At 68.1% G+C, this 57,415-nt stretch carries 47 protein-coding genes and 1 riboswitch (2 of these 48 cut by a window edge); of the genes, 26 read left to right on the top strand and 21 right to left on the bottom strand.

What is annotated here, in order from left to right:
* The 6 genes from AC3WQA_RS13260 to sufT form a co-directional block, all read right to left on the bottom strand.
* A protein-coding gene (locus AC3WQA_RS13260) for a glycosyltransferase family 2 protein (RefSeq protein ID WP_492675515.1) crosses the window boundary here: on the bottom strand, positions 1-2,313 show its 5' portion. 285 nt of this gene lie to the left of the window's left edge; 2,313 of the gene's 2,598 nt are visible here — the first part of the coding sequence; its start codon is at positions 2,311-2,313; its stop codon lies beyond the left edge, outside the window.
* Between the two features lie 143 nt (positions 2,314-2,456).
* On the bottom strand, positions 2,457-3,353 hold the full coding sequence (locus AC3WQA_RS13255) for a DMT family transporter (RefSeq protein WP_492675514.1): 897 nt from the start codon (positions 3,351-3,353) through the stop codon (positions 2,457-2,459).
* Positions 3,354-3,406: 53 nt separating this feature from the next.
* Positions 3,407-4,288: a glycosyltransferase family 2 protein gene (locus tag AC3WQA_RS13250; RefSeq protein WP_492675513.1), complete on the bottom strand. Its 882-nt coding sequence runs from the start codon at positions 4,286-4,288 to the stop codon at positions 3,407-3,409.
* A gap of 63 nt (positions 4,289-4,351) precedes the next feature.
* On the bottom strand, positions 4,352-5,119 hold the full coding sequence (locus AC3WQA_RS13245) for a hypothetical protein (RefSeq protein WP_492675512.1): 768 nt from the start codon (positions 5,117-5,119) through the stop codon (positions 4,352-4,354).
* The gene (gene purL / locus AC3WQA_RS13240) at positions 5,077-8,973 is read right to left on the bottom strand and encodes a phosphoribosylformylglycinamidine synthase (protein WP_492675511.1); all 3,897 of its coding nucleotides are present in this window, start codon (positions 8,971-8,973) and stop codon (positions 5,077-5,079) included. Before purL ends, AC3WQA_RS13245 begins: the two co-directional genes overlap by 43 nt.
* Before the next feature lie 122 nt (positions 8,974-9,095).
* Positions 9,096-9,653, bottom strand: a complete 558-nt coding sequence (gene sufT, locus AC3WQA_RS13235; RefSeq protein ID WP_492675510.1) for a putative Fe-S cluster assembly protein SufT — start codon at positions 9,651-9,653, stop codon at positions 9,096-9,098.
* A gap of 243 nt (positions 9,654-9,896) precedes the next feature.
* Between sufT and AC3WQA_RS13230 the strand changes: the two genes are divergently transcribed.
* The gene (locus AC3WQA_RS13230) at positions 9,897-10,319 is read left to right on the top strand and encodes a hypothetical protein (protein WP_492675509.1); all 423 of its coding nucleotides are present in this window, start codon (positions 9,897-9,899) and stop codon (positions 10,317-10,319) included.
* A 124-nt stretch (positions 10,320-10,443) separates the two neighbouring features.
* Here AC3WQA_RS13230 and AC3WQA_RS13225 read toward each other — a convergent pair whose 3' ends face one another.
* Positions 10,444-11,904 carry an NAD(P)(+) transhydrogenase (Re/Si-specific) subunit beta gene (locus tag AC3WQA_RS13225; protein ID WP_492675508.1) on the bottom strand — a complete coding sequence of 487 codons (1,461 nt, stop codon included), beginning with the start codon at positions 11,902-11,904 and terminating at the stop codon, positions 10,444-10,446.
* The gene (locus tag AC3WQA_RS13220; RefSeq protein WP_492675507.1) at positions 11,901-12,203 is read right to left on the bottom strand and encodes an NAD(P) transhydrogenase subunit alpha part 2; all 303 of its coding nucleotides are present in this window, start codon (positions 12,201-12,203) and stop codon (positions 11,901-11,903) included. Before AC3WQA_RS13220 ends, AC3WQA_RS13225 begins: the two co-directional genes overlap by 4 nt.
* Positions 12,204-12,341: 138 nt before the next feature.
* On the opposite strand from AC3WQA_RS13220, the gene AC3WQA_RS13215 reads away from it, so the two are divergent.
* The 4 genes from AC3WQA_RS13215 to AC3WQA_RS13200 are packed head-to-tail and all read left to right on the top strand — an operon-like array spanning position 12,342 to position 14,461.
* Positions 12,342-12,929 (top strand): RNA polymerase sigma factor, encoded by a 588-nt coding sequence (locus AC3WQA_RS13215; RefSeq protein ID WP_492675506.1) that lies wholly within the window; start codon positions 12,342-12,344, stop codon positions 12,927-12,929.
* Positions 12,926-13,312, top strand: a complete 387-nt coding sequence (locus tag AC3WQA_RS13210) for a hypothetical protein (protein ID WP_492675505.1) — start codon at positions 12,926-12,928, stop codon at positions 13,310-13,312. Before AC3WQA_RS13215 ends, AC3WQA_RS13210 begins: the two co-directional genes overlap by 4 nt.
* Positions 13,313-13,315: 3 nt before the next feature.
* On the top strand, positions 13,316-13,816 hold the full coding sequence (locus AC3WQA_RS13205; RefSeq protein WP_492675504.1) for a DUF3106 domain-containing protein: 501 nt from the start codon (positions 13,316-13,318) through the stop codon (positions 13,814-13,816).
* Positions 13,817-13,828: 12 nt separating this feature from the next.
* Positions 13,829-14,461 (top strand): hypothetical protein, encoded by a 633-nt coding sequence (locus tag AC3WQA_RS13200; RefSeq protein WP_492675503.1) that lies wholly within the window; start codon positions 13,829-13,831, stop codon positions 14,459-14,461.
* A 14-nt stretch (positions 14,462-14,475) separates the two neighbouring features.
* Here the strand turns inward: AC3WQA_RS13200 and AC3WQA_RS13195 are convergent, their stop codons facing one another.
* Entirely contained in the window at positions 14,476-15,576 is a 1,101-nt protein-coding gene (locus AC3WQA_RS13195) for an NAD(P) transhydrogenase subunit alpha (protein WP_492675502.1), read from the bottom strand.
* A gap of 170 nt (positions 15,577-15,746) precedes the next feature.
* Positions 15,747-16,238 carry a DUF3465 domain-containing protein gene (locus AC3WQA_RS13190; RefSeq protein WP_492675501.1) on the bottom strand — a complete coding sequence of 164 codons (492 nt, stop codon included), beginning with the start codon at positions 16,236-16,238 and terminating at the stop codon, positions 15,747-15,749.
* A gap of 169 nt (positions 16,239-16,407) precedes the next feature.
* On the opposite strand from AC3WQA_RS13190, the gene AC3WQA_RS13185 reads away from it, so the two are divergent.
* Positions 16,408-16,977: a nitroreductase family protein gene (locus AC3WQA_RS13185; protein WP_492675500.1), complete on the top strand. Its 570-nt coding sequence runs from the start codon at positions 16,408-16,410 to the stop codon at positions 16,975-16,977.
* The gene (locus AC3WQA_RS13180) at positions 16,974-17,873 is read left to right on the top strand and encodes a 5'-3' exonuclease (RefSeq protein ID WP_492675499.1); all 900 of its coding nucleotides are present in this window, start codon (positions 16,974-16,976) and stop codon (positions 17,871-17,873) included. Before AC3WQA_RS13185 ends, AC3WQA_RS13180 begins: the two co-directional genes overlap by 4 nt.
* A 73-nt stretch (positions 17,874-17,946) precedes the next feature.
* On the opposite strand, the gene AC3WQA_RS13175 is transcribed toward AC3WQA_RS13180, so the two are convergent.
* Complete coding sequence (locus AC3WQA_RS13175) at positions 17,947-18,093, bottom strand: hypothetical protein (protein WP_492675498.1); 147 nt, start codon at positions 18,091-18,093, stop codon at positions 17,947-17,949.
* Positions 18,094-18,372: 279 nt separating this feature from the next.
* Between AC3WQA_RS13175 and AC3WQA_RS13170 the strand changes: the two genes are divergently transcribed.
* Together AC3WQA_RS13170 and AC3WQA_RS13165 are read left to right on the top strand one after the other, a co-directional pair.
* Positions 18,373-19,518 carry a M35 family metallo-endopeptidase gene (locus AC3WQA_RS13170; RefSeq protein WP_492675497.1) on the top strand — a complete coding sequence of 382 codons (1,146 nt, stop codon included), beginning with the start codon at positions 18,373-18,375 and terminating at the stop codon, positions 19,516-19,518.
* 80 nt (positions 19,519-19,598) lie between these two features.
* Positions 19,599-20,003 (top strand): hypothetical protein, encoded by a 405-nt coding sequence (locus AC3WQA_RS13165; protein WP_492675496.1) that lies wholly within the window; start codon positions 19,599-19,601, stop codon positions 20,001-20,003.
* Positions 20,004-20,083: 80 nt separating this feature from the next.
* Here AC3WQA_RS13165 and AC3WQA_RS13160 read toward each other — a convergent pair whose 3' ends face one another.
* From AC3WQA_RS13160 to metX, 3 genes are read right to left on the bottom strand one after another with little or no spacing between them, the layout of a single operon-like run.
* Positions 20,084-21,205 (bottom strand): homoserine dehydrogenase family protein, encoded by a 1,122-nt coding sequence (locus AC3WQA_RS13160; protein ID WP_492675495.1) that lies wholly within the window; start codon positions 21,203-21,205, stop codon positions 20,084-20,086.
* Positions 21,202-22,410, bottom strand: coding sequence for a cystathionine gamma-synthase (gene metB, locus AC3WQA_RS13155; RefSeq protein WP_492675494.1), 1,209 nt, complete (start codon positions 22,408-22,410; stop codon positions 21,202-21,204). The genes AC3WQA_RS13160 and metB overlap by 4 nt, the downstream gene beginning before the upstream one ends.
* A 37-nt stretch (positions 22,411-22,447) precedes the next feature.
* A complete protein-coding gene (gene metX / locus AC3WQA_RS13150; RefSeq protein WP_492676362.1) occupies positions 22,448-23,413 on the bottom strand; it encodes a homoserine O-succinyltransferase MetX in 966 nt (321 codons plus the stop codon).
* 144 nt (positions 23,414-23,557) lie between these two features.
* A riboswitch (SAM riboswitch) is annotated at positions 23,558-23,672 on the bottom strand.
* Between the two features lie 278 nt (positions 23,673-23,950).
* On the opposite strand from metX, the gene AC3WQA_RS13145 reads away from it, so the two are divergent.
* The 4 genes from AC3WQA_RS13145 (at position 23,951) to AC3WQA_RS13130 (ending at position 29,612) form a co-directional block, all read left to right on the top strand.
* Positions 23,951-24,586, top strand: a complete 636-nt coding sequence (locus tag AC3WQA_RS13145; protein ID WP_492675493.1) for a peroxiredoxin — start codon at positions 23,951-23,953, stop codon at positions 24,584-24,586.
* A gap of 147 nt (positions 24,587-24,733) precedes the next feature.
* The gene (locus tag AC3WQA_RS13140; protein ID WP_492675492.1) at positions 24,734-25,759 is read left to right on the top strand and encodes a cysteine synthase A; all 1,026 of its coding nucleotides are present in this window, start codon (positions 24,734-24,736) and stop codon (positions 25,757-25,759) included.
* A 55-nt stretch (positions 25,760-25,814) separates the two neighbouring features.
* Positions 25,815-26,528 carry a 2OG-Fe dioxygenase family protein gene (locus tag AC3WQA_RS13135; RefSeq protein WP_492675491.1) on the top strand — a complete coding sequence of 238 codons (714 nt, stop codon included), beginning with the start codon at positions 25,815-25,817 and terminating at the stop codon, positions 26,526-26,528.
* A gap of 129 nt (positions 26,529-26,657) precedes the next feature.
* Complete coding sequence (locus tag AC3WQA_RS13130) at positions 26,658-29,612, top strand: TonB-dependent receptor (protein WP_492675490.1); 2,955 nt, start codon at positions 26,658-26,660, stop codon at positions 29,610-29,612.
* 323 nt (positions 29,613-29,935) lie between these two features.
* Here the strand turns inward: AC3WQA_RS13130 and AC3WQA_RS13125 are convergent, their stop codons facing one another.
* Positions 29,936-30,742 carry a glucose 1-dehydrogenase gene (locus AC3WQA_RS13125; protein WP_492675489.1) on the bottom strand — a complete coding sequence of 269 codons (807 nt, stop codon included), beginning with the start codon at positions 30,740-30,742 and terminating at the stop codon, positions 29,936-29,938.
* A 192-nt stretch (positions 30,743-30,934) separates the two neighbouring features.
* Here AC3WQA_RS13125 and AC3WQA_RS13120 point away from each other — a divergent pair, with 192 nt between their 5' ends.
* The 4 genes from AC3WQA_RS13120 (at position 30,935) to AC3WQA_RS13105 (ending at position 37,362) form a co-directional block, all read left to right on the top strand.
* Positions 30,935-32,536, top strand: a complete 1,602-nt coding sequence (locus AC3WQA_RS13120; protein ID WP_492675488.1) for a peptide chain release factor 3 — start codon at positions 30,935-30,937, stop codon at positions 32,534-32,536.
* A gap of 79 nt (positions 32,537-32,615) precedes the next feature.
* Complete coding sequence (locus AC3WQA_RS13115; RefSeq protein WP_492675487.1) at positions 32,616-33,518, top strand: CPBP family intramembrane glutamic endopeptidase; 903 nt, start codon at positions 32,616-32,618, stop codon at positions 33,516-33,518.
* A 46-nt stretch (positions 33,519-33,564) separates the two neighbouring features.
* Positions 33,565-36,267 (top strand): hybrid sensor histidine kinase/response regulator, encoded by a 2,703-nt coding sequence (locus AC3WQA_RS13110; protein WP_492675486.1) that lies wholly within the window; start codon positions 33,565-33,567, stop codon positions 36,265-36,267.
* A gap of 72 nt (positions 36,268-36,339) precedes the next feature.
* A complete protein-coding gene (locus AC3WQA_RS13105; RefSeq protein WP_492675485.1) occupies positions 36,340-37,362 on the top strand; it encodes a diguanylate cyclase domain-containing protein in 1,023 nt (340 codons plus the stop codon).
* Positions 37,363-37,365: 3 nt separating this feature from the next.
* On the opposite strand, the gene AC3WQA_RS13100 is transcribed toward AC3WQA_RS13105, so the two are convergent.
* Together AC3WQA_RS13100 and AC3WQA_RS13095 are read right to left on the bottom strand one after the other, a co-directional pair.
* Complete coding sequence (locus tag AC3WQA_RS13100) at positions 37,366-39,840, bottom strand: acyl-CoA dehydrogenase (protein WP_492675484.1); 2,475 nt, start codon at positions 39,838-39,840, stop codon at positions 37,366-37,368.
* A gap of 19 nt (positions 39,841-39,859) precedes the next feature.
* Positions 39,860-40,765, bottom strand: a complete 906-nt coding sequence (locus AC3WQA_RS13095) for an alpha/beta fold hydrolase (protein WP_492675483.1) — start codon at positions 40,763-40,765, stop codon at positions 39,860-39,862.
* A gap of 97 nt (positions 40,766-40,862) precedes the next feature.
* On the opposite strand from AC3WQA_RS13095, the gene AC3WQA_RS13090 reads away from it, so the two are divergent.
* From AC3WQA_RS13090 to AC3WQA_RS13070, 5 genes are all read left to right on the top strand, one after another.
* Entirely contained in the window at positions 40,863-41,441 is a 579-nt protein-coding gene (locus AC3WQA_RS13090; RefSeq protein ID WP_492675482.1) for a TetR/AcrR family transcriptional regulator, read from the top strand.
* Between the two features lie 158 nt (positions 41,442-41,599).
* Positions 41,600-43,366, top strand: coding sequence for a phosphoenolpyruvate carboxykinase (GTP) (locus AC3WQA_RS13085; RefSeq protein WP_492675481.1), 1,767 nt, complete (start codon positions 41,600-41,602; stop codon positions 43,364-43,366).
* A 104-nt stretch (positions 43,367-43,470) separates the two neighbouring features.
* Positions 43,471-44,019 (top strand): RNA polymerase sigma factor, encoded by a 549-nt coding sequence (locus AC3WQA_RS13080; protein WP_492676361.1) that lies wholly within the window; start codon positions 43,471-43,473, stop codon positions 44,017-44,019.
* The gene (locus tag AC3WQA_RS13075) at positions 44,016-44,447 is read left to right on the top strand and encodes a hypothetical protein (RefSeq protein WP_492675480.1); all 432 of its coding nucleotides are present in this window, start codon (positions 44,016-44,018) and stop codon (positions 44,445-44,447) included. The genes AC3WQA_RS13080 and AC3WQA_RS13075 overlap by 4 nt, the downstream gene beginning before the upstream one ends.
* A 21-nt stretch (positions 44,448-44,468) precedes the next feature.
* Complete coding sequence (locus tag AC3WQA_RS13070; RefSeq protein ID WP_492675479.1) at positions 44,469-45,371, top strand: DUF4097 family beta strand repeat-containing protein; 903 nt, start codon at positions 44,469-44,471, stop codon at positions 45,369-45,371.
* A gap of 136 nt (positions 45,372-45,507) precedes the next feature.
* On the opposite strand, the gene AC3WQA_RS13065 is transcribed toward AC3WQA_RS13070, so the two are convergent.
* Positions 45,508-48,579 (bottom strand): TonB-dependent receptor, encoded by a 3,072-nt coding sequence (locus AC3WQA_RS13065; protein ID WP_492675478.1) that lies wholly within the window; start codon positions 48,577-48,579, stop codon positions 45,508-45,510.
* A gap of 562 nt (positions 48,580-49,141) precedes the next feature.
* On the opposite strand from AC3WQA_RS13065, the gene AC3WQA_RS13060 reads away from it, so the two are divergent.
* On the top strand, positions 49,142-50,719 hold the full coding sequence (locus tag AC3WQA_RS13060) for a tetratricopeptide repeat-containing sulfotransferase family protein (RefSeq protein WP_492675477.1): 1,578 nt from the start codon (positions 49,142-49,144) through the stop codon (positions 50,717-50,719).
* Positions 50,720-50,790: 71 nt separating this feature from the next.
* Here AC3WQA_RS13060 and AC3WQA_RS13055 read toward each other — a convergent pair whose 3' ends face one another.
* Positions 50,791-51,708 (bottom strand): hypothetical protein, encoded by a 918-nt coding sequence (locus tag AC3WQA_RS13055; protein WP_492675476.1) that lies wholly within the window; start codon positions 51,706-51,708, stop codon positions 50,791-50,793.
* Between the two features lie 220 nt (positions 51,709-51,928).
* On the opposite strand from AC3WQA_RS13055, the gene AC3WQA_RS13050 reads away from it, so the two are divergent.
* Positions 51,929-54,838 (top strand): bifunctional diguanylate cyclase/phosphodiesterase, encoded by a 2,910-nt coding sequence (locus tag AC3WQA_RS13050; RefSeq protein ID WP_492675475.1) that lies wholly within the window; start codon positions 51,929-51,931, stop codon positions 54,836-54,838.
* Positions 54,839-55,011: 173 nt separating this feature from the next.
* Here the strand turns inward: AC3WQA_RS13050 and hslO are convergent, their stop codons facing one another.
* Positions 55,012-55,911: an Hsp33 family molecular chaperone HslO gene (gene hslO, locus AC3WQA_RS13045; RefSeq protein ID WP_492675474.1), complete on the bottom strand. Its 900-nt coding sequence runs from the start codon at positions 55,909-55,911 to the stop codon at positions 55,012-55,014.
* Positions 55,912-56,010: 99 nt separating this feature from the next.
* Here hslO and mtgA point away from each other — a divergent pair, with 99 nt between their 5' ends.
* Both mtgA and AC3WQA_RS13035 read left to right on the top strand, forming a co-directional pair.
* Positions 56,011-56,724 (top strand): monofunctional biosynthetic peptidoglycan transglycosylase, encoded by a 714-nt coding sequence (mtgA, locus tag AC3WQA_RS13040; RefSeq protein WP_492675473.1) that lies wholly within the window; start codon positions 56,011-56,013, stop codon positions 56,722-56,724.
* A 98-nt stretch (positions 56,725-56,822) separates the two neighbouring features.
* Positions 56,823-57,251: a CBS domain-containing protein gene (locus AC3WQA_RS13035; RefSeq protein WP_492675472.1), complete on the top strand. Its 429-nt coding sequence runs from the start codon at positions 56,823-56,825 to the stop codon at positions 57,249-57,251.
* A gap of 58 nt (positions 57,252-57,309) precedes the next feature.
* Here AC3WQA_RS13035 and AC3WQA_RS13030 read toward each other — a convergent pair whose 3' ends face one another.
* Positions 57,310-57,415, bottom strand: partial view of an NTP/NDP exchange transporter gene (locus tag AC3WQA_RS13030; protein WP_492675471.1) — the end only. Its footprint extends 1,199 nt past the window's final position; 106 of the gene's 1,305 nt are visible here — the last part of the coding sequence; its start codon lies beyond the right edge, outside the window — the gene reads right to left on this strand; it ends in the stop codon at positions 57,310-57,312.

Here is a 57,415-nt window from a genome sequence, read left to right as displayed (position 1 = left end):
CGCAATGGCGTGGCTCAGCCCCATGCTGGCCACCGAGGCCATGAGGGTGTCGTACCAGCTGCACGGCACGCGCACGCGGTAGAGCACCACGCCGAACACCATCTTGGCGAAGAAGAAGCCGATCACCGGGATCAGGAACAGCTGCATCGGCAGGCTGAAATACTGCGGAAAAGCCACCATGCCCGCCGTCCAGTACAGCGCCATCAGCGTGAAGATGAGCAGCAGCGCGTCGGCGAACCAGCTGAACCAGCCGGTGAGGAAGTGGAAGCGCTGGCCCGAGGTGAGCGGGCCGGGCTTGGTCATCCAGTCCCAGCGGCCCTTGAGGATCTGCATGGCGCCGAAGGCCCAGCGGTAGCGCTGGCTCTTGTACGCCTTGAAGTCGGCCGGGGTCAGCCCCTTGCCCATCAGCTCGTCGACGTAGACCAGCTCGTAGCCGGCGTGCATCAGGCGCAGGCCGAGCTCGGCGTCCTCGCAGATGGTCCACTCCGACCAGCCACCGGTGCCCTCCAGCGCGCTACGGCGCACCATGGTCATGGTGCCATGCTGGATGATCGCGTTGCGCTCGTTGCGATGGTGCATGCCGATGCGGAAGAAGCCGTCGAACTCCCACGCGGTCATGCGGCGGAAACGGTTCTGTTCGAAGTCGCGGTGCGACTGCGGGCACTGCACCACGGCCACCTTCGGATCGTGGAAATAGCCGGTCAGCGTGGCGAGCCAGTCCGGCCGCACCACGTAGTCGGCGTCGATCACCGCCACCACCTCGGCGCGCGGGTCGGTTTCCTTCAGACCGAAGTTCAGCGCGCCAGCTTTGAAGCCAGGCCACGGTTCCAGGTGGAAGAAGCGGAAGCGCTTGCCCAGCTTCTCGCAATACTCCTTCACCGGCCCCCACACCGCCGGATCCTTGGTGTTGTTGTCGATCACCAGCACTTCGAAGTTGGCGTAGTCGAGTTCCGCCAGCGAATCGAGCGTGACCTGCACCATCTCCGGCGGCTCGTTGTAGCAGGCCAGATGGATGGAGACGAAGGGCTGCTTCTCGGGCGGATCGGGCCGCAGCATGCCGGCCTCGCGCATCCACTTGGGCCGCCACAGCACCTCGGTGAACTCGAAGCCGTTGATGAGCAAAATGGCCAGAATGGCGATCTGCGCCGGGAACAGCAGCACCAGCATCGTCCAGTCCACCCAGCTCAGGTAGAAGTTGAACGGCAGCGTGGCCGACCACACGATGATGGCCGCGCTGAACTGGATCAGCGCGGCGAAGAAGAAGCGCCCGCCCAGCTTGAAACGTGCGAAGCGCCGTGCGAACCAGATCATCGGCAGCAACGCCAGCAGGCTCGCCGCCAGCGCCTTCCACGGCCAGGCGGTGTCCTCGGTCACCGGGCCGGTGAACGGAAACTTCGGCTGGCGGTCGGCGTTGAACATGCCCCAGTACGCCTCGGTGCGGCCCGAGAGCTGCTCCTTCCACGGCTGGTCGAAGGCCTCCATCACGTAGTAGTCGCTGAAGTGGTGCAGCTTCGCCCAGTTGAACCACTGGCGCAGGAAGATCGCCTCGTTCGACACCGAGGGCTCGGCATATTTGAAGCGGTCGCCGTTGGACGGCCAGCCGATCTCGCCGATCACGATGGGCTTGTCGGGGTAGCGATGATGCAGCGTCTCGTAGCTGCCCCAGGCCGCATTGATCGCGTCGGCGCGCGGGATGCCGTTCCAGTACGGGAACAGGTGCACGGTGATGAAATCCACGTGCTGCACCAGCTCGGGGTATTTGATCCAGATGTAGTCCGGCTCGGCGGTGGACACCGGCTGGTGCAGCGCGGCGCGCACCCGGTCCAGATAGCCCATCAGCTTTTCGGGCGGCACATCGTTGCGGAACAGCACTTCGTTGCCCACCAGCACGCGGGTGATGGTGCCGGGGTAACGCCGCGCCTGCGCGATCAGCGCGTCGATTTCCTTGTCGTTGTTGTCCAGCCGCGTGTCGACCCACGCACCGGCCAGCACCTTCAGCCCGTCGCGCTCGGCCAGCCGCGGGATCTGCGGGTTCTGCAGCATCGCGTAGGTGCGGATGTTCGGGCTGTACTGGCGCAGCAGCTTCAGGTCGCCATCGATCTGCTCGTCGCTGGGGAAGTCCCCCTTCAGCGGGCTCTGGTAGCGCTGGAACGCCGACAGCGCGAAGCCGCCGATCGGGCCATGCCAGTCCGCCGGGCCGTGCGGGCGGTTGCCCCACCACCACAGACCGATGTTGAGCGCGGCCACCAGCAGCGCCAGCAGCGCGGCGACAAGCAAGGATGGACGGCGTGGTTTGGAAGCTTCGGTGCTCAAGAATGTTCCCGGAACGGCCATGGTGCGGCCAGACAAGCGCCGTGAGCTTAACGAATGCGCGGCATGGGTCACAATAAAAGTCGCCGGGGATGGTCAGGCCGAAGTCAGGCCGAGGCGCGCCCGCCGCCGGCCAATCCGGCGCTTCACACCTCGTGGTGCATCGCCTCGGCGACGGGCGCGCTGGCGGTGCGCGGCGCGAGTTCCACCAGATACATCGCGCCCAGCACCAGCGCGCCGCCGGCCAGCATGCGCCAGGTGAGCGCATCGACGCCCAGGAGCACGGCGAAGGCGGCGGCGAAGACCGGCTCGCTGGTCATCACGATGGCCGCGCGGGTGGCCGGCAGGTGGGCCTGCGCCCAGGTCTGCATGACCATCGCGCCGGCACCGGCAAGCAGCGCCATGTAGAGCACGGCCCACCACGCGGCGGCGTCGGGCGGCGCCGTCGGGCCACCATGCGGCAGCGTGGCCAGCAGGCAGACCAGGGCGATGGCCACCATCTGCACGGCGGACAGGCCGAAGGCATCCGCGGCGCGCGACCACTGGCCGAGCAGCACGATGTGCAGTCCGTACAGCGCGGCCGACGCCAGGGTGAGCCACACGCCGAGGTCGACCGAGTAGCCGTTCAACGACAACAACGCCAGCCCGCCGGTGGCCAGCAGCACCGCCAGCCACACCACGCCGGCCATGCGCTGGCGCAGCAGCACGGTGGCGAGGATCGGAGTGAACACCACATACATGCCGGTGGCGAAGCCGCTGACGCTGGGCGAGATCAGCGCCAGCCCCCAAGTCTGCAGCAGTTGGCCAACACCGTAGATGCCGCCCAGCAGCAGCCCGCGCGCCAGCCCCTGCCGGCCCAGACGATGCACGTGGCGCGGGAACAGCAGCAGCATGGCCAGCGCGGCCACGGCGAAGCGCACGGCGAGGAAATCCGCCACCGGCATGCGCGCCACCACGTTTTTGATGAGCACGAAGGTGGAGCCCCAGACCGCGGTCATCAACAAAAGACCCAGGGTGGGCAGCAGCGGGTGGCGTGAGTGCATGGCTAGCGAGGAAAGGCAGGCATCCGGCGACTGGGCGCGAGCCCGCCATCATCTCATTTTCCGGCAACCTGCCGGTGCAACAGCAGACCAGGCACCTTGAACAGGAAGTGGCCCCAGATACCCAGCCACACCGCCATGGCCACGAGCGGCCGGTGCGCGGCGGGATCGAACTTGCGGAACCAGCGCCACATGCCGCCGTGCTTGTGCCGGCTGACGAACACCGGCCGATGCCGGCCGGAGCCGCCCTTGCGATGCACGACGCGCACGTCGCCGGCCAGCAGCACGCGCCAGCCGACATCGCGCACGCGGCGGCACAGGTCGAGATCCTCGCAGTGCAGGAAATAGCCCTCGTCGAAGCCGCCCAGGCGCTGGAACAGGTTGCGCGGCAGCAGCATCAGCGCGCCGGAAATCGCTTCCACCTCGAACACCCGCTCGGGCACGGCCTCGTTCACTTCGACCCGTTCGCCCTTGCCGTCGAACAGCGTGGCCAGCGCGCGATGCAAGAGCGGATCACGCCGCCAGCTGGCCGGATCGGGGCGGCCCGCCGCGTCGCAAACCACGGCGCCGAGCAGGCCCACCCGCGGTTCGCTCCCGAACGCGGCCAGCAGGCGGTCAAGGCTGACCTGATCGATCTCGCAGTCGGGGTTCAGCACCAGGAGCTGCCTGGCTTTGGCCTGTTCGGCCGCGCGATTCACCGCCGGGCCGAAGCCGAGGTTGCGGTGGTTTTGCAGCAGGCGGAAACGCGGCTCGTATTCGTTGGCGCGCGCCAGTGCCTGCGGCACGCCGTCGGTGGAGGCGTTGTCCACCAGGATGAGTTCCAGCGGCGTGTCGAGCGCGAGCACCTGCCGCACGCAGTCGCGCAAGTCCGCGCCACTGTCGGCCGCGACCACGATCACGCTGAGTTCCGGCACGGCGGGGGTGAAATGATTATTCATGGCGTGCATATCCCTGGTCGAACGCCTGCATCAAGTTTCGGTTGCCGCTCGGCGGGCCTTCCTTCACCCGCCGCCCAGCACATGCGCCAGTGGCTGCGGCATGCGATCCGCGCCCCGGCTGAGCCACGGCTCGCCGCCGTGCCAGCCGGCGAGCTCCCAGCCACGCAGGCGCCGGCAACGACCGCTGCGGCCATCCAGCAGCCACGCGCCGCGTGCATCGGCGAGGCGGAGCACCAGCCAGCGACCATCGTCGCCAACCGCGCCGCGCGCCTCCACCCCTTCCAGCCGGCGGCCGTCGCCCAGCGTCATCACGCCGGCCCGCCAGCGCAGCTCACCGCCCTGCGGATCGGTCAAGCCCTCCTCCGGCGTGCGCCACGCGGGCGGCCGCAGCTCGATGATCGCGGCGGACGGCCCCACCGGCGCCAGCGCCAGCTCGGGCCACGCGGCCTCGCCCGCATCCTCGATGGGCGATGCACGGCCACCATCCAGCCAGCCTTCCAACAGCATCAGCAGCGAGAAACCCGCCAATGCGGCCAGCAGGGTGAACAGCCAGCCCAAGGCATCCACGCCACTGGCGCGCAACACGGCCAGCAGCAGCCCGGCCAATCCCCAGCGCAGCCCCTGCCGCACTACCGCTGGACTGGGCGGTGCCAGTGCGGGCCACCACAGCAGCAGCGCGCCAGCCAGCAACAACGGCAGGCCCAGCCACCATGGCAACGCGGCCAGGAGCAGCGCCCAGGCCAGCGCCGACAGCCAGTGCGACCATCGACGCGGCGCGGACGGCGGGTTCAGCCGCACCACACCCGGGCGTTGCGGAACATGCGCAGCCATGGCGAATCTTCCCCCCAACTGTCCGGTGCCCAGCTCATCTGTACAGTGCGGAAAACGCGCTCGGGATGTGGCATCAGGATGCTGACGCGGCCATCGGCCGCGGTGAAGCCGGCCAGGCCGCCGGGCGAACCGTTGGGGTTCAGCGGAAAGGCCTCGGTGGGTTTGCCGCGGTTATCCACGAAGCGCACCGCCGCCTGCGCCTTGCCCGGGGCGCAGCCCGACGGGAAGTGCACGCGGCCCTCGCCATGCGCCACCACCACCGGGATGCGCGAGCCGGCCATGCCCTGGAAGAAGAGGCTGGGCGAATCGAGCACCTCCAGCGTGGCCACGCGCGCCTCGTACTGTTCGGAGGCATTGCGCAGGAACTGCGGCCAATGCTCGGCGCCGGGGATGATCTCCTTGAGCTGGCTCATCATCTGGCAGCCGTTGCACACGCCCAGCGCGAACTTGCTGTTGTCGGCGAAGAAAGCGGCGAACTGCGCGCGCAGCGCCTCGTTGTAGAGGATCGAGGTGGCCCAGCCGCGGCCGGCGCCCAGCACGTCGCCGTAGGAGAAGCCGCCGCAGGCGGCGAAGCCGCGGAAGTCGGCCAGCGCGATCCGCCCGCTGGCCAGATCGCTCATGTGCACGTCCACCGCCTCGAAGCCGGCGCGGCTGAAGGCGGCGGCCATTTCCACCTGGCCATTGACGCCCTGCTCGCGCAGCACGGCCACGCGCGGGCGCGCGCCACGGGCGATGAAGGGTGCGGCCACGTCGGCGGCGGGATCGAAGCCGAGCTTGGGCGTCAGGCCAGGCGCGGCGTCGTCCAGCCGCCACGCCAGCTCGGCATCGGCGCTGACCGGGTTGTCACGCAGGCGCTGCATGGCGTGGCTGGTTTCGTTCCACGCCTTGTACAGCGTGCTCCACTGCCACTTGAACACGGTTTCGCCGGCGGAGAACAGCTTGATGCCCAGCTTCTCCTTGGGCCGGCCGATGCGGTGGCCGATGCCGGCCAGGCCGTGCTTCGCCAGCAAGGCCTTGAAGGTCTCGCGCTGGGCTTTCGCCACCTGCAGCACGGCGCCCAGTTCCTCGTTGAACAGCGCGCGCAGCGCGGCATCGGCCCAGCCGTCCAGATGGATTTCCAGGCCGCAGTGGCCGGCGAAGGCCATCTCCAGCAGGGTGACGATGGCGCCGCCGTCGGAGCGGTCGTGGTAGGCCAGCACCAGGCCGGCGCGGTTGGCTTCCTGCACCAGCTCGAACAGGGCCCTGAGCCGGCCGGCGTCATCGAGGTCGGGCGGCACGCCGCCGCCACGGTTGAACACCTGGGTGAGCGCCGAGGCGCCCAGGCGGTCACGCCCGGCGCCGAGGTCGATCAGCCACAGCTCACTCTCGCCACGATCCAGCCGCAATTGCGGCGTGAGCGTGCGGCGCGCATCGTCCACGCGGGCGAAGCCGGTGACGACCAGCGACACCGGCGCCACCGTGCGCTGCGGCGTCTGGCCGTCCTTCCACACGGTCTGCATGGAGAGCGAGTCCTTGCCGACCGGGATGGAGATCTCCAGCGTCGGGCACAGTTCCATGCCCACCGCCTTCACCGCGTCGAACAACGCGGCATCCTCGCCGGGGTGGTTCACCGCGGCCATCCAGTTGGCGGACAGGCGTACCTCGCCCAGCGCGGCGATGGATGCGGCGGCGAGGTTGGTGATCGCCTCGCCCACCGCCATGCGCGCGGCGTCCGCGCTGGAGAGCAGCGCCAGCGGCGCGCGCTCGGCCATCGCCATGGCTTCGCCGGCATAGCCGTCGAAATCGGCCAGGGTCACCGCGCAATCGGCCACTGGCACCTGCCACGGGCCCACCATGGGATCGCGGTGGCACAGGCCGCCCACGCTGCGGTCACCGATGTGGATGAGGAAGCTCTTGCTGCCCACGGTGGGCAGGCGCAGCACGCGCAACAGCGCCTCGTCCATGCCGATGCCGGTCAGGTCGGGCACCAGATCCACGCGCGGCTTGATGCGCTTGGCGTCGCGGTGCATGCGCGGCGGCTTGCCGAACAGCACGTCCATGGGCAGGTCAATGACCGTTTCGCGGGACGCGGGACGCGAGACGCGAGCCTCGGCAGAGTCAGGGGTGGTACGGGTGACGCGCAGGCGGCGTTCTTCCGTCGCCACGCCGACGACGGCGTAGGGGCAGCGTTCGCGGCGGCAATAAGCCTCGAACTCGGGCAGGTTCTCCTGCGCGATGCCGAGCACGTAGCGTTCCTGCGATTCGTTGCTCCACACCTGCATGGGCGAGAGCGCGGGGTCGTCGCAAGGCACCTGGTCGAGATCGATCTCGCCACCGACGCTGGAGTCGTTGAGCAGCTCGGGGATGGCGTTGGAGAGGCCGCCCGCGCCGACGTCGTGGATGCTGACGACGGGGCTCTTGCCGCCACGGCGCCAGCAGGCGTCGATCACTTCCTGGCAGCGGCGTTCCATCTCGGCGTTGTCGCGCTGCACCGAGGCAAAGTCGAGTTCCGCGCTGGACGCGCCCGAGGCCACCGACGAGGCCGCGCCGCCGCCCAGGCCGATCAGCATGGCCGGGCCACCCAGCACGACCACCGCGTGGCCGGGTTGCAGCTCATGCTTGCGCACATGCTCGCGGCGGATGTTGGCCAGGCCGCCGGCCAGCATGATCGGCTTGTCGTAGCCGCGGCGCAGGCCGACTTCGCCCGTCTCGTGCTCGTAGCTGCGGAAATAGCCGCCCAGGCACGGCCGGCCGAATTCGTTGTTGAACGCGGCGGCGCCCAGCGGGCCATCGCGCATGATCTCGAAGGCGCTGGCCATGCGCGGCGGCAGCGGGCGATCCACTTCCCACGGCTGCGGGTGGCCGGGGATGCGCAGGTCGGACACCGAGAAGCCGGAGAGGCCGGCCTTGGGCTTGGCGCCGCGACCGGTAGCACCCTCGTCGCGGATCTCGCCGCCGGCGCCGGTGGCCGCGCCCGGCCATGGCGCGATGGCGGTGGGATGGTTGTGCGTCTCCACCTTGATCGCGTAGTCGATCATTTCCTCGTGCGCGCGCCACACGCCGTCGTCGTCGGCGAAGAAGCGCGCGCCGGTCGCGCCTTCGATCACCGCCGCGTTGTCGTGGTAGGCCGACAGCGTGTGGGCGGGCGAGCACTGGTGGGTGTGCTTGATCATCGCGAACAGGCTCTTGTCCTGCTCGGCGCCGTCCACCGTCCAGCTGGCGTTGAACACCTTGTGCCGGCAGTGTTCGGAGTTGGCCTGGGCGAACATGAACAGCTCGGCATCGCTGGGATCGCGGCCCAGCTCGGCGTAGCGCTCGGCCAGGTAGTCGATCTCGTCGCGCGCCAGCGCGAGGCCCAGTTCCGCATTGGCCCTGGCCAGCGCGGCGCGGCCGTCGCTGCCCAGCGCAATGCGTACCAGCGGGCCCGCCGTGCCGCCCAGGAACAGGCCTTGCGCCTCGTCCAGCGTGCCCAGCACCGATTGCGTCATCGCATCGTGCAGGAGCGCCAGCACGGCGGCGTGGGCCTCCGTGCCGTCCGCCGGCAGGCCGACGAGTTGCCAGGCCGTGCCGCGTTCCACCCGGTGCAGCGCGAAGCCGGCGCCGTGCAGGATGTCGGTGGCCTTGCTCGACCACGGCGAAATGGTGCCCAGGCGCGGCACCACCCACAGCGTGGCCGGCATGGGCGCGGCATCCTTCGCCTCCAACACCTCCAGCAGGCGCTGGCGCAGCGTGCCTTCCGGCGTGGCGGCGGCATCGAGGAAATACACGAACCACGCCGCCTGCACCCGCGCCCCGCGATGCGCGGCATCGAGGCGGGCATTCAACCGGTCAAGGCGGAAACTGGAAAGGGCGCTCTGCCCGTCGAGAACGATCATGCGGGGAACGACGCCGTGCCAAAGGGGCGATTATTCTAGCCGATGCCTCCGCGCGATGCTGCGGCACGGCATGGCCACGGCAAAAGACACCACCGGCCAGGGCCGGGCTCAGCTCGCGCGCTTCAGAGCATCCCGGTTTCGAGCTTGGCCTCGTCGGACATCATCGCCTGCGTCCACGGCGGCTCGAACACCAGGTCGATCTCGGCCTCGGCGATGGTGGGGATCATCTCCAGCTTGGTGCGCGCATCGTCCACCAGGATGTCGCCCATGCCGCAGCCCGGCGCGGTCAGGGTGAGCTTGACGTAGACGTGGCGCTGGCCGTCCTCGCGCTGGTCGAGGCTGAGGTCGTAGACCAGGCCGAGGTCGACCACGTTCACCGGGATCTCGGGGTCGAACACCGAGCGCAGTTGCTCCCAGCAGAGCTTTTCCACGTCGGCATTGGTGGCATCGTCGGGCACCTGCAGCGGCTCGGGCTTGTCCTTGCCCAGCGCATCGGCGTCGTCGCCGGCCACCCGGAACAGGTTGCCTTCCACGTACACCGTGAAACTGCCGCCCAGCGCCTGGGTGATGTAGCCGATCTGGCCGGCCGGCAAGGTGACCACCTCGCCTTGCGGCACCATCACCGCGTCGCAGTCGCGCATCAAGGTGAAGGGTTCGCTGCTCAGACTGAAACCGCTCATGCCGCTCGCCAATTCGTGGTGGACAGGAAGGGCGCGCCAGCGCGCCGCAGCCTCCTATTATGCCGCGCCGCGACACCTTCGGCCTGTCCCAGATCAGGGTGCCGCCACCAGGGGCATGCGGCGGCGCCCGGGGCGGATGGCGATGGCTACCCACGAAGTTCGACACGCATCGGCAGCGGTTATGATCGGCGTTTTGCCAGCGGACGCCCGCATGCTCCACGCACCCTCCATCGACGGCACCCCATGACGCCGCGCCGCGCGCTGCATCTCGCCTTCGCCCTGCTTGGCGCCATCCTGCTGGGCCTCGCTGCCGGCGCGGTGTGGATGGTGGCGGCGCTGGCGCTGCGCCAGAGTGGGCCCTGGCTCGCGCTGCCGGCCGGCGCGCTGCTGGCGCTCGGCATCCGCCACGGCATCTACCGCCCCGGTGCCGGAGCGGCCGTCCTCGCCGCCATGGCCACCTTGCTGGCCGCGCTCTACTTCAACGTGCTGATGGCGGCGATCCGACTCGCCGACAGCTTCGGCATGGACCTCGTGCAGGCCATGCGCGCGGCCGGCGCCGGCATGCTGCTGGCGCTGGCGCGGCTGGGGCTGCGTCCGGCGGACTGGACCTGGTACCTCGCCGGCGCACTGCTGGCCGCATGGCTGGCCGCGCGACGAAAGCGGTGATCCTTCGGGATCTGCACCTGATCGCGGGGATTCAACGGGCGGCCATCCTTGGCCGCACTTGCCGTAGCCTTGGCGGTCATCCTGACCGCGAGGATCAAACGGGCGGCCATCCTTGGCCGCACTTTCAAAGATCCAGCGCTTTCAGCTCGCTGACCAGTTGGCCGGCGGCGGCCTGGCCGTCGCCGTAGAGCATGCGGGTGTTGTCGGCGTAGAACAGCGCGTTCTCGATGCCGGCGAAGCCGGTGCCCTTGCCGCGCTTGATCACGATGACGTGCTTGGCCGCCGCCACGTCCAGAATGGGCATGCCGTAGATCGGCGAAGCGGGATCGGTCTTGGCCATCGGGTTCACCACGTCGTTGGCACCGATCACCAGCGCCACATCGATGTTGGGAAACTCGGGGTTGATGTCGTCCATGTCCTCGATGAGGTCATACGGCACGCCGGCCTCGGCCAGCAGCACGTTCATGTGGCCGGGCATGCGGCCGGCCACCGGATGGATGGCGAACTTCACTTTCACCCCCCGCCCGATCAAGAGCTTGGCGAACTCCCACACCTTGTGCTGCGCCTGCGCCACCGCCATGCCGTAGCCGGGCACGATCGCCACGCGCTCGGCGTAGGCCATCATCACCGCCGCGTCGCCGGCCTCGATGGGTTTCTGCGCGCCGGCGATTTCCTGCGCCGCGCCACCCGTGGCCGCGCCGAAGCTGCCGAACAGCACGTTGCCGATCGAGCGGTTCATCGCCTTGGCCATCAGCTGGGTCAGCAAGGTGCCGGCCGCGCCCACCACCATGCCGGCGATGATGATGGCCTCGTTGCCCAGCACATAGCCCTCGAAGGCCACCGCCAGGCCGGTGAAGGCGTTGTACAGCGAGATCACCACCGGCATGTCGGCGCCGCCGATGGGCAGGGTCATCAGCTTGCCGAAAGCCAACGCCAGCACGAAGAACAACACCAGCAGCCACGGCAGCAGGAGGCCGCTGCCAAGCAGTGCAAAGCAGGCCAGCGCCGCCAGCAGCACCAGCATGTTCAGCGCCCGCTGGCCGGGGAACACGTAACGCTTGTCCATCCAGCCCTGCAGCTTGGCGAAGGCGATCAGCGAGCCGGAAAAACTCACCGCGCCGATCAGCGCGCCAGCCAGCGCCAGCAGCAGCGGAACGGTCGCTGGCAGGCTGGCGTGGCTTTGGGTGAAACCCATCTGCCAGCTGCCGCCGGCATGGCCGAACAGGTCAAAGCTGACCTGTGCCCTGGCGGCAAAGCTCCACAGCTCCACCGCGCCGATCGCCGCCGCCGCGCCGCCGCCCATGCCGTTGTACAGGGCGACCATCTGCGGCATCGCGGTCATCGCCACGCGCTTGCCGCTCCACCAGGCCGCCACCACGCCGACCAGCACGGCGGCGAGGATCAGCCCGCGATGCTGCATCTCCGGCAGCGCGAAGGTGGCCAGCACCGCCAGCAGCATGCCCACGCCTGCCCACACGATGCCGCCACGCGCAGTACGCGGCGAGCTCATGCGCTTCAGGCCCAGGATGAACAGCACGGCGGCAAGGAGATAACTGGCCTTGACCAGTGCGGGCAGCCAGCTCATGCCTTGCCCTCCGGCTTCTGCCCGCTGGGCTTGAACATCTCCAGCATGCGCTCGGTCACCACGTAGCCGCCGGCGGCGTTGCCCGCGCCCAGCAGCACGGCCACGAAGCCGAGCCCGATTTCCAGCGGCGTTTCGGCGTGGCCAAGGGCTATCATGGCGCCCACCAGCACGATGCCATGCACGAAGTTGGAACCGGACATCAGCGGCGTGTGCAGGATCACCGGCACGCGCGCGATGATCTCGTATCCGGTAAACGCGGCCAGCACGAAGATGTACAGCGCCAGGAATCCGTCGAGCATGTGCCACCCCCGTCTCACCGCCATGTCCGTCGCATCATACGGGTGCCGGTCAACCTGTGCGAGCCCGCCGCGTTGAGCAGCTCAGCCGAACCGACGGAGCACGGGCATGCAGCAGCCGACGACACGGGCGAGGCGGTCATGAACAGCCTCGCCGGCGCCTTCGACGCCGAACTGCTGGCCGAACCTGCGCAGGCCACGCCAGCCACCCTCGACGCCTTTCTGGCGCAGGTGGAGCGGCGCGCCTTTCGTCTGGCCGAGCTGCACCTGCGCCAGCGCGAGGATGCGATGGACGCGGTGCAGGACGCCATGCTGCGTCTGGTCAAGCACTACCGCGACAAGCCCGCCACGGAATGGCCGCCGCTGTTCTGGGGCATCCTGCGCCGGCGCATCGTCGACCTGCAGCGCCGCCGCAAGGTGCGCTCCATCGTGGTGGGCTGGCTGGGCGGCGGCCGCGACGACGACGGCGACGAATTGCCGGCATGGGAGCCTGCCGACCACGGCCCCGGCCCGCTGGAACGCCTGCAGGACACGCAATCATGGAGCGATCTCGGCGCCGCGCTGCGCGGGCTGCCGCGCCGCCAGCGCGAGGCCTTCTCGCTGCGCATGCTCGAAGGCCTGGACGTGGCCGAAACCGCGCGGGCCATGGGCTGCTCCGAGGGCAGCGTCAAGACACACCTGTCGCGCGCCATGCAGAAGCTGCGCGAGCAATTGGAGGACTGGCAATGAACACGCCGAGCAAACCGTTTGAACAGCGCGCCCGGGCGCTCTACCTCGACGCCGCGCAACGCATCGACCCCGCCACCGCCGGCCGCCTGCGCGCCGCGCGCCGCACGGCGTTGGCCGATGATGCCAGCGCCACCTCGCACACCCGGCAGGTGGTGCGCTGGCTGGTGCCCTCCGGCGCCTGCGCGGCCATCGCGCTGGCCACCGTGCTGGCCTGGCCCACGCTGCCGCATCCACCGGCCAGCGCGCCGGCCACGGCCAGTGCCGCCAGCGAGGCCGACAACACGCTGCCGCCCGACCCCGAGCAGGGCGATCCCGGCATGTACCAGAACCTCGACTTCTACGGCTGGCTGGCCGCCAACGACAGCCAGCCCGCCACCCACTGAGCCATGGCCACACCGACCCGCCACCTGTTGCCGTTCCTCTGCGCCGCCCTGCTGGGCAGTCTCGTTGCGACCGGCGCGCCGGCCCAGGATGCGCCGCCTGCGCCGACCGCCTGGAGCAGCCTCACGCCGGCCCAGCGCGACGTACTGGCGCCGCTGCAAGCCCAGTGGAACACCATGCCGCCGCAGCGGCAGGCGCGCCTACTGGAAAAAAGCCGGCAATGGGTGAACCTGCCACCGGAAAAGCGCGCGGAAGTCCGCCAGCACATCGCGCACTGGCAGGCGATGACCCCGGCCGAACGCGCACAGGCGCGCGAAAACCACAAGCTGTTCCGCGAGCTCACGCCTGCGCAGCGCGCACAACTGCACGCCGCCTACAGGCAGTTCCAACAATTGCCGCCCGAACGCCGAGCGCAACTGCGTCAGCAATGGCACGCCATGCCGCCGGCGCAGCGCATGCAATGGCTGCAACATGGCGAGGGCCGCCGGCCTCCACCAAACCGTTGAGACCCATTGACCATGCAGCGTACGAAGTTTTGTGTGGTTCTTGCGCTCTTGCTGGCCAGCGGCGCAGCGTGCGCGCGCGAACCCATGGCACAACAAATTCTTGGCTGGCTTGGCAAAAGCGCCGCAGGCCTGCGCCTGTCGCGGGTCACACCGATCACCCTGAAAAGCGGAGAACGGGCTTATCTGGCATCCGCCAGCAACCTTTCCGCGGGCGGCAGTGCCTGGGCCAGCTACGTGCTTGCCCGGCCCCAGCTGAGACAAGCCATCACCCTGCCCACAACGGATACGGGCAACCTCGGTGGCCAGTACAGCCAGATCAAGGTCATTGGCGAATTTCCCCATGGCACGGTCTTGATCCTGGGCGGGAGCAGCGGCAGCCAAGGCGTCTTTGACGATACGCGCAGCATCGTCGTTTTCGACGGATGGCATCCGCAATTCATCTACACGGCCAGGATGCACAGCAACCTCGGCGCCTGCGGGCAAGGCATGGGCCAATGCGCCGGAAACAGCGTATTCCTGAACCCATTGCAGCCTGTCGCCCATGGCCTTGCCGTGGTGGCGACCGACGTGACTTACACGGGTGGCGACCCGGATCACCTCAGCTACCGATTCACGTCGAAGCTCCTGACCTTGCCGTCCGAGTAGCACGACAATGCGCATCAGGCCTTGAGCAGCACCTCGCCCGCGCGCGTCACGCAGCTCTTGGCCAGCAGTTCGTCGTCGAAGTCGGGCGCCAACGCGCCATCCTTCACCAGCAGCTCGACGAAGTTCGCCACGTTGCGCGCGTACATCTCCGAGGCGTGCAGCGGCGTGCCGGCCGGCAGGTTCTGCGGGCCGAGAATGACGACGCCGCCCTGCTCCACGCGCTCGCCCGGCCGGGTCAGCGCGCAGTTGCCGCCGCTTTCGGCGGCAAGATCGACGATCAACGCACCGGGTTTCATGCCGGCGACCATCGCGGCGGTGAGGATCTTCGGCGCCGGTCGACCCGGCACCGCCGCCGTGCTCACCACCACGTCGAAACCCGTGAGGCGCTCGGCCAGCGCCTGCTGTTGCGCGGCGCGCTCCTCGGCGGACAACTCGCGCGCATAGCCGCCACTGCCGGCGGCGCTGACGCCAAGGTCGAGGAATTTCGCGCCCAGCGACTCGACCTGCTCGCGCGTCTCCGGGCGCACGTCGTAGCCTTCCACCTGCGCGCCCAGCCGGCGCGCGGTGGCGATAGCCTGCAAGCCGGCCACGCCGGCGCCGATCACCAGCACCTTGGATGGCCGGATGGTGCCGGCCGCCGTGGTGAGCATGGGGAAAAACTTGGGGCAGGCCTCGGCCGCGATCAGCATGGCGCGGTAACCGGCCACCGCCGCCTGCGAGCTCAAGACGTCCATCGCCTGCGCGCGCGTCGTGCGCGGCAACAGTTCCAGCGCGAAGGCGGTGAGCTTGCGCGCGGCCAGCGCCACGAGGCGCTCGGCTGCGCCGTAGGGCCGCAACTGGCCTACCACCACGGCGCCCTCGCGCAACTGCGCGTACACCGCGTCCGCGGGCGGCAACACGCAGGCCAGAAGGTCGGCCTGCGCCAGCACGCCGTCGGCATCGGCAAACTCCACCTGCGCATAGGCGACATCGGGAAAACCCGCCGCGGCGCCGGCGCCGCGCTCCAGCAACACGCGCAGACCCTTGCCGCTGAACTTCTTCGCCATCTCCGGCGTGATCGCCACGCGGCGCTCGCCGGCGGCGGTTTCGCACAAAGCGGCCAGGGTGATCGGCATGACGCGTCCTCAGGTGAAAGGCCGCCCCATCTTAGCCGCGTTTGCGCGCCTTGGCGCCGCGCGCCACACGCATCACCACGGCCTGGCCGACCGGCGCGACGGCATCCCGGCCCGGCGCCTGCCGGCTGTCGCGGGCCCGGCATGCGCCGGGCCCACGGGTGCCGCCTGGTTTACTGGTATTCCTTGCCATTCACTACCACGTAGCCGGCCTGCGGCCAGGAGCTGCTGGTGCCGTGATGCGTCCAATCGATACCCTGGCTGGCATCGTTGTCGTAGTAGTAACGGCCACGCACGGTGACGTTGTCGCCGACCGACACCCACGGCCACTTCGGCGCGCTCATCCGGTCGAGGTCGGAGACGATCTCGATCACCGAGCCGGTCGCCACCTGCACGTAGAAATAGCCGTGATGCCCGCTGCGGGTTTTCTTCTCCGGCAACACCGCGGTGACGATGCCGCAGACGTTTTCCGGCTGATCGACGGTGATCTGGCCACCCTGGAATGCCTGCTGGTCCTGCAGAAACTGCGCGTCGTCGCACGGGAAACTCGGCCCCGGCGGCGGCGGCGGGCAACTGCTCGCGCTGTAGTTATTGTGAGCCTGCGCCGAAGCCGCAAACGCCAACAAGCCGCTCAACAGCGTGAGCGGCAGATAAGCTGCCTTCATGTATTGTCCCCAAATGAAATGAATCCCCTGCGCGCCCATCGTGCATGAGCAGGCCGCCGGCGGCCAAGTCGCAGTGCACATCAAGAACTTGCGACGGCGCCGCGGGCGCAAGATTCGCCGTCCACCCCGCACGCCGTTAGCATGCCGTCTCCGCCCCACGGCCCGCGTCATGAACCCTGCCCTCTCCCTGCTGCTTGAACGCCACTCCACGCCCTCGCGCCAGTTGGGCGAGCCCGCGCCCGACGAAGCCACGCTGCGCGAACTGCTCACCGCCGCGATCCGCGTGCCCGACCACGGCAAGCTGGTGCCGTTCCGGCTGATCCGCCTTGCCGGCGAAGCCAAGCAGCGCTTCGGCGAACGGCTGGCCGAGCTGGCCATCCGCCAGCATCCCGAGCTGCCCGAGGCCAAGCGCGAGAAGGAGCGCCTGCGCTACACCTTCGCGCCGCTGGTCGTCGTGGTGGTCGCGTGCCTGGATGCCGCCAGCAGCGTGCCGGAGATCGAGCAGCGATTGTGTGCCGGCAACGTGGCGTACAACCTGCTGCTGGGCGCGCAGGCGCTGGGTTACGGCGCGCAGTGGCTCACCGGCTGGGCCGCCTACGACACCGACGCGGCCGCCATCCTCGGCCTCGCGCCCAACGAGCGCGTGACGGGTTTCGTGCATATCGGCACCCCGCAGATCGAGGTGCCAGACCGCCTGCGCCCCGCGCTGGACGCGCTGCTCACCACGTGGACGCCATGAATACGCCGCGCTCCGACGCCGCCCACCTGGTGGACGGCAGCCTGTACGTGTTCCGCGCCTGGCACTCGATGCCGGACGGTTTCCGCGACGCCGACGGGCGGCCGCTCAATGCCGTGCACGGCTACACGCGCTTCCTGTGCGAGCTGCTGGAAAAGGTGCGCCCCACGCGTATCGCGGTGGCCTTCGACGCCTCGCTCACCAGCTCCTTCCGCAACGCGATCTACCCGCCGTACAAGGCCAACCGCGAGTTGCCGCCGCCGGAGCTGGAATACCAGTTCGTGCGCTGCCGCGAGATCACCGCCGCGCTGGGCGTGCCGGTGTTGATCGATCACCAGTACGAAGCCGACGACCTGATCGGCAGCGCGCTATGGCACCTGCGCGGCCACGGCATACCGTCGGTGATCGTCTCCGCCGACAAGGATTTCGGCCAGTTGCTGGGCGAGCACGACGAGCAGTGGGACTACGCGAAAAATCTGCGCTGGGGCCCCGCCGGCGTGCATGAAAAACTCGGCGTGCATCCGCCCCAGGTGGCCGATTACCTGGCGCTGTGCGGCGACGCGGTGGACAACATCCCCGGCGTGCCCGGCGTGGGCGCGAAGACCGCCGCCACCCTGCTCGGCCACTTCGGCACGCTCGATGCCCTGCTTGAGCGGGTGGACGAAGTACCTTTCCTGCGCCTGCGCGGCGCCGCCGCCTGCGCCGCCAGATTGCGCGAGCACGGCGAGTCGGCGCGCCTGTACAAGCGCCTCACCCGCATCGCACTGGACGCCCCGATCCCCGCGGAGATCGACGCCCTGCGCCGCAGCGCCGGTCACGCCGACGTCCTGGAAACCCTGTGCGCGCAACTGCGCTTCGGGCCGACGACTCGGTCGCGGCTCAAGGCTTTGTTGGCCTGACGCGCAAACAGGAAACCCCGCACACAGCGGGGTTTCCTGTGGCTCGAATCCGCCGCCTACGCAGCCAATCGACTCACGGATCGACGCCGAAGTCGAACAGCGAACCGTGGAGCACGCCGTACTCGCCGGGCTTCAGGTCCTTGGTCGGAGTCAGCTTCCACTGGTTGCCGTTGCCGACCGGCGCGGCGGTGTAAGGCGTCCCGGGTCGAGCTCGTGCCATTCAGCTTGATGACATCCGCGTTGGTCATCACGGCGGCCGAGGCGGAACCCGCGGGCGGGGCAAACGTGCTGGAAGCGGTGAACAACGGTAGCGCGGCGCTCCCCGACACAACCGCCAACCCGGTAACGCCAGACCGGGGTTTGAAAATTCGCAAACGCCGGGCACCAGCGAAAAATTCGAAGCCAGGGCCGTGATCTTGTCGCGCCTGGTCGATGCTCCTAGACTCCGGCGGGCGCGTACTGGGGTGCTCCAACTCTCCGTTCTTGCCGGGGGTGTGCCATGGCCGATCCGTCGCCGTACCTGACCATCCACAAGAAGCTCGTCGCAGCGGTGCAATCCGCCGACAAGTACGCCAGCGGTTGGAAGCCCATCGCCGAAGCGCTGCCGCGGCTGGTGCGCAACGATGGCTTCAATTACCTGCAGGCAGCGCTGCCCGGCGCCATACGGCAGCGGCTTGCCGGCGCCAAGTCGCTGTCCAAGGGTTTTCGTGCTGCCGCCAAGGCCGAGGGCGGGCTGCTCGGCAAGCCTTCCGACAACGCCCGCTCGCGGGCACTGCTGCTCAAGACGCTGGCCCATCTCTATTACTCCGAAGTCGCCGGCGCGCAAAAGTTGTGGATGCTTTCCACTCCTTCGGCGCTGACCTCCCACCCGATCGAATTTGCGAGCGAATCCGATGCGCTGGTGGATCAGGTCCTGAATGCCACCACGGAGATCTACAGCGAGGAGCAGAAACGCCGCATCGAGGGTGCCGTGTCGACGGCACTGCGCTGGGTCGAGCGCGCGATGATCGTGGCGGGGGAGCCGACGCGGCCCGAGCACAAGGCGCTGCTGCGGCGCTGGTTCGTCCCGGCGAGTCACCCCGATGTCGACGCCGCGATTGCCGCCTTCGCCACCCCGCTGCGCCGCGGCCTGCTGAAAATCGCCATCGGCCTGAAGGTCGGCGACTTGATCGTCCTCGACGACCCCGCCCAGCGCGGCACGGGCAACAGCTGGGAGCAGAGCGAGGCCTACACGTTCACCCAACACGACATCCACGCGGTCTGGGTCGAACCGGGATTCTGGGGCAACGGCAACACCTTGACCGGCGCCACCAACTGGGCGCGCATCATCGTGCACGAGCTCACGCACAACTATTGCCAGACCGCCGACCACAGCTACAGCTGGCAGGGGCTGCTGCCGCGCGATTCGGATGTGTTCCGCCGCGTCAACAACGCGCGGGTGGCGTTGCAGCCCGGCTTTGCTCCCGTGCGCACGCTCACGATGGCGCAGTGCCAGGCCAATGCCGACAGCTGGGCCTTCTTCTGCGCCGATGCCGCGGGCGCGCTGAGCGAGCACGATCGCGCCGCGGCCCTGGGCAGCAAGCTCTACGACGACACCGGGTGGACGGCATCGCAGAAGGTCGAGCGCAAGCTCGCCAGGCAATGAGGCGCATTGTCCCCATCGTGGCGGCGGGTTTCATCTTGGCCGTAGCCGCGGGCTGCGGCGCCAATGGCAAGGAATCTCCCATGACGCACCATCCCAAACCCACCGCCAGCCGCGTCCCACCGCCGCGCGTCCCGCCCGTTTTCATCGCGGGCATGCGCTATGCCCAGGTGCCAGGCGACGTCGAAACGGACGGCCAGGTCGGCGGCATCCTCGCGGCCTTTGACGCGTCCAATCATGAAGTCTGGCGCCTCAAGGTTTACGAAAACCCGCGCCGCCCCGAGCTGGAAGGCGACGTGCAGGACGTGTGGTTCCGCTCGCTGCGCGCCGAAGGCGGCAAGCTGCTGATCGAGAACGAGCGCGGCCAGCGTTTCGAGGTCGATCCCGTGACGCGACAGGTGCTGGGCCGCCCGGCACCGGTGCCCGATCCCAAGTCCGACATCGACCCGATCTCGGGGCAGCCGCGTATCCGCCGGCCGGGGGGATGAAACCGGCGGCAGGGATCGTCTGATTAACCGCTACTGCGTAACCCAAGCGAACGCAGCAGACGAACGATTTTCACGGGCGCTCAGCCCAGCGCCAGCACATCCCCCAGCAGCGCCTGCGCGGTGATTTCCGGCCCCGCGCCCGGGCCCTGGATCACCAGCGGCTGGGCGTGATATCGCGTGGTGGTGAGGGCGAACTGGTTGTCGGTGCCGTACAGGCGCGCGGCGGGGTGGTTCACCGGCACCTCGGCCAGGCCCACGCGGGCGTGGCCGCGCTGGTTGAGCCGGGCGAGGAAGCGCAGCACGTGGCCGCGCGATGCCGCCTCGGCATGACGCGCGGCCAACGGCGCATCGAGTTCTTCGAGGCGGGCGAGAAAGGCTTCGGTATCCAGTGCGCGCAGCGACTCGGGCACCAGGCCTTCCACCTGCACCTCGTCGGCGCCCAGCGCAAAGCCGGCGTTGCGGGCCAGGATCAACAGCTTGCGCGCCACGTCCTCGCCGGAGAGATCGGCGCGCGGATCGGGCTCGGTATAGCCACGCGAGCGCGCCTCGCGCAGCAGCGCAGAAAACGGCCGGCTGCCGTCGTAGCTGTTGAAGAGGTAGGACAGCGAACCGGAGAACACGCCTTCCAGCGTGAGCAGGGCATCGCCGCACTGGCGCAAGCGGCGCAGGGTGGAGAGCACGGGCAGGCCGGCGCCCACGGTGGCCGCATCGCCGTAGCGCGCGCCGTGTGCCAGTGCGGATTGCAGCGCGCGCCAGCCCGGCAGTTCGCCGCCGGCCAACGACTTGTTGGCGGTGACCACGTGGTAGCCGCGCGCCAGCCATTCCGCATGGCGCGCGGCGAGCGCGGCGCTGGCGGTGGCGTCGACGATCACCTTTGCCGCCGCGCCACTGGCATCGAGCGCGGCGGTGAGGGCCGCGTCGTCGCGTAGCGCGCCGGTGGCTTTCAACTGCTCGCGCAGGTTGCGCTCGGCAAGCTTGGCGGGATCGGTCTGCTGGCGGCGCGAGTTGGCGGCGCCCACCAGCTGCAGCGTGGCGGCGGCCGGCGTGTTGAGCAGCTTGAGGAAGGCGCCGCCCACCACGCCGGTGCCCAGCAGGGCCACCGCAATCCCGCGTTGCACGGAAGGATCGTGAGAACTGGAGGAGCGGGTCACGGCTGAAGCCGCTCCTGCAGACAGCGCGGCCTTGGCCAGCACCGCGCTCATGCGCCCACCGCGCGTTTGGGTTCTCCGGCGGCCAGCGCGCGCGCCAGCGCGGCGTCGAGGTCGTGCAGCAGGTCGTCGCCATCCTCGATGCCCACCGACACGCGCAGCAGACTGTCGGCGATGCCCGCCTTGCGGCGCGCCTCCGGCGCCATCGCGGCGTGGGTCATGCTGGCGGGATGCGCGATCAGACTCTCCACGCCGCCCAGCGACTCGGCCAGCGAGAAGAACTCCAGGCCATCGACGAAGGCTTCGATCTGCGTCTCGTCGCCGGCCAGTTCGAAGCTCAGCATCGCGCCGAAACCCTGCTGCTGGCGCGCGGCCAGCGCGTGGTACGGGTTCGCCGCGAGGCCGGGGTAATAGACGGTGCGCACGGCGGCGTGGCCATCCAGATGCGCCGCGATGCGCACGGCGTTTTCCTGGTGCTGGCGCAGGCGCACGGCGAGCGTGCGCAGGCCGCGCAGGGTGAGGAAGCTGTCGAACGGCGCACCGGTGAGGCCGTTGCAGTTGCCCCACCACTTGAGCTGATCGGCCACCGCCGGATCGCGCGCGACCACGGCGCCACCCACCACGTCGCTGTGGCCGTTGATGTACTTGGTCGTCGAATGCACCACCACGTCGGCACCCAGCGCCAGCGGCTGCTGCAGGGCGGGCGAGAGGAAGGTGTTGTCCACCACCACCAGCGCGCCCACCGCGTGCGCGGCCTGCGCCACGTGGCGGATGTCGGTGATGCGCAGCAGTGGATTGCTCGGCGTTTCCACCCACACCAGCGCGGGCCTGGCGGCAAGGCCGGCGGCCAGCGCGGCCGGGTCGGTGAGGTCGGCGAACTGCAGCGCGAAGCGGCCCTTCTTCGCCCAGGCGTCGAGGATGCGCCAGGTGCCGCCGTAGCAGTCGTGCGCAGCCAGTACCGTGGCACCGGCGGGCACCAGCTCCAGCGCCAGCGCCACCGCGGCCATGCCGCTGGCGGTGACCACCGCGGCCGTGCCCTGCTCCAGCTCGGCCAGCGCGCCGGCGAGCAGGTCGCGCGTGGGGTTGCCGCTGCGCGAGTAGTCGTAGGGGCGCTTCTTGCCGAACCCCTCGAACGCGTAGTTGGTGGACAGGTGCAGCGGCGGCACCACCGCGCCGTGCTGGCTGTCGCTCTCGATGCCGGCGCGCACGGCGCAGGTGGTGGATGCCGGGGATGGGCTCATGGGAATGCTCCGGGACAAGGGATATCTGGTGTGCGCGGAAGTGCGTCGGGCGCCCTTACACGAGCGCGGCGCGCAGCAGCGGCGCGAGTTGCTCGGGTTCTTTCAGGAAAGCGTCATGGCCATAGGGCGACTCCACCACTTCCAGCGTGGCCGGGCCGCGCAGGCGGCGCTGCAGTTCGCACAGGTCGGCCAACGGCACCAGTCGATCGGAAGGAAAACCGATGAGCGTGGCGGGCAGGCCCACGTCCTCGGGCGCCACGTCGTGCAGGTCGATGGACTCGGACAGCGCGAGGTAGCGTTCGGCATCGAAACGCTCGACGAAGCGGCGGCCCTGGTGTTCGAGATAGTCCTCCACCGGAAAGTGGAAGCGTCCGTCGCGCCATGCCGGCTCGCCGGCGAAGCGGCGGCCGAACTCGGCGCTGCCGCGGTAGGTGGTCATGGCGAGCTGGCGTGCCAGCGCCAGCGCCTCGTCCAGCTGGCCGCTTTGCTGGCCCAGCCGCACGATGCCGCGCTGCACGCTGCGCTGCGCGGTGGCGAGCGGATGCGCGCGATGCGCACCGGCCAGCAGCACCAGCCGCTCGGCCCGCTGCGGATGCCGCGCGGCAAAGGCCAGCGCCACCATCGCGCCGTAGGATGAGCCCACGAAAGCATGGGCCCGATGGATGCCCAGTGCGTCCAGCAAGGCCGCCAGCGCAGCGGCCTGATCGGCGCTGGAAACGGCGGGCGCGCCCAGCTCATCGGCGGTGATCCAGTCGATGGCCAGCACGCGGCAGCGCGCCAGGTCGACCGCCGCGCCCTCGGCCACCAGCGCCTGCCACCAGCCCGGCGCCGACGCGTCGGACGTGGTGACGTCGCGGTCGGCGGAGATGCCGCCCTGCACGATCACGGTGGGCGCATCCGGCGCGCCGCTCCACAGGTAGCGCACGTCGATCTCGACGCGCCCCTGGCCATAGCGGGGCGAGAGCGCCAGCCGGCGCGAGCTGCGCTGCACGGCCAGGCCGGCGCGCGCCCGTGCCGGCAGACCGACCGCCTCGACGCCACGCGGCGTGGCCGCGGCACAGGTAACGCTGGATTCGGTGGAATGGTTCACGGGCCTCTCCGTTCGGCATCGCCTGCGGATGCCGGACGGGAACCCGACGCCGCGGCGTGGCCGCCTGGCGCGAGTTTCCCATCTGCCGGCAGGCGCCTTCGCGCCACCGCAGGAGTTGGCACCGTTGCGGAACCTTCCGCAGGTTGCCCCGGCTTCAAAGGGCCTGTCCCTCCGCCGGTCTCGATGAGTGGCTGGCATCTTGCCGTCCGCCCAACCATCTGTCAATAGACGTCTAAACGTCTAGCCGGCCGTTCGCACATGACGACGAAGGACGCCATCGACCAAGTGCGGCAACGCCGCGAAGCCTGCCGGAGCACGCCAGGCCGGGCCTTTGCACGCGCCTGCGCACGCCCGGCGCGCCGCAGCCTCGCCGCGCGGCGGCTTGCATATGCATATTCGTCATGACCATTTGCGCCGCACCGCCGCCCGGCGCAGCGTGACCCGCACTCGACACCACGGAGACCGCACATGAGCCTGCAACTGGGCGACACCGCCCCCGATTTCACCGCCGATTCCACCAGCGGCCCAACCAGCCTCTACGGCTACGCCGGCGACAGCTGGCTGGTGTTCTTCTCGCACCCCAAGGATTTCACCCCGGTGTGCACCACCGAGCTGGGCGCGTTTGCCCGCCGCAAGGGCGAGTTCGATGCACGCCACACCAAGATCATCGGCCTGTCGGTGGATGCGGTGGCCGACCACCACGGCTGGGCGGCCGACATCAAGGACGTGGGCGGCACCGCGTTGAACTATCCGCTGCTGGCCGACCCGGAGCGCAAGGTGGCCGGCTTGTACGGCATGATCCACCCCAAGGCCGATTCCACCGCCACCGTGCGCTCGGTCTTCTTCATCGACCCGCAGAAGAAGGTGCGCACCGTGCTCACCTACCCGGCCAGCGCCGGGCGCAACATCGACGAGGTGCTGCGCATCCTCGACTCGCTGCAGCTCACCGACGGCAAGCAGCTCGCCACGCCGGTGGACTGGAAGGCCGGCGATGACGTCATCATCGCGCCCTCCGTCTCCGACGCCGACGCCAGGCAGCGGTATCCCGGCGGCTGGAAAACCCTGAAGCCCTACCTGCGCCTGCTGCCGGCGACGGCGGCGTGAATGCCCCTGCAGGAGCGCTGTCCCGTGCGCGATGACCGCCTTTCGCCAAAAGCCTCATCGCGTACGACCGAAGTGAAGTCCCTTGTGGACAGAGTACGCTCCTACCAACAGTCGTCCGCATTCATTCGCACGTTGAGTGGTAGATCCATGAGCATCCAAGCCGACCTTTCCGCCAGCGTGGGCCACACCCCGCTGGTTCGCCTGCGCCACGCCAGCGAACTCACCGGCTGCGAGGTGCTGGCCAAGGCGGAGCTGCTCAATCCGGGCGGGTCGATCAAGGACCGCACCGCGCTCGGCCTGATCCTCGACGCGGAGCAACGCGGCGAACTCACCCCCGGCGGCACCATCGTGGAAGGCACCGCGGGCAACACCGGCATCGGTCTCGCCCTGGTCGGTGCCAGCCGCGGCTACCGCACGGTGATCTTCATGCCCGAGACGCAGAGCGCGGAGAAGATCGCCGCGCTGCGCATGGCCGGCGCCGAGGTGCACCTGGTGCCCGCCGTGCCGTACAAGGATCCCAACCACTACGCGCACCATGCACGCCGCCATGCCGAAGCGCTGAGCGCCGCGCGCGCCGGCAGCGCGTGGTTCGCCAACCAGTTCGACAACACCGCCAACCGCGACTGGCACGCGGCCACCACCGGCGTGGAGATCTGGGACGACACGCAAGGCCGCGTGGACGGCTTCGTCTGCGCCGCCGGCACCGGCGGCACGCTGGCCGGCGTGGGGCGTGCGCTGAAGGCGAAGAACCCCGCCGTGCGCATCGCGCTGGCCGACCCCGCCGGCTCCGCGCTGGCCAACTTCGTCAACACCGGCGAGCTGGCAGCCAGCGGCAATTCGATCAGCGAAGGCATCGGCTCCAGCCGCATCACCGCCAACTTCGACGGTGCGCCGATCGACCTGGCCTGGACGATACCCGACGAGGAATCCGTGCCGCTGCTGCACCGCCTGCTGGCCGAGGAAGGCTGGTGCGTGGGCGGCTCCAGTGGCGTGAACCTCGCCGGCGCGATCCGCCTCGCCCGCGCGCTCGGCCCCGGCCACACCATCGTCACCGTGCTGGCCGACGCCGGCACGCGCTACCAGGCAAAGCTGTTCAACCCGGGTTTCCTGCGCGACAAGGGCATCCCGGTGCCACCGTGGCTGCAACGCGCCTTCCCGGAAGCCGCGCGCTGATCCGCGCCGCCGGCAAGCCAGCGCTGCTTCATGCGCGTGCTGCTAGCGTATCGGCATGAATGCCCTCCCCGACTGGCGCGACGCCCTGCACCGCGACGGCTTCGCCTTCGTCCCCGCCACGGCCATGCACAGCCTGCTCGATGCCGCCACGCTCGCCGACTGGCCGGCTTTCGCGGCGAGCTGGAACCGCCTGGGCAACGACGACTACCTCGCCGCGCGCGGCCGCCAGCGCCGCCGCCGCCACGCGGTGTTCGCCATCGACGCCGGCGGCGCGATCCGGCGCGAAGCGCACCAGCCGCACTACCAGAGCACCACCTACAACCACCTGCAGGGTGGCATCGAACGCTGGTTCGAGCCGCTGGAGCCGGCCATCGCCGACAGCGTGAGCCTGCAACGCATCCTCGCCTTCTGCCGCGACGGCTTCGGCGCCTTGCGCCCCGACGTGGCGCGATGGCGCGTGGAAGTGCACCAGTTCCGCATCGAGGCGCGCATGGACGCCGCCGGCGAACCCACGCCCGAAGGCATGCACCGCGACGGCGTGGATTACGTGCTGGTGCTGATGATCGAGCGCGCCAACATCGAGCGCGGCACCACCAGCATCCATGCTGACGACCATCGCGAGCTGGGCAACTTCACCCTCGCCCAGCCCTTCGACGCGGCCCTGGTGGACGACCATCGGGTGTACCACGGCGTCACCCCGGTGATCGCCCGCGACGGTGCGCTGCCGTCCCACCGCGACGTGCTGGTGGTGACCTTCAAGGCCGCCTGACGCCCGCCGCGTGACCTTTGGCAAGTACGCCATCGCCGCGCCGGCGCAGTAGCATGCGCGGGCGCATCGACGCAGAATCGGTGCACCACCCGGCGCCGAGGGGCGGCGCCCTCATCAGGAAGGTAATCCATGACCAGTCGTCTTGAATCGCGGTCGCCGGCGTTGCGGCCGGCATCCCTGCATCGCCGCCTGTTGGCCAGCGCCTGCGCGACCGCGCTGTGCGGCCTCACGCTGGGCGGCACCGCCCTCGCGCAGGAAACCGCCCCGCCCAGCCAGACCGCCACGCCGACCAAGCCCGCGGCCGCCACGGGCAGCCAGGCCGCCACCAAGGACAACAAGAAGCCGCGCGCCACCGAGGATCGCGCCAGCAACCTCGACGCCGTGATCGTCACCGGCATCGCCGGCAGCATCGAAAACTCGATCAAGGTCAAGCGCGACGCCAACGACATCGTCGAGGCGATCTCGGCCGAGGACATCGGCAAGCTGCCCGACGCCAGCATCGCCGAAAGCCTGTCGCGCCTGCCCGGCCTCGCCACCCAGCGCCAGGACGGCCGCGCCAACATGATCTCGATTCGCGGTTTCTCGCCTGATTTCTCGGGCACCCTGCTGAATGGCCGCGAGCAGGCCACGGTGGGTGAGAACCGCGGCGTGGACTTCGACCAATACCCCTCCGAGCTGATCAGCGGCGCCGTCGTCTACAAGACCCCCGATGCCACCCTGGTCGGCCAGGGCCTGTCGGGCACGATGGACCTGCACACGATCAGGCCGCTGGATCAACCCGGCCGGGTGGTCACCGCCAACCTGCGCGGCGAATACACCACCAACGGCGATCTCAACCCCGGCGCCGACGTGGGCACGCTGGGCCACCGCGCCAGCATCTCCTACGTCGACCAGTTTCTCGACCACACCCTGGGCCTCGCGGTGGGCTTCGCCCAGCTCGACTCGCCGATCCAGGACAAGCAGTACAACTACTGGTGGTGGAACGCGGACAACGGCCCCATCGGCATGAACCAGAACTGGGGTGCGCCACTCACGCCGGGCCTGCCCGACAACGTGGTCAACCAGCAGGGCATGGAGCTGGACGCGCAGTCGCAGTTGCAGAAGCGCAACGGCCTGATGGCGGTGCTGGAGTGGGCGCCCGACGAGCACACCCACTCCACGCTGGACATGTACTACTCCACGTTCGACAACAAGAAGTACACCAACGACGTGCAGTGGTCGAACAACCCGTGGGACAACGTGGCGTTCAGCAACGTGGGCATCACCCCCGCGCAGCCCTATCCCATCGTCACCTCGGGCACGATCAGCGGGATCAAGCCGATCCTGCAGAACAAATACAACCGCGAGCGCGACAAGCTGTTCTCGACCGGCTGGAACACCCAGTTCTTCTTCGACAACGGCTGGACCGCCACCACCGACCTGTCCTACTCCAGCGCCAGGACGAAGCTGCGCGACATCCAGCTCTACATGGGCCTGCCCCCGGGCACCACGGCTTCGGTCAACTTCAACACGCCCACCGGCTTCGACTACCCGAACCTCTCGCCCAGCGTGAACCTCGCCGACCCGAACACGGTCGGCTTCACCGATCCGGGTGGCTACGGCCGCAACGGCCGCCAGGAGTTCGACGCACAGACCGACACCATCCACGCGGCGCGCTTCGAAGTCAGCCACCCTCTGGGCTGGATCTTCAGCGACTTCGTGCTGGGCGCGAACTACTCCGAACGCGTCAAGCGCAAGACCGCCGATGTGTTCTACGCCTGGTTGAACGGCAACGGCTCCTCCAGCACCTCGACCCCGCCGTATGACCCGAACTTCTTCGTGCCGATCACCGGCTTCATGGGCCGGCCCACGCGACTGGGCTACGGCGGCATTCCGGACATCCTGTATTACGACGTGGCGGGCGCACTGCAAAACCAGTTCTACCTCACCGAGGAAAACGGTGCCAACGACTGGAGCCGCAACTACTCGATCACCGAGCGCGTGCCGGTCGGCTACCTGAAGTTCAACCTCGACACCAGCCTCGGCAACGTGCCGGTGACCGGCAACGTCGGCGTGCAGGTGGTGCACACCAACCAGAGCTCGCGGGCGCTGCAGACCGACAACAACGGCAACGCCACCGGCACGCTCAACGGCGGCACCAGCTACACCGACTGGCTGCCCAGCCTGAACCTGGTGTTCCACCTCACCGACCGCCAGGACATCCGCTTCGGCTTCGCCAAGACGCTGGCGCGCGGACGCATCGATGACGAGAAGGTGTCCAGCTCCGCCTACGTGTCCAAGATTACCCAGGGCCCGGCCACCGGTCAGGTGCTGTGGTCGGGCACCGGCGGCAATCCGAAACTCAAGCCCTACGTGGCCGTGGGCACCGACCTGTCCTACGAGTTCTACTTCGGCAAATCCAGCTACTTCGCGGCGGCCGTGTTCAACAAGAACGTGCTCAACTACGTCTACACGCAGACCGAGTTGAACCACGACTTCACGGGCTACATCAACAACGACCCCACGCTGACGCCCACCAGCAACATCGGCTCCTACACCACGCCGATGAATGGCAGCGGCGGCAAGATGCAGGGACTGGAGTTGTCCAGCACGCTGGAAGGCGGACTGCTGATGCCGGCACTGGACGGCTTCGGCGCGCAGGCCAACTTCTCGCTGACCAACAGCACCATGCCGCAGAAGGTCATCGGTGCCATCCCCGGTGGCGCCGGTGACCCGCCGACCACCCTGCCCGGTCTGTCGCGCAAGGTGGCCAACCTCACGCTGTTCTACGAAAAGTACGGCTGGTCGGCACGCATCACCGAGCGCTACCGCTCCTCGTTCACCGGCGAGATCCTGCCGAATTTCAACCAGATCGCCTACACCAAGATCATCCCCAACAAGCAGACCGATCTGCAGTTGAGCTATGCCTTTGATGCGGGTTCATGGAAGGGCGTGACCCTGCTGTTCCAGGTCAGCAACCTCACCAACTCGCCCGACGCGAAGGTGCAGGTCTCCGGCCTGGCCGACGGCGAGCCGTTGATCATGCCGCAGTACTACGACACCTGGGGCCGCACGGTGATGTTCGGCGCCACGTACAAGCTGTGACGGAAAGGTGCCGGCTCGCGGTTCGCCCGGGCCGGCACCAGGCACGGGTGACCAACGCCAACCCGCACGCTCGTCCCACGGGCGCCAAGTCACGTAGCGTCCAAGGAGAAGCCTCGAATGACGACCATGCCCGCTCCGCGTCGCTAGCCACCCGACACACACCCGGCCTCAACCAGCGGCCGCACGTTTCGGAAGTGGCGGCGGAACTGGCGTTTGGACACCGGCGATGGATGCGATGGACGAGGCAGGGCACGGCGCACGCCCACGCTTGCCACCACAGGAAACCCGGGCCGCTGCCCGGGTTTCCTGTCTCGGGGCTGCGGCTATATCCCGCTCTTCGAAATGGCAGCCGAGCCGGCGAGGATGCCGCCGTCGATATGGAGCTCGCTGCCCGTCATGTAGGCCGCTTCGTCCGAGGCGAGCAGGACGGCGACGGCGGCCACTTCCTCCGGTCGGCCGAAGCGCCGCAGCGGCGTATCGCGGACAAAGGCCGCCATGTTCGCCTCGCGTGCTTCACCGCTACCCAGCATCGGTTCCCACATCGGCGTGAGCACCGCGGCCGGATGGATGGCATTGCAGCGCACACACAGCCCCTGCTCCGCGCAATACAGCGCAACGCTCTTGGTGTGATTGCGCACCGCCGCCTTGCTCGATGCGTAAGCGGCGGCCACCGGGATGCCGACCACGCCGGAGCGCGATGAAATGTTGATGATCGAGCCTGCGCCGGTGACTCGCATGGCGCGTATCGCCTCGCGGCAGCCGAGAAAGACACCATCCAGATTCGTTTCGTGCACGCGTCGCCAGTCGGCGAGGCTGGCGTGTTCCGGATCGTGGGCCGTCACGCCGGCCTCGAAGCCGGTGATGCCGGCGTTGTTGACCAATACGTCCAGCCGTCCGGAATCCTCCATCACGCGATCCACACAGCGCTTCCAGTCCGCTTCGTCGCGGACATCCAGCCGCAGGAAACTCGCCCGTGCGCCCAACCGGCGCGCCACCTCCTCGCCCGCCGTGACGGCCACGTCAGTCACGTAGACGAAGGCGTCCTCGTTCACGAAGGCCGCGGCAATCGCCGCGCCGATACCGCTCGCCGCGCCGGTCACCAGCGCGGTCTTGCCTGTCAAACGACCCATGATTTGTCCTCGTCAAAGTCAGATCGGCAATGCGCCCCAGGCGCTTGCCACCGGCTGTTGCTCAAACGAGGTTCATGGCACCGGCTCCGGGCGGGTTCGAGGCGGACGGGAAATCATCGGGGGCACCAGCTGCATGGCGCACGGATTGCGCCGCTACAATAGCAGGTTCGCCTTTTCGCCCGACCCATCGCCATGCCCACCCATCTCCAAGAAACCCGCCGCCGCCGCACCTTCGCCATCGTCAGCCATCCTGACGCGGGCAAGACCACGCTGACCGAGAAGCTGCTGCTGTTCGGCGGCGCGATCCAGATGGCCGGCTCGGTGAAGGGCCGCAAGGCGGCGCGCCATGCCACGTCCGACTGGATGGCGCTGGAGAAGGAGCGCGGCATCTCGGTGACCTCGTCGGTGATGCAGTTCCCGTACGAGGGCAAGATCGTCAACCTGCTCGACACGCCGGGTCACGCGGACTTTTCCGAGGACACTTACCGCGTGCTGACCGCGGTGGACTCGGCGCTGATGGTGATCGACTGCGCCAAGGGCGTGGAGGAGCGCACGATCAAGCTGATGGAGGTGTGCCGGCTGCGCGACACGCCGATCATGACCTTCATCAACAAGCTCGACCGCGAGGGCAAGTCGCCAATCGAATTGCTCGATGAAGTCGAGTCCGTGCTCGGCATCGCCTGCGCGCCGCTGACCTGGCCGATCGGCATGGGCAAGCGCCTGAAGGGCGTGTACCACCTGCTGCTGGACGAGGTGCACGTGTTCGAACCGGGCAAGAACTTCACCCGGCAGGACTCCACCATCTTCAAGGGCCTGGACGCGCCCGGCCTGGCCGAGAAGATCGGCATGGATGCGATGCGCGAGCTGCGCGAGGAACTGGAACTGGTGCAGGGCGCCGCACCCTCGTTCGACCTCGACGAATACCTGGCCGGCCGGCAGACGCCGGTGTTCTTCGGCTCGGCGGTGAACAACTTCGGCGTGCAGCTGCTGCTGGATTTCTTCGTCGAGCACGCCCCCGCGCCGCGCCCCCGCGCCACCACCGTGCGCGAAGTGCAGCCGGAAGAAGAAAAGCTCAGCGGCTTCGTGTTCAAGATCCAGGCGAACATGGACCCGGCGCACCGCGACCGCGTGGCCTTCATGCGCGTGTGCTCGGGTACCTACTCGGCCGGCATGAAGATGATACAAACGCGCACCAACAAGGAAGTGCGCATCGCCAACGCGCTGACCTTCATGGCCAGCGACCGCGAGATCGTGGAAACCGCGTATCCGGGCGACGTGATCGGCCTGCACAACCACGGCAGCATCGCCATCGGCGACACCTTCAGCGAGGGCGAGGCGCTGCACTTCACCGGCATCCCGAACTTCGCGCCCGAACTGTTCCGCCGCGCGCGCCTGCGTGATCCGCTGAAGATGAAGGCGCTGCAGAAGGGTCTGGCGCAGCTCTCCGAGGAAGGCGCCACCCAGTTCTTCCGCCCATTGATGAGCAACGACCTGATCCTCGGCGCGGTGGGCGTGCTGCAGTTCGACGTGGTGGCCTATCGGCTCAAGGACGAATACGGCGTGGACGCGATCTTCGAGCCGGTGACCGTAGCCACCGCGCGCTGGGTGCACTGCGACGATGCGAAGAAGCTGGAGGAGTTCCGCGAGAAGAACGCGATGAACCTCGCCATCGACGCCGCCGGCGAGCTGGTCTACCTCGCGCCCTCGCGGGTGAACCTGCAGCTGGCGCAGGAGCGTTCGCCGGCGGTGCGCTTCGCCGCCACGCGCGAGCATGCGGTCGCCGTGGAGGCATGACCTTCGGCCTGCCATGACCGATGGCAGGCGGCGGCACACACGACGGTGGCGAAACTGCGCACCTCATTCCGGAGGTCGCATGCTCGCCAACGATTCGCAGCCCGCTTTCACCACCCCGGCCTCGGCGCCCACCTGGCAACGCTGGCTGGTGTATTCGCCGCTGGCGCGGCTGCTGATCTACATTGCGGCGTTCATCCCCAGCGTGAAGCTCGCCGAATGGGGCCTGCATGCCATCGGCTGGGGCCGGAACGCGCCACCGTTGCAACAGGGCATGGCGGAGTTCCTCGGCCGCTCGCTGCCGGAGCTGGCGGCCTATCTCGTGCTGGTCAAGCTGGTCGAGCGGCGGCGGCTCACCGAACTCGCGCCGCGCAGGCTGCTGCCGGACGGCCTGCGCGGCCTGGCCGCGGGCGCCGCATTGTTCAGCATCGTCGTCGGCGTCCTGTGGCTTGTCGGCAGCTACCACGTCGTCGGTTTCAACCCGCATGCCGACTGGCTGCCCGCGCTGCTGATGGTCGGCCTGGGCGCCGGCATCGGCGAGGAGCTGCTGTTCCGTGGCGCGTTGTTCCGCATCGTGGAGGAAGGCCTGGGCAGTTGGGCGGCGCTGCTGATCTCGGCGCTGTTCTTCGGTTTCGCGCATGGCTCCAACCCCGGTGCCTCGCTGTGGAGTTCATCGGCCATCGCCATCGAGGCCGGCCTGCTGTTCGGCCTGCTCTACCACGTCACCCGTTCGCTGCCGCTGTGCATGGGCGTGCACGCGGCCTGGAACTTCTGCCAGGGCACGGTCTACGGCATCCCGGTCTCGGGCCTGAAGGCCGACGGCTGGCTGGTTTCCACCCGCAGCGGGCCGGACTGGCTCTCGGGCGGCGTGTTCGGTGCCGAGGCTTCGGTGGTGGCGCTCACGCTGTGCACACTGTGCTCGGCCGGGCTGCTGGTGGTGGCGATCCGCCGCCGCTCGCTGCTGCCGCCGAGCTGGATGCGCTGAACCGGCGTTCACGGTGCCGCCTGGCGCAGGCTGCGATCATGGCGGCATGCGCATCCTCCACGCCCTGTGGTCGCGACTGGCCGACCAACCGATACAACGCAAGATCCTCGCCGACATCGCCATCCGGCTCGGTCTGTTCGTGCTGGTCTGCGCCATCATCGTCGCGGCGGCGCTGCAGCAGGCCCGCAACCGCCAGCTGGCGACGCATGGCTACCAGACGCTGCTGCAGATCGACCAGGTGCGGCTGGCGACCTGGCGCAACCAGTTGGCCGCCCATCGCTGCCAGGCAGCCGGGCTGGCCCCATGCCGCGAACTCGACGCGGCCTACGGGCAATGGCAGGCGCAGATGGAGGCACTGCGCCAGCAGGTGGCGAACGAGCCACTGCAACTTTCCCGCATCGACCGCCTCGATGCGCAGGCGGCGCAGGCACGGCACGCGTTCGACGCGCCCATCGAGCCGACCGGACGCAGCCGCCTGCAGCGCTACGACGACGCCACGGCGCCACTGGCCGCCCTCCTGGACGAAGCGGCCAGCGACCAGCGCGAAACCCTCGCGACACGCAATCGCCAACTGGGCGACACCCTGGCACTGATCCGCAACATCAGCATCGCCGCTGCCCTGCTCGCGCTGCTGGTCGGCCTCACCACCATTCGCCTGACCGGCCGCCTGATCGTGCGGCCGCTGCACGAGCTCACCGACCAGATGACCCGGCTTGCCCGCCGCGAGCATGATTTCGAGGTCACCGGCCAGGAGCGCCGCGACGAGATCGGCGCCATCGCACGAGCCTTGGCGGTGTTCCGGCAACTGTCGCTGGACACGCAAGGGCAAGGCTGGATCAAGGAAAAAGTCTCGGACTACTCGCACCTGGTGCAGCAGGCCACCACCCACCGCGAATTCGCGCAATGGCTGGTCAACGCCGTGGCGCCGCTGTGCCAGGCCGGCGTGGCGCTGTTCTACGCCTACGACGACGCGCATGGCCGGCTCGACCTGCTCGGCAGCTACGGCCTGCGCCTGAACCATCGCAGCACCGAGCACTATCTGCCGGGCGAAGGCCTGGTGGGCCAGTGCGTGCTCGACCGCAAGGCCATCTTCGTCGACGCCGTGCCGCCCGGCTATTTCGACATCGACTCGGGCAGCGGCGCGGCGCAACCGCGGCATGTCGCCATCCTGCCAGTGCTCTACCGCGAGACGCTGATCGGCGTGCTGGAGCTGGCCTGCTTCTCGAAACTGACCCCACCGATGCGGCAGCTGCTGGAGGAACTGCTGCCGAACGTGGCGCTCAGCCTGGAGAACCTCAACCGCACGCTGAGCATCCAGGATCTCCTCGCCCGCACCCAGCAGCAGGCGGACGAGCTGCGCGCCTCCGAGCTGGCGATGCGCGACCAGAAGGCGATCCTGCACGAGCGCAACGAGGCGCTGCTGGCCAAGACGCGCGAACTGGAAGAGCAGTCGCAACGCCTGACCGCCTCCGAGGAGGCCATGCGTCGGCAGGCGCTGGAGCTGCAGGCATCCAATGACGAGCTACGCAAGGCCAGCGCGGAGCTGGCCCGCGCCAGCCACTACAAATCGCGGTTCCTCGCCAACATGTCGCACGAGCTGCGCACGCCGCTGAACAGCCTGCTGATCCTCTCGCGGCAACTGGCCGAGGATCGCAGCGGGCGGCTCGACGCCGAGCAGCTCGAATCGGCGCAGATCATCCACGACGCCGGCAACAGCCTGCTGCTGCTCATCAACGACATCCTCGACCTCTCCAAGATCGAAGCCGGCAAGCTGCAGGTGGTCGCCGGCGACGTCGCCCCCACCATGCTGGCCGAGCGCCTGCGCCGCACCTTTGCCGGCGTCGCCGCCGAACGGCAACTGGCCTTCACGCTGGAGCTGGCCGCCGACCTGCCCGCCGTGCTGCACACCGATGGCGTGCGGCTGGAGCAGATCCTCAACAACCTGCTCAGCAATGCGTTCAAGTTCACCGAGCATGGCACGGTGGCGCTGCGCATCGCGCGGCCCGATGCCGCGTTCGACGCGCCGCCCGCCCTGCGCCAGCAGCCGCTGCTGGCCTTCACCGTCAGCGACACCGGCATCGGCATCCCCGTCGACAAGTTCGAGCTCGTCTTCAACGCCTTCGAGCAGGTCGATGCCGGCACCAGCCGCAAGTACGGCGGCACCGGGCTGGGCCTGGCGATCTCGCGCCAGCTGGCGCGCATGTTGGGCGGCGAGTTGACCCTGCACAGCGTGGTTGGGCAAGGCAGCCGCTTCACCCTGCTGCTGCCGGCGGCGCTGCCGGCCGCGCCGCTCGCGCCGCCGGACGATGTCGACCAGCTCCCGCCAGCGCCACCGCCCGCCACCGGCAAGCGCCTCGCCTGCGCCCCCGACGGCCTCGCCGGGCACCGCGTGATGCTGGTGGATGAAGAGATGCGCGACCTGTTTGCGCTGTCGCGGGTACTGCGCGAATGGGGACTCGTCGTCGGCATGGCGCCCAACGGTGCCAAGGCGCTGCAGCGGCTGACGCAGGAACCCGCGCCCGAGTTGCTGCTGATCGACCCGCTGGCGCCCGGCAGCGGTGGCGCCGCGACGCTGCACGCCATGCGTGTCCACGCCAGCGGCGCCGGCTTGTCGATCATCGCGCTGAGCACCCGCGCCATGCCGGCCGACCGCGATGCCTGCCTGGCCATGGGCGCCGATGACTACCTCGCCAAGCCGGTCGACCTCGACCGCCTCGCCGCCCTGCTGCAGGCGCGCCTGGCCGGCTGAACGCACGTCGTTCACGCCAGCTGGCACCCTGTGCGGTTAGGGTCATCGCCAAGCTCGCGCGCGAGACGCCGGATGCAAGCCAAGATTCTGATCGTCGACGACACCCCCGCCAACCTGGTGGCCATGCGTCATCTGCTGGCCCACTGCGGCGCCGAGCTGCACGAGGCACGCAATGGCAACGAGGCGCTGGCGCTGTGCCTGGACAACGACTACGCGCTGATCCTGCTCGACGTCAACATGCCGGACATGGACGGCTTCGAGGTCGCCCACCTGCTCGAAGGCAGCGAGCGCCTGCGCGAAATGCCCATCATCTTCGTCACCGCCGCCCATGCCGACGAGCGGCAGCGGCTCAAGGGCTACCGCGCCGGCGCCATCGACTACATCACCAAACCGGTCGACGATACGATCCTGCAATCGAAGGTGCGCCTCTTCCTCGAACTGCACGAGGCCAGGGCCAGGCTGCAGCAGACGGTGCAGGAGCTGGCCAGGCGCAACGAGGAACTGCGCCTCGAAGTGGAGGAACGCAAGCTGATCGAGGCCATGGTGCGCCACCAGGCCAGCCACGATCCGCTGACCGGCCTGCCCAACCGCATGCTGTTCCATGACCGCCTGCTCGGCGCCATCGAGCGCGCCGGCCGCCACGCCCGCGGTTTCGCGCTGGCCAACATCGACCTGGACGGCTTCAAGCAGGTCAACGACGGCCACGGCCACGCCGCCGGCGACGCCCTGCTGCAGGAAATCGCCAGCCGCCTGCTGCAGCAGCTGCGTCGCACCGACACGGTGGCGCGACTGGGCGGCGACGAATTCGCCCTCATCATGGAAGACCTGGACGTCCCCGCGCAGGCGCTGCAACTGTGCGAGAAACTTTGCGCGGCGCTCGCCGAGCCCTATGCCCTGCGCGTCGACGGCCACTCCATCGCGGTGCGCGTCAGCGCCAGCATCGGCATCGCCTGGCACGACCACGCCGATACCCGGCGCGATGCCGGATCGCGGCTGATGCTGGATGCCGACCACGCGATGTACGTGGCCAAGCGCGGCGGCAAGAACCGTTGCGCGCTGGCCCCGGCGGACGCGCCATCGGCGCCCGCCGGCTGATCCTCACGCCGCGCCGGCCAGCTTGCGCTTGGCGGCGTCCGCGCGCGTCACCGCCGCGCGCATTTCATCGGTGTCGAAATCATCCACCGAGATGAACTCGAACACGCCTTCGCGCACGCGCTTGAGCAGCTCCGCCTCGGCCTGGTTCAGCACGCCGGCGGCCTGCGCCTCGGCCAGCTGGCCATCCCAGTCGTGGCTCTTCAGCTCACCGCCCTTCACCGCCTTCAGCAGCTTGCGCTCCACCGGCTCGGCGGCGATCACCTCGGGCAGCAGGGCATTCATGCGGCCCACCGTGTTGTTGGCCGTGGGCGTGAGGTAGATCCACTCGCCCAGCCGCGCACGCGCCTCGTTGGGCGCGGTGAGCAGGGCGGCCACGCGGCGACCCAGGCGGTCGGACGGCGGCACCTCGCGACGGCCCAGCGGAAACACCAGCGCGCGCAGCAGCCACGCCACCGGGCGCACCGGGAAGTTGCGGATGGCGCCATCCAGCGCGTTCTGGATCAGCCACATGCACTCGTGGAAACCCCAGGCGAGGAAGGGACGATCCGCTTCCGGCCGGCCGCTGTCCTCGTAGCGCTTGAGCATGCTGCTGGCGATGTACAGATAGCTGAGCACGTCGCCCAGGCGCGCGGAGAGCTTTTCCTTGAACTTCAGCTTGCCGCCCAGCACGCCCATGAACACGTCGGCGCACAGCGCCAGCGCGGCGCAGTAGCGGTTGAGCTTCTTGTAGTAGCGGCGCGTGTAGGCATCGCCGGCAGCCTCGCCCAGGCGGCCACCGGCCAGGCCCATGGCGAAACTGCGCGCGGCGTTGGAAATGCCGAAGCCGATATGGCCGAACAGCGCCTGGTCGAAGGCACGCAGCTTGTCGCCGTAGTCGGCGATGCCGAGCGACTGCATTTCCTTCAGCACATACGGATGGCAGCGGATCGCGCCCTGGCCGAAGATCATCAGGCTGCGCGTCATGATGTTGGCGCCTTCCACCGTGATCGCGATGGGCACCGCCATCCAGCCACGGCCGGCGTAGTTCGACGGGCCCAACTGCACCGCCTTGCCGCCGTGCACGTCCAGCGTATCCATCGCGGTGCGCCGCGCCCATTCGGTGGCGTGGTATTTGGCGATGGCCGAAGGCACCGCCGGGCGCTCGCCGCGATCCACCGCCGCCGCCGTGGCACGCGACAGCGCGGCGGTGGCATAGGTGAGGCCGCCGATGCGCGCCAGCGCTTCTTCCACGCCCTCGAAACGCGCCACGGCGAGACCGAACTGCTTGCGCATGCGCGCATAGCTGCCGGTGGCCAGTGCCTGCATGCGCATGCCGCCGGTGGCGTTGGAGGGCAGCGAGATGGCGCGGCCCACCGAGAGGCATTCCACCAGCATGCGCCAGCCCTGCCCGGCCATCGCCGGGCCGCCGATCAAGACCGACAGCGGCGCGAACACGTCCTTGCCGCGCACCGGGCCATTCTGGAACGGTACGTTGAGCGGGAAGTGGCGGCGGCCGATTTCCAGCCCCGGCGTGGTGTGCGGCAGCAGCGCCAGCGTGATGCCGAGGTCTTCCTGCTCACCCAGGATGTGCTCGGGATCGAGCATGCGGAAGGCCAAACCCACCACGGTGGCGACCGGCGCCAGCGTGATGTAGCGCTTGTCGAAGCTGAGCTTGATGCCCACGGTTTCCACGCCGTCCACCACTTGCTTGCAGACGACGCCCAGATCGGGGATGGAGGTGGCGTCCGAACCGGCGTAGGGGCCGGTGAGTGCGAAACAGGGAATCTCCTCGCCCACGGCCAGACGCGGCAGGTAGTAATCCTTCTGTTCCTCGGTGCCGTAATGGCGGATCAGCTCGGCCGGCCCCAGCGAGTTGGGTACGGCGACGGTGGAGGCCACCGTCGCCGACATCGAGTTCAGCTTCTGCAGCACCGCCGAGTGCGCCAGCGCGGAGAATTCCAGGCCGCCGTAGCGCTTTGGGATAATCATGCCGAAGAACTTGTGCTGCTTGATGAAGGCCCAGATTTCCGGCGGCAGGTCGGCCAGCTCGTGGGTGATCTGCCAGTCGTCGATCATGCCGCACAGCTGTTCCACCGGGCCGTCCATGAAGGCCTGTTCCTCCACGGAAAGCAGCGGCTTGGGCTGCTTGAGCAGCTCGTGCCAATCCGGCTTGCCGGAGAACAGCTCGCCTTCGAAACCCACCGTGCCGGCTTCCAGCGCGGTCTGCTCGGTTTCCGAGAGCTTCGGCGTGACCTTGGCGAAGATCTTCAGCAGCGGCGCGCTGATCTGCCGGCGGCGGAAGCTTTCCATGAGCAGCGGCACGGCGATGCCCAGCTCGAGCACCAAGAGCACGATCATCGTCGCGATGGCGCCGCTGGCCAGCCCCACCACGAGGGTGGTCACCGGCGCCGCGACGGCGAAGGTGCGCAGGCTGCTGCGATGGTAGGCACAGGCGCCGGTCGCGATCAGCGCCGCCAGCAAGGTGAATATCACGGACATCTCGACTTCCTCGTTGCGGTTACATGGCAGCGGCGCCGCACCCGGCACCACCGTCGTTTTCAAGCGTTTGAATGAACTGTGCGATTTCGCGGGTGAACGCGTCGTTGGCGTCGCCAGCCAGCATGTGGGTGGCACCCGCCACCTCGACATGGCGCGCATGCGGCACCAGCTTCAGAAACTCCGCCACCGTGGCGTGCGACACCACGTCGCTGCGCTCGCCCGACAACAGCAGCACCGGCACATGCACCTGCGCGGCGGCGGCGAACAGGCGCGGCTGGTAGCGCTCGCTCTGCGCGATCAAGTCGCCGGCCAGGAGCGCCGGATCCCAGTGCCAACGCAGGCGGCCATCACTGCCTTCGCGCAGCAGCGGGCGCAGCTGTTCCTCGCTCTTGCGGGAGCCGCGCTGCGGCAGATAGGCGGCAATCTCGTCGGCCGCCTCCGCGTAACCGGCGAAGCCATCGGGATGGGCCTGCATGAAGGCGAGGATGCGCTCCACCCCGCGCGTCTCCCAGCGCGGCGTGATGTCCACCAGGATCAGCGCGCGGAACGGCGCCGGTCGCGTCTCGCCCGCCGTCACCAGGCCCAGCAGACCGCCCATCGAGGCGCCCACCAGGATCGGCCGCTGCGGTTGTTGCCGCGCGACATGCAGCAGGTCGTCGGTAAATTGCTCCATGCGGTAATCACCGCCGGGCGAGCGCCCGCTTTCACCATGGCCGCGCGCGTCGAAGCTCACGCAGCGATGGCCGCGTGCCGCCATGCCCGCCATCGCCCCGCGCCAGGCGCCGCGGGTCTGGCCGAAGCCGTGCGCGAATAGCAAGGGCGCGCCAGCGGTGACGCCCGCGCCGGCCAGCGTCTCCACGGCAAGGCGCAGACCATCGGTCGCGACAAGCGATTCCGGATGCGGGGTGGTGGCGAGCGATTCCATACGGACGAGTATGGATGGTGGCTTCGACCGCCGTCAACCCGCCCGCGCCCAGCTCGATGCGGATTACAAAACAGCGTGCAACGGCTACCATACGGCGATGGATGCCAACCACAAACCCGAACGCAGCCGCCTCACCGCTGAAGACTGGGAACACGCGGCACTGCAGATGATCGCCGACCAAGGCGTGGGCGCGCTCGCCGTCGAGGCGCTGGCCCGCCAGCTCGGCGTCACCAAGGGCAGCTTCTACTGGCATTTCCGCTCGCGCGAGGCGCTGCTGCAGGCCGCGCTGGAGCGCTGGGAGCAATACGGCGAACGCGAGGTGCTCGGCCAGATCGAACAGATCGCCGACCCGCGCCTGCGCCTGCCCGAGCTGTTCCGCCGCGTGGCGCACGAATTGCAGCCGCACCGCGTCTACGCCGCCCTGCTGAAGGCGCTGGATCACCCGTTGGTGGTGCCGGTGATGGCGCGCGTGTCGCAGCGACGCACCGAGTTCCTGAACACCGCCTACCGCGAAGCCGGCCTGCCGGAGCGCGCAGCGCTGAACCGCGCACGGCTCACCTATGCCGCCTACGTGGGCTTCCTGCAGCTGAACTTCACCCTCGGCCTGCCGCGCCTGAACCACGACGAATTCGACGGCTACATCGAGCACATGATCGCCACCCTGATCCCGGCCTGAAGGCCACGCGAAAGCCCGACGCAACGGCGCCCGCAAGGCGCCGTTTTTCGTTGCAAAGCAAGGCCTTCCACGCCTTCATGCTGCACCCGTCCTTGCAATACCAGTGCCCGCAAATTACGGTCGCCAAACCGTTTTTTCGCAAACCTTCCGAGGGCACGATGGCCAGCACGCTGGAAACGCTTGAACGCTGGGTCGCCGAGGTGGCGACCCTCACCCGGCCCGACCGCATCCACTGGTGCGACGGCTCCGATGCCGAATACCAATCCCTGGTTCGGCAGATGCTGGCCGACGGCACCCTGATCGAGCTGAACCAGGCCACCCACCCTGGCTGCTACCTGCATCGCTCCAATCCCGGCGACGTGGCGCGCGTCGAGCACCTCACCTTCGTCTGCCACGAACACCGCGAGGACGCCGGCCCGAACAACCACTGGATGGCCCCGGCCGAGGCGCACGCCAAGATGGACGCGCTGTTCGACGGCTGCATGCAGGGCCGCACGATGTACGTCATCCCGTACTGCATGGGGCCGATCGACTCGCCGCTGTCGCGCTGTGGCGTGGAGATCACCGACAGCCCCTATGTGGTTGCCAACATGAAGATCATGACGCGCATGGGCGCCGCCGCGCAGGCGCGCATCGAGCGCGAGGGTTCCTTCGTCAAGGGCCTGCACTCGGTGGGCGAGCTCGACCCCGAGCGTCGCTTCATCATGCATTTCCCCGCCGAGCGCACCATCAAGTCCTACGGCTCCGGCTACGGCGGCAACGCGCTGCTGGGCAAGAAGTGCCACGCCCTGCGCATCGCCAGCAACCAGGCCCGCGACGAGGGCTGGCTGGCCGAGCACATGCTGATCGTGGGCATCGAAAACCCCAAGGGCGAAACTCACTACATCGCGGCTGCCTTCCCCTCGGCCTGCGGCAAGACCAACCTCGCCATGCTGATTCCGCCCGAGGGCTACCGCAAGGACGGCTGGAAGGTGTGGACGGTGGGCGACGACATCTGCTGGATGCGCCCCGGCGCGGATGGACGTCTATACGCGATCAACCCGGAAGCCGGCTTCTTCGGCGTGGCACCGGGCACCAGCACCGCCACCAACTCGAACGCGCTGAAATCCATCGCGCGCGACACCATCTTCACCAACGTCGCCGTCACCGCCGACCTGCAGCCGTGGTGGGAAGGCCTGCCCGGCACGCCGGTCACCGACTGGCAGGGCCGTCCGTATGACCCCGCCAACGGCCCCGCCGCGCACCCCAACTCGCGCTTCACCGTGAGCGCGAAGCAGTGCCCCACCTGGTCGCCGATGGCCGAGGACGCGCAGGGCGTGCCGATCAGCGCCATCGTCTTCGGCGGCCGCCGCCCCTCGTTGCTGCCGCTGGTGATGGAAGCCCGCGACTGGACGCACGGCGTGCTGCTTGGCGCCGCGATGGGTTCGGAAACCACCGCCGCCGCCACCGGCGCGGTAGGCGTGCTGCGCCGCGACTCGATGGCCATGAAGCCTTTCTGCGGCTACCACTACGGCGACTACTTCGCGCACTGGCTGAGCTTCGACCAGCCCGGCGCCAAACTGCCCAGGATTTTCCACGTCAACTGGTTCCGCAAAGGCAAGGACGGCAAGTTCCTGTGGCCGGGCTTCGGCGACAACCTGCGCGTGCTGGAATGGATGATCGCGCGCGTGGAAGGCAAGGCACGCGGCGAGGCCACGCCCATCGGCATCCTGCCCGCCCCCGGCGAAATCCACCTCGACGGTTTGCACCTCGACCCGCTCACGCTGGCCGGACTCCTGGCCGTGGATCGCGCCGGCTGGCAAGGTGAGCTGGCCGCCATCGGCGAATACCTGGACAGCTTCGCGCCGCGCCTGCCCGCCGCGCTGCGCGCCGAGCAACAACGCGTGGCCGAAGCCCTGGGTGCCACCGAGGCGGAAACGGCCTGACCGCCAGGGCATCGCTGCGGCAAGTCCGCAGCGATGCCAACCTTTCGCGCGCCACGGGCATCCAAGCTGGCAAGATGCCCGCCCGCCCTGCCACCGACCGCGCCATGCCGCCAGCCACCGCTGCCGCCGATCCCGACATCGATGACGTGCGCGCCGCGGTGCAAGGCGAACATGCCGCGTTCCAACGGCTCTACCGGCGGCACGTGGGCCGCGTGCACGGCGCCATGTGCCGACTGGCCGGCTTCGACCACGCCCGCGCCGAGGATCTCACCCAGGAAGCCTTCGTGCGCGCCTGGCAGAAGCTGCCCGGTTTCCGCCACGAGAGCGCCTTCGGCACCTGGCTGTACCGCCTCGCGGTCAATCTCGCGCTGATGGCCCTGCGTGCCCAGCGCGCCGACCCGGTGGGTTACACAGACGACGCAGCCTTGCCCGAGCACGCCGATGTCCCGTTCTGCGCCGCCGAGCGCGAGGAACTGGAACGCGCCATCGCCCGCCTGCCGCCCCGCGCCCGCGCCGTGCTGGTGCTGCACGACATCGAAGGTTGGCGCCACGAGGACATCAGCCTGGAGATGGCCATGGCCGTCGGCACCTCCAAGGCGCAACTGCACCGCGCGCGGCAACTGCTGCGCAAGGCACTGGGACAACAGCCATGAACGAACTCGAGTGGCGTCGCCAACTGCGCGAACTGCGCCAGCCCATCGCTCCCAGCCGCGACCTGTGGGGCCCAATCGAAGCCGCCCTCGCCGCGCGCGAAACGCCAGCCGCACCGCCGGCGTCGCCACGTGCCGACTGGCGGCCATGGGCACAGGCCGCCGCGCTGGCCATCGCCTTCCTGCTCACCGGCCTGCTGGGCGTGCGCCTGCACCAGCCATCCGCCACGGCCAACACCGCGTTGGCGGATGCGCGCTGGAAACCCACCGACCCGCGCCTGGCCGGCGCCGCCATCGAACTGGACGCCGCCAACCTCGAACTGCGCCTGGCGTTGCGGCAGATCCCCGGCTCGCCGATGCTGCAGCGGCTGCTGGCGCGCACCCATCAACAGCAGTCGCAACTTCGCCAACTCAGCCACGAGGCCGGCTGAAGCCAGCCGGAGACCATCGCCATGAAAGCCACTTACCTCACCCCCTTGCTGTTGTGTCTGTCCATCGGACTGGCCTACGCCGACACGCCGATCCATCTCAGCCACGCCGCCACCGCCACGGCCCACATCGACATCAGCAACGTCGCCGGCAGCGTGCACGTCACTGCCTGGGATCGCCCAATGGTGCAGGTGGAAGGCCGCCTCGGCGACGGCGCCAAACCACTGGCGATCACCGGCAGCGACGGCGACCTCACGATCAAGGTGCAGGCCGCCGACGGCGGTGGCTGGTTCAACTGGGGCAGCAGCAGCCACATGGGCGACACTCTGTTGGATCTGCACGTGCCGCGCGGTGCCAGCCTCAACGTGCACCTGGTCAGCGCCCCCCTGATCGTCGACGGCCTGGCTGGCGGCAAGATCAGCGTCAACACCGTCAGTGGGCGGGTGCGCATCAACGCCAGCGCACCCACGCTCGACATCGACAGCGTCAGCGGCAACATCGAGCTGGCCGGCCACGCCGACGCGGCCAACCTGCAGACGGTGAGCGGCGACATCCTCGCCCCGGTACTGGGCGCTCAGGCGAAACTGCAAACCATCTCCGGCCACATCCAGGCCAGTGGCGGGCCATGGCAGGCCTTCACCCTGAGCACGGTATCGGGCGACGTGCAGGTGAGCGGCGGCGTGCTGCCCAGCGGCCAGCTCGCCATCGACAGCATGAGCGGCAACGTGCAACTGCAACTGCCCGCCAACACCTCGGCCGCGCTGCACGCCAGCAGCTTCAGCGGCGACCTGCGCAGCGACTCGGGCACCGCGCAACGAGCCAGTCACGGCCCGGGCAGCAAGCTCGACGCCACGCTAGGCAGCGGCAGCGGCACCATCAAGCTGGAAACCTTCAGCGGCGATTTGCGCATTCACACGTCGCATTGATTTGGTGATCTTGCCCCCGAGTTTCGGACACTCGATTAAGCGGTGTTGGCTACTCATCTCAGGACGGGCCATCCAACCCCAAAAAAAGCCACCGGTCTTGCGACCGGTGGCTGAGCTGCATCAGTACTGTCGTTGATTAGTAGTCGTAGGTCACCGACAAACGCATGGTACGCGGCGGCGTGGTGAACAGCGGCCGCCCGTAGTAGTTGCTGATGACCATCGTGTTGCTGCCCTTAACGAACGACGACGGGTACGACGGATCGACCTGCTGGGCACGCTGCTGGTTCAACGCATTGAAGACGTCGAAGTTGAAGCCCAGCTTGTTGTTCGCGAACGCCGGGTGGTAATGCACACCCAGGTTGAGCAGCTCCGTCCACGGCGTGTGGCCGTTCGAGCCGGGCGTCACGCGCTGGCCGTTGCACCAGTGATAGTTGCCGGTGCCGGAGTTGTTGTAGCCGGTCGGGTCGTTGGCGCCACCGGGGAGGTAACCGCCCGGACCCTGGGTGAGCGGACCGAAGTAGCCCAGGCACTCCTTGGGCATACCGGACTGCACCAGCAAGGTGGCCGAAACCAGCCATTCCGGCGAGATCTCGTAGTCGCCGCGGAACCTGATCTGGTGCTTCCGGACGTTGGAGAACTCGCCGTACTGGCCGTCCATCAGCTGCCAGCTATCCCAGTCTTCCGTCTTGGAGACGTCCTGCTGACCGAAATCGGAACGCACCTGGCCTTCGGTGTTGCCGAAGCCGCGGGTGAAGGTGTAGTCGACGCGACCATACCACTTGCCGTCGAACGGATGCTCCAGGTACATGTCCAGCGAACCGTACTTGCGCACGGCACCACGGCTGAAGCCCCAGTCCTTCAAGGTCATCGGCACGATGGTCTTGGTGCTGCCGTCATCGGAAACCAACAACATGTCATTGGTCATGCCCGGGTTGAACAAGCGGCAGTACGAGGCGCCATAAAGCGAGCTGCCGTACTTGGTCGGATCGAGGCCCATCGCGGTCATCTTGTTGGCAATCTGTCCCGGCGAGCACTCGTCGTCGATCGCCGCCTTCAGGTCGCGCCACATGGCCTTGGCACCGTACACCCAGTTGTCGCCCAGCTTCTTGTCGAAGCCGACGATGAACTCGTCCACGTATTCCGGCTTCAGGTTGCGCGCGGCGACCTGCATCGGATCCTTGGGCGCGCCCGTTTCGCCATCGGGCGAAGTCGTCGGACCGAGCTGGGTCAGGCCCTGCGGAATGCCGGTGACCGGGTCGATACTGGTGTACGAGTAATTGGTAGTGAGAAAGGTCGAACGATTGGCCGCGCGCTCCGCCGCGTTGTCCGGCAGGGCGAGGTAGTAGCGACCGGCATTGCCGTAGACCTTGAACGAGGAGTCGCCGAACACGTCCCAGCTGGCACCGATACGCGGCTCCCACTGGTTTTTCTGGTCGACGAAGGCCTTGCCCAGGTCGTTGAAGTTGGTGAAGCGGTCGTTGCGCAGACCGATGCTCAGGTAGACGCTCTGGGCCACCTGCCAGTTGTCCTGCAGGTACCAGGCTTTCTGCGACGTGGTCATACTGGTCGCCCAGCCGATCTCGCGCTGCTGCACCTCGTTGCCACCCAGGTAGCGCCAGTAGTAGTTGAGTGGGCCGTTCGGGTTTTGCTGGTTCGGGCCTTGGTCGGTGGCGCGGTAGTACATGTTGTCCATACCGGCCAGCAGGTCATGGTCACCCAGCCTGTAGTCGAAGTCCACGCGCAGGCCGCGGGTGGAGTTCTTGGCACCTGGCGAAGTCCAGGTGGTATTGGTCTGGTCGTTGGTCGGATGGCCGCCACCCGGCAAGGTGGCATTGCTACCGCGAGAGATAAACGGCAGTTGGCTGGTGTTGCCGTAAGCGACCGGATCTTGGAAGTGCGCCTTGCCGCCAACGATGCTTAAGGTGGCATTGTCAGTGATGTAGCTGGTGAAGTGCCCAATGTAGATCTGGGCATTGTCCTTGGTAACATCGTTCTTGGTGACGTACGCGCCGCTCTTCAGCGTGTTGTAGTCGAAGCCGTAGGTGGAACCGGCACCACGACTGTTGTTGTCCTTCAGCGTAGTCAGTTCCAGGATGTTGGTATCGGTGATGTTCCAGTCCAGCTTGCCGTAGAACTTGGTGTCTTTATCAGTGTAATTTTGCACCTTGGCGTTGTCGTTGTTTTCAACGTTGGTGCCTTTATTCTTGGTGGTTTCGCCAGCCAGGAACATGTACAGCTTGTCCTTGATCAACGGGCCACCCGCGTAGGCGGAGTAGATCGTCTCCCATTGCTTGTTGTCGTTGCGATACTGACGCAGCGTGCCAGGCGCATTCGGGTCGCTTGCATAATTGAGCAGCGGGGTGGCCGCCGGAAGCGGGGTGTTGCCATAGCGGTAGTTGACCGGCGTACCTTCCAGCGAACGTGGCTGCCAGGAAACCTGGCCACCGAAGTGCCACTCGTCGCTGCCGCGCTTGCCGACCTGATTTATCACGCCGCCGTCGGAGCGTCCGTACTTGGCGTCGTAGCCGCCGGTGAGGGTTTCCTGCTGCTCGATGGCGCCATAGGGCAACTGGAAGCCACCCAAGTTCTTGTAGGGCTCGCCGACGTTGTAGCCGTTCACGTAGTAGGCGTTCTCCGTCACACTGGAGCCACCAAACGACACCAACGACTTGCCGCCAGGGCCTGTGAAGAAGCTGCTGCCTGAAGTGGTGTTCGGTGCCAACAGGGCGATGGCTTCGGCACTATGCGCCACCGGCAGGCGCTTCAAGTCGGCCGAGGTAATGACCGTGCTGGAGTTGACGTTGGTGACGTCGATGGCGGGCAGCGCGCTAGCCGTGACCGTCACCGAGGACAGCTGAGTGGCGCTACTCGCGGTCGTGGAGAAATCCACACCTGCGGCGGAGCCGGTCGACACGTAAGCGTTTTCATGCGTACTGATGACCTTGCCACCCTGCTTCAGGGAAACCGTGTAGCTACCCACCGGCAGGTTGTCAACGCGATAGTGGCCCGCGCTATCGACTGGCACCTCGCGCGCGAAGCCCGAGGCACCAGTGACCATCACGGTCTCGCCTGATGCAACCGGCGCAGAGCCGAAGATGCTGCCCACGGTACCCTGCGCAAGCACGGCGCCGCTGAAACTCAAACCCATGGCGATCGCCAAGGCGGTAGGGCGCCAACGCATGGCGCTGGTGCGGTAGCGAATGCTCATTAGTGTTCTCCCCAAGATGAATGTCCAGAATGGACGACCTGATATGACCCAAGCACATCGAAACGGCAGACCTGCCCCCTCTCTGCGGGTTCACGGAGCGAGATCTCGTGCCCATCGCAGCGAACGACCTCTGCTATCACAAAGTTATGACGCTCAAACATGCAGGTCAACAAAAATTTCATGACTCGTAGCTACCCGTCAAGGGGATCCTGATTTTGCCCCACGGTCGAAAGATCTTGCCCTCGGATGTCGGACACTCAAACATGCGGTGTTGGCCAGCTCGAACTGCACTGGGCTGAGGTGGTCTAGTCATGAGCGGAGCCGGGTTCGGTGATAGTCAACCTCAAAGTGCCCGAACATGCAGGCGCGTGCCCGCTCGCGCGTAGCTGAAAGCGCTTCCCGTGGGTTGCCTCGACCTTCAGGCCGTGGTTGGTTCCAGCTTTCCATCGCCACGTCGTCGTAGCAGTGGGCCCACGCGCTCACACCCGCGCATCCGTAAAATCATGGATTGAGCCAGCCGTACCAAGGCAGCTACCATCCCGAGATGAACTCGACGACGCCCATGATCGCCTTGCTCGGGCCACAGTCCAGGAATGGCCAAGCCACGGACGATAACCAATTGGCGCAAACGCAAAGGTCGCTGGAACGGCAACTTGCCCAAGCGCCGTACGACACCGAAGCACTAATCGAACTGTCGGAAGTGCTGTTTCGACGCGGGCACTTGCGTGCATCCACCCGCCCCCTGCTTATGGCCGCCAGCCAGCTGCCGCGCAACGCGCCCTTGATCGTCGCCCTCACGCAGCGGCTGGTCGCCAGTGGCGAAATCGTTGCTGCGCGGGCCTGTCTGAAACTGTTGGAGCAGGCGCCAAACCCGCCAGCCGATCTACTGGTCGCCCAAGCTCACCTGCGCTTCATGATCGGCGACCTCGCTGAGGCACTGGATCGCATCGAGTTGGCTCTGCGCGCCGGCGCGGATTCACCCGGCGAATTGCACATGCATGCCATGCTGCTGCAATTCAGCGGCCGAATCGACGAGGCACAAACACTACTGGAGCGCATGCTCGAACGCTGGCCGCAGTTCGGCGATGCAGCTACGGTGCTTGTCAACCTGCGCAAGCAACGCCCCGAGTCACATCGGCTGGGCTGGATCGACAAACAATTACGTGAGATCCCACACGAAACCGGCGAGGGCGAGGCCAGCCGTAAATTCGTGCGGGCGGAATTCGAATACGCACGCTTCAAAACGCTGGACGACCTGGGCCGACACGACGAGGCGTGGGATGCCCTGTCGCGCTGCAACGCGATCATGCACGCATTGAATCCCTATGACGCGCCGGCTGAAGAAGCCATCACCGACGCCCTGATCGGCGTGGCGCTCATGCCATCGCATCCCGCCACGGCACGGCCACCTGGCCCTACACCCATCTTCGTCGTCGGCATGCCCCGTTCGGGCACGACCCTACTCGAACGGATACTTTCCAGCCATTCACAGGTTGCTTCGGCTGGAGAAATCATCGACTTTTGGCGCCAGTTGCACTGGGTTGCCGATGTCGTACCCGCCCAGTCCACCGGACTGCTCGAGGTTATCCGCCGCAGCGACTACATCGACTATCGGGATCTTGGCGAGCGTTACTTGAAGCAGACACAATGGCGCGCGCAGGGCAAGTCGTATTACATCGACAAACTGCCAGCGAACATCCAGATGGTAGCTTTCATCCGGCGCGCCCTGCCACACGCACCCATCCTGCACCTCGTGCGCGATCCCATGGACACCTGTTTTTCCAACTACAAGGCGATGTTCGGCAACATCTCGCCGTACAGCTACGACCTCGGCGCACTGGCACATTACCACGGGCAATACGCGCGGCTGACGCAGCACTGGCGCAAGGCACTGCCGGAAGCCATGCTCGACGTACCCTACGATGCGCTGGTGCAAGACACTGAGGCAACGGTGCGCCACGTGCTGGCGCACTGCGGCTTGGCTGTCGAAGCAGCCTGCTTCAATCCCGAACGCAATGCTGCCCCGGTTGCCACGCCAAGCAGTGCGCAGGTGCGCGAGTCCATCCACACCCGGGGACTTGGCCAATGGCGCAACTACGCATGTCAACTAGAACCCCTGCGACTGGCGCTGAAAGCGTAACCGATGCACGCAACCAGGCCGAAACAAAAACGCCGTCGCAAGCGACGGCGTTTTTGTTGGATCGCGATGGATCAGAGATCCTGGTGATATTGCACGTAGGGTGTGCGCGACTGATCGGGTTCGGGGCCGGTAGGCGTGTTCACCGCACCATTGCCCGAAGACCACAGGTTCTGTGCGCCGACGCTCAGCGAGCCCTGCCATGGCAGGCGCCAGGTAACACCCAAATCGATGCTGTTCCAGCGACGGTCGGGGCTGTAGCCATTGCCCGGGATGCCGGCCAGGGGCTGCATGGTACGGCCGACGATGGCGCCGCTCAGCGGGCCGTGGTCGACACCAAAACTGATGGCCTTCTGATCCAGCGTGCTGATGCCCAGCAGGTTGCCCGGCAGGAGATGGATCCGACCCACGCTGGCACCGACATCGATACCGCTGCGGCCGCCCAGCGCCAGCCGGCCGCGCGCGTTGAGCTGCGTGCTGCTGTCGAAATCGGACAAGCCGTCGACGCCCGGCGCCGCGCCCGGCAGGACGCGCGGCAAGCTGACGCCGTTCGGCACCGCGTGGGTACCCACACTCAAGCCAAGGCTATAGCGGTCATCGCCATAAGTGGCGCCCACTTCACTACCCACCACGCGCGTCGGACTGCCGACCCAAGAATGCTGGTCGACGTCGGCATGCGCCTGCAGCCGTGGCCCCAGGCCGTACTGCAAGCCGGTGCTCACTACGCTGGCGGCATCCACCGCATGGAAGGACAGTGGCGCGTCCAGCACCTGCGCCTGCGCGCCGCGGCGCGCCTCCGCCTTCAGTGCCAAAAGGCGACCATCCGAGCCACGCCAGAGCGGCACCACCACGCCCGGTGCCACCGTGGTGACCTGCGCCGGCGGCTGCTTCAGCAGTCGTGCCGCCAGCTTGCCGTTGGCGTCGTCCACGCCTTGGCCCGCCGCGGCAAACGGCAGCAGGCAAAGCAGCAGGGGAGCGAGCAGGCGGCGCATGGGGCTTGACCGGGAACCGATGATCGGGCAGGAAAACAGGTGTCGCTATTTTACATTTATCTAACACCGAGGCAAGTCCCCGGTACAGCAATGACGCCGCGCTGTGATCGGGTTGGCACTCGGCTCGCACCGGAAAAACGCGTTCCGCTGGCGGTGACCACGGCTCACGGGATATAACGGGAAACCGCACGCAAGCTGATTGATGGCCCCCGCCGTACCCATGGATTCCGCATCCACTACGCAGCCTGTTTCCGACGCCGCAGCCGCGGGCGCATGGCAAGGCGTACCAACGGCCATCGAACATCTCCTGAAAGCCACCGACAGCGCCAGCGTGCTGGATGCCTGCGTGCGGGCGCTGCGCGACGGCGGTATCCAGGGGCATCTGTACTGGCGCGCGCCGGACAAGCGCGACCACCGCCCGCCCGGCTGGCGGATCAACCTGGCCGAGGACACTGCGCATCAGCAGATCCTGGCGCTGGAGCTCGACGCCGCACCAGCGGATGCCGCCCGCGGACAACTGGCCTGGCTGGGCCGACTGGCCGATACCCGACTGCGCCAGCTGGCGGAATCCAGTCGTCTCTACGAGGCAATCTCGCGCCTGGCACTGGCCGAACGCCTGCAGCGCGCGCTGTATGCCATCGCCGAGCAGGCCAACACCGAACCCGACCTCACCGCGCTGATGCGCTCGCTGCACACCATCGTCGGCAGCCTGATGTACGCGGAGAATTTCTTCATTGCGCTGTACGACGCCGCCAGCGACAGCCTCCGCTTTCCGTACTACGTCGACACCCTCGACACCGGCCAGCCGGCGCCCGAGCGCATCTTCCCGCTCAACGAGCTGGCGCATGGCATCAACTGGCACCTGATCCGCCACGGCAAGCCGCTGATCGGCACGGTCGCCCAACTGACGGAACAGTTCGCCGGCCAGTTCGAACTGCACGGCCCACGTTGCGAGCATTGCATCGGTGTGCCACTGCTGCACGCGGGGCAGCCAGTGGGCTGCATCGCGGTGCAAAGCTACCGCACCAGCGTGCAGTACACCCGGCAGGATCTGGAGCTGCTCACCTACGTGGCGCAACACGTGCAAACGGCGCTCGAACGGCGCAGCGCCCAGGTCGAACTGGAGCGCCGCGTCGCCGATCGCACCACCGCGTTGCGCGAGGCCAACCGCGTGCTGCGCCAGCAGGTGCTGCAGCGCCAGCGCGGCGAACGCCTGCAGGCGGCGCTGTTCCGCATCGCCGAGCTGGCCGGCACCACCGACAGCCTGGAGGATTTCTACCCGGCCGTACACCGGGTCATCGCCAGCCTGCTCTACGCGCGCAATTTCTACATCGCGCTGATCGACGAGGAGCACCAGCTGGTCACCTTCCCCTACTCGGTGGACGAGCAGGAAACCACACGCCTGCCGCGCAGCCGCGGCCGCGGCGCCACCGAGTATGTGCAGCGCACCGGCAAGCCGCTGCTGGCCGACACCTCCGCCATCGACCGCCTGTTCGCCAGCGGTGAGCTCTCCCACATCGGCATGCCCTCGGTGTGCTGGCTGGGCGTACCGCTGTCTTGGGGCGACAAGGTGCGCGGCGTGCTGGCGGTGCAGAGCTACGCCCCGGAGCACTCCTACACCGAGCGCGACCAGGAACTGCTCACCTTCGTCAGCTACCACGTCGCCAACGCACTGCAGCGCAAGCAGGCGGATACGACACTGAAGCAGGCCTACGCCAGCCTGGAGCGGCGCGTGGTGGAACGCACCCGCGCGCTGGGGCTGGCCAACCGCGACCTGCGCGAGCAGATCGCCGAGCGCGAGCGCATCGAACGTCGGCTGAAGTACGAGACCCTGCACGACACGCTCACCGGCCTGCCCAACCGCACCCTGTTGCTGCAGCGGCTGGAGCAGTCGTTGCAGCAGTTGCACCGGTCGCCCGACGCCCTGTTCGCGGTGCTGTTCATCGACCTCGACCGCTTCAAGGTCATCAACGACTCGGTCGGTCACCTGGTGGGCGACGACCTGCTGTTCCAGGTGGGCGGGCGCATCCGCACCTGCCTGCGCCCGCGTGACGTGGTGGCGCGCCTGGGCGGCGACGAGTTTGCCGTGCTGCTGGAGCATGTTTCCGACGCGGATGCCGCGCAGCAGATCGCCACGCACATCCTGGAGGAGCTGCAAACGCCGTTCCGGCTGGGTACGCGCGAGATCTTCACCTCGGCATCGATCGGCATCGCGATGGCCGGCGCGCACTACCACCTGCCCGAAGAGCTGCTGCGCGACGCCGACTCGGCGATGTACCAGGCCAAGGATGGCGGCCGCCACCGCACCTCGCTGTTCGACGACCGCCTGCGGCGCGAAGCCTTGTCGCTGCTGCGCATGGAAGGCGACCTGCGCCACGCGCTGGCGCGACGCGAATTCGTGCCGTTCTACCAACCCATCGTGTCGCTGGCCGACGGCCGCCTGGTGGGCTACGAGGCACTGCTGCGCTGGAACCATCCCGAACGCGGCATGCTGCTGCCGCAGGATTTCCTGCTGATCGCCGAGGACACCGGCTGCGCCGAAGCGATCGACTGGCTGATCTTCGAGCAGACCTGCGCCCAGGTCACCCAACTGGTCGGCGAGCGGGGCTACGTCAGCATCAATGTCTCCGGCCTGCACTTCCGCCACGCCGACCTCGACACCCGCCTGCTGGCGCTGCTGGAGCGTTTCCGCGTGCCGCCGCACAACATCCGCGTCGAAGTCACCGAGAGCACCCTGCTGGACAACCCCGAGCAGGTGAAGCGCATGCTGCTGAACCTGCAGCAGCAGGGCGTGCTGATCGTGCTGGACGATTTCGGCACCGGCTACTCCTCGCTCTCCTACCTGCGCCAATACCCGTTCGACACCCTGAAGATCGACCGCTCCTTCGTGGTCGACCTGGAAGAAGACGCCCGCGGCGAGAGCAAGGCGGTGATCCGCGCCATCCAGGCGCTGGCCGACTCGCTGGGCATGAAGGTGATTGTCGAGGGCGTGGAGAGCGCCACGCAGCAGCAGATCCTGATGGAACTGGGCTGTCACTACGGCCAGGGTTTCCTGTTCGCGCAGGCGCAGAGCGCGGAATACTGGCTGCGCCCCGAACACCGCCTGCCGGGCGAGGAGCTTGGGCGGTAGCAACTTCGAGGCGACAGGGACGCCGCGCGAAGGCGGATCTGCAACGGCTCGCTACCCCGTCGTGATGCCATGGGGCATGAGCTGGCGGAAACAAGCACCGCAAGCGTGCCGTGCAGCCCGGGTGGTTGGTGCCACCCAGACTCCTGGCCCCGCCGCGACATGCGCGGCGACGCCTATTGCATCGTGCCGGGCATTGCCACATCGCCCGCGCCACGCAGCAGGTGCTCCACGTCGATCCGGTCGAAGCGGTAGTGCTGGGCGCAGAACTCGCAATCCACATCGATCCGGCCAGCCTGCTGCGCCAGCGCATCCTCCACCTCGGCCCGCCCCAGCGAGCGCAGCATCGCCGCCACCCGCTCGCGCGAGCAACTGCAGCCGAAAGCCAGCGCACGCGGCTCGAACAAGCGCACGGATTCCTCGTGATAAAGGCGATAGAGCAGCGACTCCGGCGTCGTGGCCAGCAGTTCATCCACGCCCAACGTGCGGGTGAGCTGCAGCACCCGATTCCAGCCATCGGCATCACCCGCCGCATCGTGGCCACCCTCCTCGGGCAACTTCTGCAGCATCAGGCCCACCGCGTGCTCGCCATCGGCGGCCAGCAACAGGCGCGCCGGCAACTGCTCGGACTGCGCGAAGTAGTTCTCCAGCACGCCGGCAAGGTCGGCCGCCGCCAGCTCCACCAAGCCCTGGTAGCGCTGGCCGCGCTCCACGTTGCCGATGGTGATGGCCAGCACCGCCTGCGGCAGTTCTTCGAGTGCCAGCGATGCGGGCAGCGGCGGCTCCCAGCGCGCCAGGCCGCGCAGGCGCCCTTGGTCGGTGCACTCGGCAAACAGCAGGCGCAGGGCACCCGCGCTTTTCAGTTGCACCGACAGCTCGCCGTCGAGCTTGATGTTCGCGGTGAGCAGCGCGCTGGCTGCCAGCGCCTCGCCCAGCAGGGCGCGCAGCGGTACCGGGTAGTCGGCGCGGGCAGCCACCTCGCGCCATGCCGGCCCCAGCCGCACCAACGCACCGCGCACGCCCGCCTGTTCAAGCAGGAAGCGGTGCAGCACGTCTTCCACCAGTACGGTATCCATGATCGTTCACCTCGCAAGCAAACCGGCCAGATGGGGGCGTGGCGTCGGCAAGCAATGGCCACCGCCTATACTGCCGCAAGTTCTCCCGCACGCCGCACCATGCCACACCATCCGTCGTTCCGCCGTCTGCTGCGTTGGCTGGGGTTTGCCGCCATGGGCTGGCTCGTGCTCAGCTGGCTCGCCGTGCTCGTGCTGCGTTTCGTGCCGCCGGCAACCTCGGCGGTGATGCTGGAGCGGCGCGTGGGCGCCTGGCTACATGGCGAACACGATTTCCGCCTGCGCCAGCACTGGGTGCCGTGGTCGCAAGTATCGCCCTGGGTGCCGCTGGCGATGGTGGCCGGCGAAGACCAGCACTTTCCCCACCACCATGGCTTCGACTTCGGTTCGATCCAGCAGGCCATCGATGCCGCCGATGAGGGCCGCCGCCTGCGCGGCGCCAGCACCATCAGCCAGCAGACCGCGAAGAACCTGTTCCTGTGGGAAGGCCGCAGCTACGTGCGCAAGGCGCTGGAGGCGTATTTCACCGTGCTGATCGAAGCCACCTGGCCCAAGCGGCGCATCCTCGAGGTGTACATGAACATCGCCGAGCTGGGCGATGGCATCTATGGGGTGGACGCCGCCAGCCGGATCGATTTCCACCGCCCGCCCGCGCAGCTCGGCCCGGAACAGGCCGCTCGCCTGGCCGCCGTGCTGCCCAGCCCGCGCCGCCTGCACGCTGATCGCCCCAGCGCCTACGTGCAGCGCCGTGCGGCCTGGATCGAGCGGCAGATGCGCCAACTCGGTGGCCCGGACTACCTGCGGCAACTGCGCTGAACGGCATCGGCCAACCCCGCCACGTGCCGTACCCTCCCCGCGTACGCCGGCGTTAGACTGCTACCGCCCCATCCCGCGGGCGGCACCGGAGATCGGACATGCGTCAGGTCAGGCATCTGCTGGAAGGCAAGCACGGCACCGTCCACACCATCGCGCCCGAGGCGCCGGTGCTGGAAGCGATCAAGCGGATGGCCGAGCATCGCATCGGCGCCCTGCCGGTGATGCGTGGCGATGAGCTGGTAGGCGTGGTGTCCGAGCGCGACTACGCGCGCAAGGTCATCCTGCAGGGGCGCTCCTCGGCGCAGACGGCCGTGGCGGACATCATGCGCGCCGATCCGCTCACCGTGGGGCCGGACACCGACGTACTCGACTGCATGCGCCTGTGCACCGACAGCCGCGTGCGCCACCTGCCGGTGATCGACGCCGGCAAGCTGGTGGGCATCATCTCCATCGGCGACCTGGTGAAGGCGGTGATCGACGCCCAGGCCGAACAGATCGAGCATCTGGAGCGGTACATCACGGGGTAAGGGCAGCGGTTCGGGAAGAAGGATTCGGAAAGGCGAACCTCGCGGGGCGCCCGAACCGCTACTCCCGAACCACGAGCCCCGGCTTCTCCGGCGCCAGGTCGGGCGACCAGCCGGCGCGGCGCGACACCCAGGTGGCCAGCGCCGCCACGCCCACGCCCGCCAAC

This window comes from Rhodanobacter sp. FW106-PBR-R2A-2-24 (genome assembly GCF_058789615.1).
This window is presented reverse-complemented; position numbering and strand designations above follow the sequence as displayed.

Coding starts and splice junctions, on each gene's coding strand:
- AC3WQA_RS13255 (WP_492675514.1), bottom strand. CDS start 3,353: ATGCACTCACGCCACCCGCTGCTGCCCACCCTGGGTCTTTTGTTGATG.
- AC3WQA_RS13250 (WP_492675513.1), bottom strand. CDS start 4,288: ATGAATAATCATTTCACCCCCGCCGTGCCGGAACTCAGCGTGATCGTG.
- AC3WQA_RS13245 (WP_492675512.1), bottom strand. CDS start 5,119: ATGGCTGCGCATGTTCCGCAACGCCCGGGTGTGGTGCGGCTGAACCCG.
- purL (WP_492675511.1), bottom strand. CDS start 8,973: ATGATCGTTCTCGACGGGCAGAGCGCCCTTTCCAGTTTCCGCCTTGAC.
- sufT (WP_492675510.1), bottom strand. CDS start 9,653: ATGAGCGGTTTCAGTCTGAGCAGCGAACCCTTCACCTTGATGCGCGAC.
- AC3WQA_RS13230 (WP_492675509.1), top strand. CDS start 9,897: ATGACGCCGCGCCGCGCGCTGCATCTCGCCTTCGCCCTGCTTGGCGCC.
- AC3WQA_RS13225 (WP_492675508.1), bottom strand. CDS start 11,904: ATGAGCTGGCTGCCCGCACTGGTCAAGGCCAGTTATCTCCTTGCCGCC.
- AC3WQA_RS13220 (WP_492675507.1), bottom strand. CDS start 12,203: ATGCTCGACGGATTCCTGGCGCTGTACATCTTCGTGCTGGCCGCGTTT.
- AC3WQA_RS13215 (WP_492675506.1), top strand. CDS start 12,342: ATGAACAGCCTCGCCGGCGCCTTCGACGCCGAACTGCTGGCCGAACCT.
- AC3WQA_RS13210 (WP_492675505.1), top strand. CDS start 12,926: ATGAACACGCCGAGCAAACCGTTTGAACAGCGCGCCCGGGCGCTCTAC.
- AC3WQA_RS13205 (WP_492675504.1), top strand. CDS start 13,316: ATGGCCACACCGACCCGCCACCTGTTGCCGTTCCTCTGCGCCGCCCTG.
- AC3WQA_RS13200 (WP_492675503.1), top strand. CDS start 13,829: ATGCAGCGTACGAAGTTTTGTGTGGTTCTTGCGCTCTTGCTGGCCAGC.
- AC3WQA_RS13195 (WP_492675502.1), bottom strand. CDS start 15,576: ATGCCGATCACCCTGGCCGCTTTGTGCGAAACCGCCGCCGGCGAGCGC.
- AC3WQA_RS13190 (WP_492675501.1), bottom strand. CDS start 16,238: ATGAAGGCAGCTTATCTGCCGCTCACGCTGTTGAGCGGCTTGTTGGCG.
- AC3WQA_RS13185 (WP_492675500.1), top strand. CDS start 16,408: ATGAACCCTGCCCTCTCCCTGCTGCTTGAACGCCACTCCACGCCCTCG.
- AC3WQA_RS13180 (WP_492675499.1), top strand. CDS start 16,974: ATGAATACGCCGCGCTCCGACGCCGCCCACCTGGTGGACGGCAGCCTG.
- AC3WQA_RS13175 (WP_492675498.1), bottom strand. CDS start 18,093: ATGGCACGAGCTCGACCCGGGACGCCTTACACCGCCGCGCCGGTCGGC.
- AC3WQA_RS13170 (WP_492675497.1), top strand. CDS start 18,373: ATGGCCGATCCGTCGCCGTACCTGACCATCCACAAGAAGCTCGTCGCA.
- AC3WQA_RS13165 (WP_492675496.1), top strand. CDS start 19,599: ATGACGCACCATCCCAAACCCACCGCCAGCCGCGTCCCACCGCCGCGC.
- AC3WQA_RS13160 (WP_492675495.1), bottom strand. CDS start 21,205: ATGAGCGCGGTGCTGGCCAAGGCCGCGCTGTCTGCAGGAGCGGCTTCA.
- AC3WQA_RS13145 (WP_492675493.1), top strand. CDS start 23,951: ATGAGCCTGCAACTGGGCGACACCGCCCCCGATTTCACCGCCGATTCC.
- AC3WQA_RS13140 (WP_492675492.1), top strand. CDS start 24,734: ATGAGCATCCAAGCCGACCTTTCCGCCAGCGTGGGCCACACCCCGCTG.
- AC3WQA_RS13135 (WP_492675491.1), top strand. CDS start 25,815: ATGAATGCCCTCCCCGACTGGCGCGACGCCCTGCACCGCGACGGCTTC.
- AC3WQA_RS13130 (WP_492675490.1), top strand. CDS start 26,658: ATGACCAGTCGTCTTGAATCGCGGTCGCCGGCGTTGCGGCCGGCATCC.
- AC3WQA_RS13125 (WP_492675489.1), bottom strand. CDS start 30,742: ATGGGTCGTTTGACAGGCAAGACCGCGCTGGTGACCGGCGCGGCGAGC.
- AC3WQA_RS13120 (WP_492675488.1), top strand. CDS start 30,935: ATGCCCACCCATCTCCAAGAAACCCGCCGCCGCCGCACCTTCGCCATC.
- AC3WQA_RS13115 (WP_492675487.1), top strand. CDS start 32,616: ATGCTCGCCAACGATTCGCAGCCCGCTTTCACCACCCCGGCCTCGGCG.
- AC3WQA_RS13110 (WP_492675486.1), top strand. CDS start 33,565: ATGCGCATCCTCCACGCCCTGTGGTCGCGACTGGCCGACCAACCGATA.
- AC3WQA_RS13105 (WP_492675485.1), top strand. CDS start 36,340: ATGCAAGCCAAGATTCTGATCGTCGACGACACCCCCGCCAACCTGGTG.
- AC3WQA_RS13100 (WP_492675484.1), bottom strand. CDS start 39,840: ATGTCCGTGATATTCACCTTGCTGGCGGCGCTGATCGCGACCGGCGCC.
- AC3WQA_RS13095 (WP_492675483.1), bottom strand. CDS start 40,765: ATGGAATCGCTCGCCACCACCCCGCATCCGGAATCGCTTGTCGCGACC.
- AC3WQA_RS13090 (WP_492675482.1), top strand. CDS start 40,863: ATGGATGCCAACCACAAACCCGAACGCAGCCGCCTCACCGCTGAAGAC.
- AC3WQA_RS13085 (WP_492675481.1), top strand. CDS start 41,600: ATGGCCAGCACGCTGGAAACGCTTGAACGCTGGGTCGCCGAGGTGGCG.
- AC3WQA_RS13080 (WP_492676361.1), top strand. CDS start 43,471: ATGCCGCCAGCCACCGCTGCCGCCGATCCCGACATCGATGACGTGCGC.
- AC3WQA_RS13075 (WP_492675480.1), top strand. CDS start 44,016: ATGAACGAACTCGAGTGGCGTCGCCAACTGCGCGAACTGCGCCAGCCC.
- AC3WQA_RS13070 (WP_492675479.1), top strand. CDS start 44,469: ATGAAAGCCACTTACCTCACCCCCTTGCTGTTGTGTCTGTCCATCGGA.
- AC3WQA_RS13065 (WP_492675478.1), bottom strand. CDS start 48,579: ATGAGCATTCGCTACCGCACCAGCGCCATGCGTTGGCGCCCTACCGCC.
- AC3WQA_RS13060 (WP_492675477.1), top strand. CDS start 49,142: ATGATCGCCTTGCTCGGGCCACAGTCCAGGAATGGCCAAGCCACGGAC.
- AC3WQA_RS13055 (WP_492675476.1), bottom strand. CDS start 51,708: ATGCGCCGCCTGCTCGCTCCCCTGCTGCTTTGCCTGCTGCCGTTTGCC.
- AC3WQA_RS13050 (WP_492675475.1), top strand. CDS start 51,929: ATGGATTCCGCATCCACTACGCAGCCTGTTTCCGACGCCGCAGCCGCG.
- hslO (WP_492675474.1), bottom strand. CDS start 55,911: ATGGATACCGTACTGGTGGAAGACGTGCTGCACCGCTTCCTGCTTGAA.
- mtgA (WP_492675473.1), top strand. CDS start 56,011: ATGCCACACCATCCGTCGTTCCGCCGTCTGCTGCGTTGGCTGGGGTTT.
- AC3WQA_RS13035 (WP_492675472.1), top strand. CDS start 56,823: ATGCGTCAGGTCAGGCATCTGCTGGAAGGCAAGCACGGCACCGTCCAC.